Source organism: Mycobacterium angelicum (assembly GCF_002086155.1).
Taxonomy (GTDB): Bacteria; Actinomycetota; Actinomycetes; order Mycobacteriales; family Mycobacteriaceae; genus Mycobacterium; species Mycobacterium angelicum.
This window is the reverse complement of record NZ_MVHE01000020.1, coordinates 1-55,846: the sequence shown is the minus strand read 5'-3', so window position 1 is coordinate 55,846 and position 55,846 is coordinate 1. Positions and strand designations below refer to the sequence as shown.

Below are 55,846 nucleotides of genomic sequence, written 5' to 3'. Positions count from 1 at the left end.
ATGCGGCCACTGGGCCTGCCACGATCGCGTCAACTCCGCGGCCAGCCAGGGCGGGCTGGAGGCGCGCATCTTCGCCGTCGTCGCCGCCAAACCGTCACTGCGTAGCTGCGCGGCGGTGTACCGCGCGGCCTGCGCAGCCGGCGCCGATTCGGGCGATCCCGTCCACGGCGGCAGCGCGGCCAGAACGGCGACCACCCGATCGGGATGAGCCAGAGCCCACGCGGCGGCCACGGCGGCTCCGATCGACACTCCGCCGACGCCGATCGGGCCGCTGCGCGCGGCGTCGTCCAAGACGGCCAGATAGCCGCTGACTAGCTGATCCGGCTCTGGCGGCGGGGTGACCACGACCGCGCCGACCGCCCGCAGTGGGCCGGAAAACGCCCGGTAGACGTAGCCGTCGTCGGAGCCGGTACCGGGCAACAAGACGGTCGTGACACCGCGCAGATCGACAACCACCCCCTGATAGTGCATGGTGCCCAGAACTGGGCCAAAATCACAGTTTGGTCTGCCTGGCGGACGGGAACCAACAGGTCTACGGTGACCGTTGGCATGATGGAATGCCAATCGCTAACAGTCATTCCGTACCGACGGTGAAGTGTCAGGAGAGGCCATGAAGGCCCAGGGTTATTTGCGCCGGCTCACCCGTCGTTTGACGGAGGACCCGGAGCAGCGCGACGTCGAAGAACTCTCCGACGAGGTAGCCAATACCGGCGCGCAGCGCGTCATCGATTGCCAGCGCGGCCAGGAGGTCACGATGGTGGGCATGTTGCGCAGTGTGGAAACCAACGGCAAGGGATGCTCAGGCGGTGTGCGCGCCGAACTGTTCGACGGCACCGACACGGTGACGCTGGTGTGGCTGGGGCAGCGCCGGATACCCGGCATCGACTCCGGCCGCACGCTGCGGGTCCGGGGCCGGTTGGGCAAGCTGGAGAACGGCACCAAGGCCATCTACAACCCGCATTACGAAATTCAGCGGTGAACATCCTTAACCGTGAACGCTAGTCGCATCAGCGCTGATCGCCTGCTGGCGCAGGCCGGGGGCGTCAGCGGTCTCATTTACTCCTCGTTGCCGGTTGTGATCTTCGTCATTGCCTCCAGCGTTTCGGGCCTGTTGGTGGCCATCGGATCGGCGCTGGGCGCGGCCGCGTTGGTGTTGCTCTGGCGGCTCATCCGGCGGGAATCCGCCCAGCCGGCGATTTCGGGTTTCTTCGGCGTCGCAGTATGTGCGCTGATCGCTTATCTGGTGGGGCAATCCAAGGGCTATTTCCTGCTGGGCATTTGGATGTCGTTGTTCTGGGCGGTGGTTTTCGCCGCCTCGGTCCTCATCCGCCGGCCCGCGGTTGGCTACCTGTGGAGCTGGGCCAGCGGACGCGATCGCAGCTGGCGCGAGGTACCCCGCGCCGTCTATGCGTTCGACATCGCCACGCTGGGCTGGACGCTGGTGTTCGGTGCCCGGTTCGTCGTCCAGCACATGCTGTACGACGCCGACAAGACCGGCTGGCTGGGCGTGGCACGAATCGGGATGGGCTGGCCGCTTACCGCGATGGCCGCCCTGGCTACCTATATCGCGGTCAAGGGCGTGCAGCGTGCCATGCCGGCCGAAATCGCGGAAGCCGAAGTCGAAGCAGACGCGATCGACGTAGATGCTCGGCGCGAACAGCCGTAGTGGCTATGCAGTCAGCTGGTCGGCAGGAACAGCCGGCTCAGTTCCTCCTCCGCCTCGGTGACCGCGACGAAGAGCAACTCGTCGCCGCCCTCCAGCGGTTCGTCGGCTTCGGGAACGATCACCCGCGGTCCGCGCAGAATCGTCACCAGCACGGCATCGCGCGGCAGCTGCAGTTTGCGCACCGGCTTGCCGCCCCAGGGGGTGTCGTCGGGCAGGGTGATCTCGACCAGATTGGCCTGACCACGGCGGAACTCCATCAAACGCACCAGATCGCCGACGGCCACCGCCTCCTCGATCAGCGAGGCGAGCATGCGCGGGGTGGACACCGCCACATCCACGCCCCAGGCGTCGGTGAACAGCCACTCGTTGCGGGGATCATTGACCCGCGCAACCACCCGGGGCACGGCGAATTCCGTCTTGGCCAGCAGGCTGAGCACGACGTTGGCTTTGTCGTCACCGGTCGCGGCAACGACGACGTCGAAATCCTCGAGGTGTATCGATTCCAGCAGGCTGAGCTCGCACGCATCGCCCAGCCGCCAGTGTGCGGCCGGAATGGCGTCCGGGTCGAGGTGCTCGGCGTTTCGCTCGATCAGCGTGATTTCGTGGCCGTTGTCCACCAGCTCGCGGGTGACTGAACGGCCGACGGCACCCGCGCCGGCTACCGCGACCTTCATTTACCGGGTCCCGTCTCGACGTCCTCGCTCGGGGGCAAGGCCGCGATGGCTACCGCCTCGGCGGCCCGCCCGGAGATGGCGGCCACATAGACCTGGTCGCCGGCCTGCAGAACGGTCTTCGGTTCGGGCAGGATTCCGGTGCCGAAGCGGATCATGAACGCCACCCGGGCGCCGGTGGCCTGCTCCAAATCGGTGGCCCGGTGCCCCACCCAGTCCTCGTGCAAGACGACCTCGGAGACCGCGACGGTTCCGGTTGGGTCCCGCCACTTGGCGGTTTCGGTCTCCCGGGTGAGCGCGTTGAGCAGACGATCGGTGGTCCAGGGCACCGTGGCAATGGTGGGGATGCCCAGCCGTTCGTACACCTCGGCGCGTTTTGCATCGTAAATACGGGCCACCACGCGCTTTACGCCGAAGGTTTCCCGGGCCAGCCGGGCAGAGATGATGTTGGAGTTGTCTCCGGAGGACACCGCTGCGAACGCGTCGGCGCCTTCGATGCCCGCTCGCAGCAGCACATCCCGGTCGAAACCCTGGCCCAGCACTCGCTCGCCGGCGAACTCTGGGCTGAGCCGGTTGAAGGCCGCACTGTCCCGGTCGATAACCGCGACATCATGGCCTATCCGGGACAGGCCGTCGGCCACCGAGGACCCGACTCGGCCGCACCCCATCACAACCACCCGCACTTGAGGTCCTTTCGGCTGTGTCCTGCGTGTTGTGTTCGGTGAAAGTTCTCGCTAGGGAACGCTACCGTCAAACCCACGTGGGCTTACTCTTGGCTCTCGTGTCCAAACTTTCAACCGCTGCGCGCCGGCTGCTCATCGGCCGGCCGTTTCGCAGCGACCGGTTGAGCCACACGCTGCTGCCCAAGCGCATCGCCCTGCCGGTATTCGCCTCCGACGCGCTGTCCTCGGTGGCGTATGCGCCGGAGGAAATCTTCCTGATGCTTTCGGTGGGCGGCTTGGCGGCGTACACGTTGTCGCCGTGGATCGGCCTGGCGGTGGCCGCCGTGATGCTGGTCGTGGTGGCCAGCTACCGGCAGAACGTGCATGCCTACCCGTCCGGTGGTGGTGACTATGAAGTAGTCACCACCAATCTCGGTGGCAACGCGGGCCTGGTTGTGGCCAGCGCCCTGATGGTGGATTACGTTCTCACCGTTGCTGTTTCGACGGCCTCAGCGATGTCGAACATCGGCTCGGCCGTTCCGATCGTGGCTCAGCACAAGGTGTGGTTCTGCGTGGCCGCGATCCTGTTGGTGACGTCGATGAATCTGCGCGGGGTACGAGAGTCGGGATTGGCGTTCGCCATCCCGACGTATGCCTTCATCATCGGTGTGACGGGCATGATCGGCTGGGGATTCTTCCGGATCTTCGTGCTGGGAAATCCATTGCGGGCCGAATCGGCAGGTTTTCAGATGCATTCCGAGCACGGAAAGATCCTCGGTTTCGCGCTGGTGTTCCTGGTGGCGCGGTCGTTCTCGTCGGGCTGCGCGGCACTGACCGGGGTGGAGGCCATCAGCAACGGGGTGCCGGCGTTCCAGAAACCCAAGTCGCGCAATGCCGCAACGACACTGCTGATGCTGGGCGGCATCGCGGTGGCCTTGCTGATGGGCATCATCTTGCTGTCCAAGGAGATCGGGGTGCAGCTGGTCAGCGACCCAGCGACGCAGCTGTCCGGTGCCCCCGCCGGCTACTACCAGAAGACGCTGGTCACCCAGCTGGCGCAGACGGTGTTCGGCAGCTTCCACATCGGGTTCGTGCTGATCACGACGGTCACCGCGCTGATCTTGGTGCTGGCGGCCAACACCGCGTTCAACGGATTCCCGGTGCTCGGCTCCGTGCTGTCACAGCACAGTTACCTGCCTCGCCAGTTCCACACCCGCGGCGACCGATTGGCCTTCTCCAATGGAATCGGATTTCTGTCGGTAGCGGCGCTGCTGGCGATCGTCGCGTTTCGCGCCGAGTTGTCGGCGTTGATCCAGTTGTACATCGTCGGCGTGTTCATTTCATTCACGCTGAGTCAGATCGGCATGGTGCGGCACTGGACCAGGCTGCTGCGCACCGAGACCGACCCGTCGGCGCGGCGCAAGATGATGCGCTCCCGGGTGGTCAACACGATCGGATTCATCGCCACCGGCACGGTGTTGCTGGTGGTGCTGGTCACCAAGTTTCTGGCCGGGGCGTGGATCGCCATCGTCGCAATGAGCATGCTGTTCATGCTGATGAAACTGATCCGCCGGCACTACGACGGGGTCACCCGGGAATTGGCGGAGCAAGCCGCCGCCCACGAGGACGAGATGGTATTGCCCAGCCGCAACCACGCCGTGGTGCTGGTGTCCAAGCTGCATCTGCCGACCCTGCGCGCGCTGGCCTACGCGCGAGCGACTCGTCCCGACGTGCTTGAAGCCCTCACGGTCAGCGTCGACGATGCCGAAACCCGTGAGCTGGTGCACCAGTGGGAGGAAAGCGACATCACCGTGCCGCTGAAGGTCATCGCTTCCCCCTACCGCGAGATCACCCGCCCGGTGCTCGATTACGTCAAGCGCGTCAGCAAGGAATCGCCGCGCACGGTTGTCACGGTGTTCATTCCGGAGTACGTGGTTGGCCGCTGGTGGGAACAGTTGCTGCACAACCAGAGTGCGCTGCGGCTCAAGGGCCGGCTGCTGTTCATGCCCGGGGTGATGGTGACTTCGGTTCCCTGGCAACTGACTTCCTCGGAACGGGTGAACGCGTTGCAGCCGCACGCCGCACCAGGCGACGCACGCCGGGGCATCTTCGATTGACCCGCGCCGGCGACGATGCAGTGGGGGCACCCCCGGCCGCGCAGCGGCGAGGGGGACGAAGCGATGAGGTGGGGGTACCACCCGCTTGCGGGGGAGAGTGGCGCCATTGGGCGCGCCGGCGACGATCCTCCCGCGGAACTGACGTTGGTCGCCGGCGCCCCCGCCAACGGCGGCAGCTGCGTGGCGCACCACGAAGGCCGAGTGGTCTTCGTCCGCTACGCGTTGCCCGGCGAGCGGGCGCGAGTCCGAGTCATCGCGGACCACGGAACTTATTGGCATGCAGCGGCTTTCGAGATCCTGGATGCGTCTCCCAGCCGTACGGAGTCACTGTGCCCCATCGCGGGCGTCGACGGCGCCGGATGCTGCGACCTGGCGTTCGCTGAACCCGAGGCCGCCCGGGAACTCAAGGCGCAAGTGGTGGCCAACCAGCTGCAACGGCTTGGCGGGTACAGCTGGCAGGGCGAGGCGCAACCGCTGTCGGATGCCGGCCCGACGGGGTGGCGCACCCGGGTCCGGCTCAGTGTGGGAGCAGACGGCCGCGCCGGCTTTCACCGCTACCACAGCGACGCACTGGTGACCGATCTGCGCTGCGGGCAATTACCCGACGGCATGCTGGATGGCCTGGATGCGTCAGACTGGCCGCTGGGCGCGCAGCTGCATGTCGCCGTCGACGACGATGGCACACGCCATGTGGTGCGCACCCTGCGCCAGGGCCCACGCAACAGAACCCGGACCGCGACAAAGGTTTTCGAGGGTGACTATCATGCGCTGCAGCGGGTGGGCCGGCGCACCTGGCGGGTGCCGGTGACGGCGTTCTGGCAGGCACATCGCGACGCGGCCGGCGTCTACAGCGGCTTGGTCGCAGACTGGGCACAGCCCGCCACGGGCATGACGGCCTGGGATTTCTATGGTGGCGCAGGGGTTTTCGCCGCAGTGCTGGGGGAGGCGGTGGGGAAGTCCGGACGGGTGCTGTCGGTCGATACCGCACGCGCGGCGACGGGAGCTGCGCGTGCCGCGCTGGCTGATCTGCCGCAGGTCGATGTCGTCACCGACTCGGTTCGCCGCGTGCTGGCGGCGCAACGAGCCGCCGCGGACGTGGCGGTGCTGGACCCGCCGCGAGCGGGTGCCGGACGCGACGTGATCGACCCGCTTGCCGCGGCCGGGGTGCCGCGGGTGGTGCATATCGGTTGCGAGGCAGCGTCTTTCGCGCGCGACATCGGGTTGTATCTCGAACGCGGCTACACCGTCGAGAAGATCAGGGTGTTCGACGCCTTCCCGTTGACGCACCACGTCGAGTGCGTCGCGCTGCTCACGCGCTAGTACTCAGGCGGGCACCTTGCCGAGGATGGCGCGCGCGATGCCGAGGATGGCCTGCTGGGCATCCTCGGTGATAGCGGCGCCCGAATAGGACAACACCAAGTCGATGACAATGTTGGCTTTGGCGGCAATCGCGCGCAGTGTCCGGACCGGCATGCCCGGAGTGGTCTGAACCATTGTCGTAATGCCGTCGCCGGCGTCGCTGGGAGGGCTGAGCGACATCGTCGCCGAAAGGCCGCCGGTAAAAGTCACCGTGACGCTGGTGCCGCCGCATTGACGCCACTGTGCCTGCAATTTGGCCAGTTGCGCGGTTGCCGCCGGCGCGTCGCGAAACGCTGCGACACCCTGGATGACCTGAAGGATGTTGCGGGCGTCTCGGATGTCGGCGAACGCCGCGGCGTAAAAGCCGAGGACGTCCTTGATGTCGTAGGCCTCGGGGGTGCCGGGCGCGATGGCTCCGTAGCACTCGGGACGGTCTATCGTTCCGTCCCGCTCCGACCTGGCGATCTGGTGCCACGCCTTGCCGGCCGTCAACCTGGGATCGCCGGTGATCTCCTTGAGGGCGTCCAGGCCGGCCAACAAGCTGGGTATATCGTTGGACGCCACCGTGGGCTGAGCCGGTGTCGTCGTGACGGCGGTGGACGCTTTGCTGCTGGCAGTCGTGGCGGATGGGGTTGCGCTCTGGTTGGCCGAGTCGTCGCCCAGCGTTGCCCATACGACCAGCCCGATGATCACCAGGGTGACGAGCACCAGCGACGCGGTCGCCAGGATCTTGACGCGCCGGTGCTGAGGCCGGGGTTCGTCGGGCGGATATTCGAAGATTGGGCCGGAATCAAATGGGTTGGGTCCATGTGTCATTACTCGACCTCAGTTCCACACGAAGTAGCGCAGCCATAAGTAGATCGCCGAAAGTCCAACGGAGACAACTGTGACGATGGCGCCTTTGCGGGTGAACTCCCAGAACGAGATGGGAGTGCCCGCGCGCCGGGCGATTCCCAGCATGACGACGTTGGCGCTGGCGCCGACAGCCGTCAGGTTACCGCCGAAGTCGGCGCCCAGCGCCAGCGCCCACCAGAACGTGCCGGGGCTGACGTGGCCCGGCAGGGAGGCCACCAGTTGAGCGACGATCGGTGTCATGGTGGCGACATAGGGGATGTTGTCGATGATCCCTGAGATCGGTGCCGAGACGCCGAGAATCAAGCCAGCGGTGAGCAATTCGTGCCCGCCGGTCAAGGCCGTAGCCGACCGCGCGAGGTCGTTGACCACACCGGTCTTGACCAGCGCCCCGACCATGATGAACAGTCCGGCGAAGAACAGCAACGTGTCCCACTCCACGCTGGACAGGTAATCGGAGCGCTGCAGCCGCGAGATCACGATCAGCACGCCGGCGCCCAGCAGCGCGACGATCGATGGCTGCATGTGCAGCAGCGGGTGCGCGATGAAGGCGGTGAACACCAGCAGCAAAACCACGCCGCACTTGATCAGCAGCCCCCGATCACGGATCGCCTCACGCTCGTCCAGCGACATCACCTCGGCGACGTTTTCGGGTGCGGCCGTGATCGAGCCGAACAGCGGGCGCAACAGGGCAATGAAGACCGCCAACACGATCAACACGATCGGCGCCATGTGGATCAGGAAGTCGTTGAACGTCAACCCCGCTCGGCTGGCGATCATGATGTTGGGCGGGTCGCCGACCAGGGTCGCCGCGCCGCCGATATTGGCGGCGAACACCTCGGCCATGAGAAACGGAACTGGATTGATCGCCAGCCGTTCACACACCAACAGCGTCACCGGCGCCACCAGCAACACCGTCGTGACGTTGTCGAGCAGGGCCGAGCCGAAAGCCATCACCAGCACCAGCAGGATCATGATCCGCAGTGGTGAGCCCTTGGCGCGTTTGGCAGCCCAGATCGCGATGTATTCGAACACGCCGGTCTGCCGCAGCACTCCGACGATCACCATCATGCCGAACAGCAAAAAGATTACGTCCCAATCGATCCCGGTCTCATGGGAGTAGAAGACGTCGTGGGAACTGATGATCGGCAGGGTTACCACGATGGCCGCACCGCCCAGCGCCGCAAGGGTTTTATGGACGCGGTCACTGGCGATCAGGACATAGGCGACGACGAATACGACGATCGCGATCACGCTCATGCGCTGCCCACCGCGAAATAGCGCAGCCAAAGGTAGAGCCCCGCCAAACCGAATGACATGACCGTGACCACTGTGCCCTTGCGGGTGAATTCCCAAAAGGAGATGGGATTGTCTGCGGCCCTGGCGATTCCGAGGACCACGACGTTGGCACTGGCGCCGACGGCGGTGAGGTTCCCGCCGAAGTCGGTGCCCAGGGCCAGGGCCCACCACAGCACGTCGGGGTTGACGTGGTCGCGCACCGATGGCACGAGGTCGGCGACGATAGGTGCCATTGCCGCGGCGTAGGGAACGTTGTTGACGAAGCCGCTGATCACCAGCGAGGCGGCCAGAATCACCATCGTCGTGAGCAAGGCATTGCCGCCGGTCACGGTGACGGTCAACTTGGCGAACTGCTTGACCACCCCAGTTTTCACCAGAGCCCCGACGACGATGAACAGCCCGGCGAAGAACAGCAGGGTGTCCCACTCGACGCTGGACAGATAGTCGGCGCGCTCCAGCCGGGAAATCACGATGAGCATGCCGGCGCCCAGCATCGCCACGAGCGAGGGTTCCAGGTGGATCTGTGCGTGTGCGACGAATGCGGCGAATACCGCCACCAGGACCGCGCCGCATTTGATCAACAGAGCGGGATCGCGAATGGCCTCCCGCTCTTCCAGCGACATCACATCGGCGACGCGCTCTGGATCGACGGTGAACGCGCCGGGGAAAAGTCGCGGCAGCATGAGGATCAATACGGCCGTCACGATGAGCACGATCGGCGCCAGGTGAACCAGGAAGTCGTTGAACGACAGATCGCCCTTGCTGGCGATCAGAATGTTGGGCGGGTCACCCACCAGCGTCGCGGTACCGCCGATGTTGGAGGCGAAGGCCTCAGCCATCAAGAAGGGCGCCGCGCTGATCGCCAGCCGATCGCAGACCAGCAGCGTGACCGGGGCGATCAACAACACCGTGGTGACGTTGTCCAACAGCGCCGACGCCAGCGCGGTGACTGCCACCAGCAGGATCATGATGCGCAGCGGCGAGCCCTTGGCGCGCTTGGCGGCCCAGATCGCGACATACTCGAACACACCGGTTTGCCGCAGCACTCCGACGATGATCATCATGCCGAGCAGCAAAAAGACTACGTCCCAGTCGATTCCGGTCTCATGGGAGTAGAAGACGTCGTGCGAGTTGATGATCGGCAGGGTGACCACGATGGCCGCGCCGGTAAGGGCGACCAGAGTCTTGTTGACGCGGTCGTTGGCGATCAACGCGAACGCCACCACGAATACGGTGCCCGCGACAGCACTCATCGGGCTCATGGGTTACGGGATCAAACCTTCAGCGCTGCCGCGAGCAGGCGGGAGGCGGTGATCACTCCGTGCAATGTGCCGTCCTTGACCACGGCGATCAGTGGGCTTCTGAGCCGGGCCATCAGCGCGGCGACTTCGATGATGGTGTCGTCGGCATTGGCCGGGGAAATGTCGACCAGGTGATCGGGCAACACATCGCGGACCGTTTTGCCGCTCAACTTCTCCGCGGCACGATCGGCCATGGATTCGTTGAGGACGCCGGCGAGCGAGGGATCGTCCTGGACGTAGCGCGGCACGATGAACCGCACCACCTGGGAGGCCGGCAGCACCGCGTAGGGATTGCCTGACGTATCGGTGACCAACAAGCCGGGCAGCCGGTGCTCGGCCAGCATCCGGGCGGCATCCAGGGCGTTGGAGTCGATGCTGATGACCGGAAACTCTTCGACGATGTCCTCGGCGCGCATAGGGCGACGATACGACCGAATGGTGAGGCCGGTGTGATCGATGTGTGGGCTCAGGACATACTCCCGGGTCGCAGGGGTCGCGTTGCAATGACTGCCGACCAGGCTTCCCGGCACACCGGCACTTACCGTACCAATCGGGCCGTACCAATCGGGCACCTACTTTTCGTCCCAACACAGGGGGTGTGAATTAGCGGTTGCTGCGTAGACTGACGGGATGCTGGAACAGATCCGCGGACCCGCTGATCTGCAGCACCTCTCCCAGCAGCAGTTACGGGACCTGGCTGCCGAGATTCGCGAATTCCTGATTCACAAGGTGGCTGCCACGGGCGGACACCTGGGGCCGAATCTAGGTGTGGTCGAGCTGACGCTGGCGCTGCACCGGGTCTTCGACTCCCCGCACGATCCGATCATCTTCGACACCGGTCATCAGGCCTATGTCCACAAGATGCTGACCGGACGCTGTCAGGAGTTCGAAACGCTGCGCAAGAAGGGTGGGCTGTCGGGCTATCCGTGCCGGGCTGAGAGCGAACATGACTGGGTCGAGTCGAGCCACGCCAGCGCAGCCTTGTCGTATGCCGACGGCCTGGCCAAGGCGTTCGAGCTGACCGGTCACCGCAACCGGCATGTGGTCGCCGTCGTCGGCGACGGCGCGCTCACCGGCGGCATGTGCTGGGAGGCGCTGAACAACATCGCCGCCTCGCGCCGGCCGGTGATCATCGTCGTCAACGACAACGGCCGCAGCTACGCGCCCACGATCGGTGGCGTGGCCGATCACCTGGCCACACTGCGGCTGCAGCCAAGCTACGAGAAGTTCCTGGAAAAGGGCCGCGACGCCATGCTGTCGGTGCCGGTGGTGGGCGATGTGTTCTACCGCTTTGCGCACAGCGTCAAGGCCGGTCTCAAGGACTCGCTGTCACCACAGCTGCTGTTCACTGACCTCGGGCTGAAATACATCGGTCCGGTCGACGGCCATGACGAACGGGCGGTGGAGGTCGCGCTGCGCAGTGCCCGCGGCTTCGGGGGCCCGGTGATCGTGCACGTGGTCACCCGCAAGGGGATGGGCTACGCGCCGGCCGAAGCCGACCAGGCCGAGCAGATGCATTCCACCGTGCCGATCGATCCGGTCACCGGGGCAGCGACCAAGATCGCGGGCCCGGGCTGGACGACGACGTTTACCGATGCGCTCATCGGTTACGCCGAGAAACGCCGCGACATCGTGGCTATTACCGCCGCCATGCCCGGACCTACCGGGCTGACGGCTTTTGGAGAGCGCTTTCCGGACCGGCTGTTCGACGTCGGCATCGCCGAGCAACACGCGATGACGTCGGCGGCCGGGCTGGCGATGGGCGGCATGCATCCGGTGGTGGCCATCTATTCGACGTTCCTGAACCGGGCGTTCGACCAGATCATGATGGACGTCGCGTTGCACAAGCTGCCGGTCACCATGGTCTTGGACCGGGCCGGAATCACCGGTTCGGACGGCCCCAGCCACAACGGCATGTGGGATTTGTCGATGCTGGGCATCGTGCCGGGCATCCGGGTCGCCGCGCCCCGCGACGCCACCCGGTTGCGTGAGGAGCTGGGCGAGGCGCTCGACACCGACGACGGGCCGACGGCGTTGCGGTTCCCCAAAGGCGATGTGGGAGAAGATATTCCGGCGCTGGAGCGGCGTTCAGGTATCGATGTGCTGGCGGTGCCGGCTGGCGGCTTGAACCACGATGTGCTGCTGATAGCGGTCGGCGCGTTCGCGTCGATGGCGCTGGAGGTGGCCAAGCGGCTGCACAACCAGGGCATCGGCGTTACGGTGATCGACCCACGCTGGGTGTTGCCGGTGTCCGACGGGGTGCGTGAACTGGCGGCCCAGCACAAGCTGCTGGTCACCCTGGAAGACAACGGGCAGGCCGGTGGTGTGGGTTCGGCCGTGTCGGCAGCGCTGCGGCAGGCCGAGATCGATGTGCCCTGCCGCGATGTCGGGCTGCCGCAGGAGTTCTACCAGCATGGCTCGCGCGGTGAGGTGCTGGCCGAGTTGGGGCTCACCGATCAGGACGTGGCGCGCCGGATTACCGGTTGGGTTGCCGCGCTGGGAGCCTGTGCATCCGACAACCGGGCAGTAGCCGAGATCCGCGAGCAGCTGGACTAGTTGTTATCGGCTTTGGCGTCGGCTTTGGGGTCGGTTTGGGCCGGGTGCGTCACCGCGGTTGCCAGCACCTCGACCACCAGTTCGCATTGCCACGTTCGCGCATGGCCGGTCCGCAAGTAGGTATCGACCGCTTCGACCGGGGCCCGTGCGCCCTCCCAGTCCCAGCACAGCCGTCGCACCAGGTCCGGGGCGACCAGGTTCTCCGTCGGCACGCCGACCCGTTGGGATACCTTCGCCAACCCCGAGCGGGCCGCCTCCAGCCGGGCGGCGGCCTCGGGCTTGCGCCGGCTCCAACGGGCCGGGGGTGGCGGCCCATTGGGCGCCTCACCCACTTCGGGTAGATCCTGGTTTTCTCGCGCCGCTTCCAATGCCGCCAACCACATTGCGGCGCTGCGGCGTTGGTTGCGCCCGCCGAACACCGGCAGCGCGGTCAGGTCGTCGACAGTCTTGGGGTCCGCAATGGCGGCGTCGATGATGGCCGAGTCCGGCAGGATGCGCCGGGGCGCGATGTCGCGGCGCTGGGCGATGCGGTCGCGCGCCGTCCACAACTCGCGCACCGCCGCGAGGGCGCGCCGATCGTGCACCTTGTGGATGCCCGACGTGCGTCGCCAGCGGTCTCGCCGGCCCGGAGCCGGGAGGGTCCGATCCTCATAGGTGCGTAAGTGCTCGAATTCCTCTGCGGCCCAATCGGCTTTGCCCTGGCCGGCAAGTACGTCCGAGACCGCCGCGCGCAGCTCGATGAGCAACTCCACGTCCAGAGCGGCGTAGTTGAGCCAGGCCGCGGGCAGCGGGCGCTTGGACCAGTCCGCCGCGCCGTGGCCCTTGGCCAACCCCATGCCCAGCAGGCGATGGACCATGGCGGCCAGATTGACCCGATCGAAACCGGCCAGGCGGCCGGCGAGCTCGGTGTCGTAGAGCGCCGACGGCCGCATGCCGACCTCGGCCAGACACGGCAGATCCTGATCGGCGGAGTGCAGAATCCATTCGTCTTCACGCAGCACTTCGGCGACCGGCCGCAGCACGGTCAGCGGGTCGCCGCCGTGGCTGACCGGGTCGATGAGGACGGTACCGGCGTCGGCCCGCCGTATCTGGATCAGGTAGGCGCGGTTGGAATACCGAAATCCCGACGCCCGCTCGGCATCGACGGCAAAAGGTCCACGCCCGCCGGCCAGTAGTTCTGCGGCCGCCTTGATCTGGCGCGGGCTCACCGAGAGCTGGGGCACGCCGCTGGCCGGATGCAGCAGCAGCGTCGGTTCGGGGTCGTCCTCCTCGGCCCGATCGGCCTCTGGTTCGCTCATGTCAAGCGCGTGACCGCGAGCCGAGGTCGACGACCCCGGCCGGCGGCAGGCCCGCGGCGTGCTCCAGTACCTCGCAGAAGGCCTCGACATGGCTGCTCACGTCGGGGTTGGTGGCCGTCCATGAGGCCCGTAATTCCAGCTGGTGGGCGCGCGGTGGTCCGGAGATGTCGCCGTAGCGAACCGATGTGGTGGCGGTAACGGTGCCGCCCAGTGCGGTCACATGCTCGGTGCGCGTCTCCAGCGCCTCCGCCAGCCAGCTCCACGCCACCTCTGGCAGCAGCGGGTCGATGGCCTCGTGGGAGTCGAGGTCGGCCTGGATGTATGCGACCAGGCGGATGGTGCCGTCCCAGGCATCGGAGCCATCCGGGTCGTACAGCAGAATCAGCCGGCCGAACGCGTCGCCCTCTGATCGCTCCGGGACGATGTCGAGGTCGGGATGTTTGACTTCGGCGCCCAGGGCGTAGCTGTAGGGCGCCAGCCGCTGCGGCGGGCGGATGGGGCCGAGCTCGATTTCCGGCCGAACGGTGACGGCGTTCATCGCCGCTACCGCGTCGCGGAATGGGGCCGGTTCTGCTGAAGTCATGCGCCACTCCTCAGCATCGCTGCGCTCTGCATCGTCGTTGGCGGGGTCATGCGCCACTCCTCAGCATCGCTGCGCTCTGCATCGTCGTTGGCGGGGAACTCACAGTTTCCGACGGTAGACCTATCGTCCGACACGCGAAATCAGGCGCGCCGAATCGCGGTCAGCTGTCGGAGCCGTCAACAAATCGCGCTGGGCGCTTCTCGCGGTGCGCAGCCAGACCTTCGCGCACGTCGGGGCCGCCGAACCCGATGAATTCCAGGCCAAGCGACGTTTCGAAGGCCGGCCCGAACATCCGGTACCAGTGATTGAGGCTGCGTTTGGTCCAGCGGATGGCGTTTTGGGCGCCGCCGGCCAGATTGTCGGCAAGCCTGGTTGCGGTGGCCAGCACCTCGTCGTCGTCGACGCAGGTCGAGACCAGGCCAATGCGCTCGGCTTCTTCGCCGGAGAGAACCTCGCAGGTCAGCAGGTAGTACTTGGCCTTGGCCATGCCGACCAGCAGCGGCCAGCAAATCGCGGCGTGGTCACCGGCGGCGACCCCGAGTTTGGTATGTCCGTCGATGATCTTGGCGGTCCGGCCTGCCACCGAGATGTCGGCAAGCAAGGCAACCACCAAACCGGCGCCGACGGCGGGACCCTTGATGGCCGAGACCACCGGTTTGTCGAAGTTGACCAGGTTGAGCACCAGATCGCGGGCCTCGCGCAGGATGCGGATCCGGCCCTCGTAGTCATTGATGGTCTCGTCGATCAGATCGAAGCTGCCGCCGGACGAGAACGCCTTGCCTTCACCGCGGACCAGGACCACTCTTACCGCGGGGTCGCGATCGATCGCCGGCCAGATGTCGGCAAGGTCGCGGTGCATCTGCGGTCCCACCGAGTTCAGCCCGGGGGCATCGAGGACCAGTTCCAGCACGCCGTTCTCTCGGGTTTGGCAGCGCAGGCTGGGGAAGTCGTCGTAGCTGACCGGCATCGGATCGATGTTACGCAAGGGCCGCACGGCGCCCGTGGCAGCATTGACGTCGATGAGTACGCGTCGCGACCTTACCCAGTCGCCCTATCTGGCCGCGGTCGGCGGCCGCAAACCGAGCCGGGTGCCGGTGTGGTTTATGCGCCAGGCCGGGCGTTCGTTGCCCGAATACCGGGCGCTGCGCGAACAGCGCAGCATGCTGGCCGCCTGCTTCGAGCCGGAGATGGCCTGTGAGATCACCCTGCAGCCGATCCGACGCTACGACGTCGACGCGGCGATCCTGTTCTCCGACATCGTGGTGCCGCTGCGCGCCGCCGGAGTCGATCTGGACATCGTCGCCGACGTCGGACCGGTGATCGCGCAGCCGGTGCGCACCGACGCCGACATCGCTGCCATGAAACCCCTTGACCCCCAAGCGATCCAACCCGTCTACGAGACCATTGGGCTGTTGGTTGGCGCGCTGGGGGAGGTGCCGCTGATCGGTTTCGCCGGTGCGCCGTTCACGTTGGCGTCCTATCTGGTCGAAGGTGGCCCGAGCCGCCACCACGCCCGCACCAAGGCGATGATGCTGTCCGAACCGGCGAGCTGGCATGCGCTGATGACCAAGCTGACCGACCTCACCATCGCGTTCCTGCGTGGCCAGATCCACGCCGGGGTGGACGCGATCCAGGTGTTCGACTCGTGGGCGGGCACGCTGTCGCTGGCCGACTACCGGCAGTACGTGTTGCCGCACAGTGCGCGGGTGTTCGGCGCGCTGGCCGAACATGGGCTGCCGATGACCCACTTCGGCGTGGGGACCGCGGAGTTGCTGGGTGCGATGTCGGAAGCGGGCGCCACAGTCGTCGGCGTCGACTGGCGAACCGCACTGACCGACGCCGCCGCCAGGGTGGTGCCCGGCACCGCGTTGCAGGGCAACCTGGATCCGGTGGTGGTGCTGGCGGGCTGGCCGGCGGTGGAACGGGCCGCGCGCGCCGTAGTCGACGACGGCCGCCGGGCGGTGGATTCCGGGGCGGGCGGTCACGTCTTCAACCTGGGCCACGGTGTGCTACCGGAGACCGATCCCGGCGTGTTGACCGATCTGGTGTCGCTGGTTCACTCGCTGTGACCTCCTATTGCGTTGTGGGCGGCGGCATTTCGGGGTTGACGGCCGCCTACCGACTGCGCATGGCGGTCGGGGACGACGCGACCATCACCGTGTTCGAGCCCGGCGACCGGCTCGGCGGGGTGCTGCGCACCGAGACCGTCGGCGGCCAGCCCATGGATGTCGGCGCCGAGGCTTTCGTGCGGCGCCGCCCCGAGATCCCGGCGCTACTGGCCGAGCTCGGGCTATCGGGGTTGCAACTGGACACCACCGGCGTTCGGCCGCTGATCTACAGCCAGGGGCGGCTACACCCGCTGCCGTCGGAGACGGTGGTGGGAATTCCGTCGTCGGCGGCATCGGTTGCCGGGCTGGTCGACGATGCCACGATGGCGCGCATCGAGGCCGAGCCCGCGCGTGCGTTCAGTTGGCAACCGGGCAGCGATCCGGCGGTGGCCGAGTTGGTGGCCGACCGGTTCGGCGAACAGGTGGTGGCCCGGTCGGTGGACCCGTTGCTGAGTGGGGTGTATGCGGGTTCGGCGGCGACGATCGGGCTGCGCGCGGCGGCCCCCAGCGTGGCGGCGGCCCTCGATCGCGGTGCGGCGTCGTTGACCGACGCGGCGCGCCAGGCATTGCCGTCCGCGACCGGGGCTCCGGTGTTCGGCGCTTTGGCCGGCGGCTACCAGGTGCTGGTCGACGAGCTGGTCGCGCGCAGCCGGCTGCAGTGGGTGCGGGCCGCGATCGCCCGGGTCGAACCCGGTTGGGTCCTGCGCGATGAAACCGGTGCGGGCTGGCCCGCCGACGCGGTGATCCTGGCTGTCCCGGCCGCGCAGCTGGTGCGGCTTCTGGGTGAGCTGGCGCCGCGTACGTGTGCGGCCGCGAACCGGGTGGTGAGCGCCTCGTCGGCGGTCGTGGCTCTTGCGGTACCCGCCGAGACCGCATTCCCGCAGTGCTCCGGGGTGCTGGCGGCAAGCGGCGAGCCGCTGCGCTCCAAGGCGATCACGTTGTCGTCGCGCAAATGGGGGCGGCACGGGGACGTGCAGCTGTTGCGACTGTCGTTCGGGCGGTTTGGCGACGATCTGGCTACGACCGCTTCCGATGACGAACTGCTGGGGTGGGCGTTGAGCGACCTCGTCGATGTATTCGATCTGGCCGTCGACCCGGTCGACGCTCGTGTGCAGCGCTGGATCGGTGCGATGCCGCAGTATGGGCCCGGCCACGCGGAGCTGGTTGCCGAGGTGCGCGCCGGCCTGCCGCCGGGCCTGGCCGTAGCCGGCAGTTATCTGGACGGAATCGGCGTACCCGCCTGTGTCGGGGCGGCGGGGCGTGCGATCGAAGCGCTCGAAGCGGAAGTGGCACGATAGGTTTCATGGCCAAACTCGACTTCGATGCTCTCAACTCGACCATTCGCTACCTGATGTTTTCGGTGTTTTCGGTGCGGCCGGGCGCACTGGGCGATCAGCGTGAGGCCGTCGTCGACGATGCCGCAACGTTCTTCAAGCAGCAGGAAGAGCGCGGCGTCGTGGTGCGCGGCCTCTATGACGTCGCGGGCTTGCGCGCAGACGCCGATTTCATGATCTGGACCCACGCCGAGCGTGTCGAAGCGCTGCAGTCCACCTACGCCGATTTCCGGCGCACCACGACGCTGGGCCAAGTCTGCACACCCGTGTGGAGCAGCGTGGCGCTGCATAGGCCGGCGGAATTCAACAAGAGCCACATCCCGGCGTTTCTGGCCGGCGAAGAGGCCGGGGCCTACATCTGCGTGTATCCCTTTGTGCGGTCTTACGAGTGGTACCTGCTGCCCGATGAGGAACGCCGCCGCATGCTCTCCGAACACGGCATGGCCGCCCGTGAATACAAGGATGTGCGGGCCAACACGGTGCCGGCGTTCGCGTTGGGCGACTACGAATGGATCCTGGCCTTCGAGGCCCCGGAATTGCATCGCATCGTCGACCTGATGCGGGAACTGCGGGCCACTGATGCCCGGCGCCACACCCGCGAAGAGACGCCGTTTTTCACCGGTCCGCGGGTGCCGGTCGAGCAGCTGGTGAACTCGCTGCCATGACAGCCGTCGACGGCGACGATGCAGTGGGGGCACCTCCCGCTTGCGGGGGACGCAGCGATGAGGAGAAGCGTCGCAATGGCTGAATTCGACCCCACCGACCCCGCCCGCTTCGAGGAGATGTACCGCGATGCGCGGGTCTCGCACGGCTTGCCGGTGGCCACGCCGTGGGACATCGGCGGCCCGCAGCCGGTGGTCCAGCAACTCGTCGCCGTCGGCGCCATCAAGGGCGAAGTGCTCGACCCGGGTACCGGCCCCGGTCACCACGCGATCTACTACGCATCAAAGGGTTTTTCGGCCACCGGTATCGACGGTTCCGCGGCCGCCATCGAGCGTGCTCACGCCAATGCCCGCAAGGCCGGGGTTGCAGTCGATTTCGAGGTGGCCGACGCGACCAAGCTGGACGGGTTCGAAGGGCGCTTCGACACCGTCGTCGACTGCGCCTTCTTCCACACCTTCAGTACCGCACCGGACCTGCAGAAGTCCTATGTGCAGGCGTTGCGGCGGGCCACCAAGCCCGGAGCGCGGCTGTACATGTTCGAGTTCGGCGCGCACGACGTCAACGGGTTCACCATGTTGCGCTCGTTGTCGGCCGACGATTTTCACCGGGTGCTGCCCGCCGGCGGCTGGGAGATCACCTACCTGGGGCCCACCACTTACCAGGTCAACGTCAGCACCGAGTCGATCGAGATGATGGCGGCGCGAAATCCCGACCTGGCCGACCAGGCCCAGGAATTGCTGGAACGGTTCCGGGTGATGGAACCGTGGCTGAACAACGGTCGGGTGCACGCCCCGTTCTGGGAAGTGCACGCCACGCGGGTGGACTAGCTTCGCCGAAACTGTAGTTAACGCGGATAAGTGCGAGAGTGCGGGCCGCGCTAACTACAGGCTCGCGGTCCTTAGACAGCGCCGGGGACCAGCTTCAGCGAGATCGAGTTGATGCAATAGCGCTTGTCGGTTGGGGTGGGGTAGCCCTCGCCCTCGAACACGTGGCCCAGGTGGCTGTCGCAGTTGGCGCACAGCACCTCGATGCGCTTCATACCCAGCGAGTAGTCGGTGCGCAGGAACACCGCGCTGGATTTCGCCGGGTCGAAGAACGACGGCCAGCCGCAATGTGAGTCGAATTTCTCTGTGCTGCGGAACAATTCGGCGCCACACGCCCGGCATTGGTAGACGCCCTGGGTCTTGGTGTCGGTGTACTCACCGGTGAAGGGGCGTTCGGTGCCGGCTTGGCGCAGCACGGAAAACTCCTCCGGGGTGAGCTTCTTACGCCACTCGTCGTCGGTGAGCCGCAGCTTGGGGGTCATGCGTCTACGCTAGCGCGATCCAGGCCGTCGTCCAGCCGGTTCTCCGCCTTGGCGTCCAAGTAGCGGAAGTACAGCACGGTGAAAGTGACGATCAGCAGCAGCGACCAGCCGTAGGTGATCTTCAGGTATTCCAGCGCCCGGCCCCAGCGCATCCAGTTGAAGAGCAGCCAGCGGTCCAGCGTCATGAAGCCGTAGATTCCCAGCCACGCCGGCCAGTTGCGGATCACCGAGTTGGGCAGCACGACCGTCATCAGGAACGGGAACAGCATCATCGAGTAGTAGCCCTGCGCCAGCGACATCACCAGCCATGACCACAGCAACAGCACGCCCGACGACGTGGTGAACCAGAACAGCGGGTCTCGGGTGCGGTAGTAGCGGTACAGCAGCCACAGCGCGCCGACGGCAAGAGCGGTGAACAGCAGCCGCAGCACGATGATCAGCCAGGTGGGTAGGCCGAAGTACACGCCGTTGCCCTGGATCGAGCTGTTGAAGTAGTCGCGGGTGCCCAGGATGTAGGGCAGTGTGCGGGTGAAGAAGTCCATCGGGTGGGGCACCACCGGGAGCGCCGCCAGGTTGACGACGACGGGAATGCCGATGGCGGCCACCAATGCCCGCCACTGGCGGTTGAGCAGCGGGAGTAACAGCAGCGGGCCGAGCAGGGGTTTGAGCACCAGCGTCAGCCCGATGGCCAGGCCCGCCCACCACTGACGGCTGGCCCGGCCGTCCAGCAGCCACCGGAGGAACAAAACCTCCAGCAGCAGAATGCAGCCGTTGATGTTGGTGAACACCAGTGTGTTGGTGACGGTTTCGGTGCAGAACATGGCCAGGATCAGCGCGGGCGCGGCCACCGAGGACAGGGTGAAGTTGAACATCCGCAGCAGCAGATACGCGGCGACCAGGATGGCCACGGTGTTGATCGAGATGAACAGGTAGCGCGACGGCGCGAACGGCAGGTACCCGAAGGGTGCCATCAGCAGCGTCCCCCCCGGCGGATACAGATAGTGCGGGTCGACGTAGTCGAAGTGCTCGTTGTAGATGTCCAACCCGTGCCGAAAGTTCGACACCGCCCGGTAGACCGGCTTGAAATCATCGGTGATGTTGCCGTTGGTCGTCAGCACGATGCTGCGGTGCAATACCGACAGAATGGCCGCGGGCCACAGCACTGCCCGCAGAATGGATGCGGTGCTCGGGGGGCCGGTTCGGGTCGAGTCAGCTGCCGTCACCAGCGCACCGTACCCCGCCCGAACTCTCAGGCGGGACAGTAGGTGTCGGTGCCGGGCAGCTTGCCGCTGTCCAGATAGCCGACGATCGGCGGCACCGCGCACGCCGAATAGATGCTGGCGCCGTGGCCGATGCCCTGCCACATCACCCGCTTGCTGGCCGCGTTGGCGTTGATGACGGTGGCCGCCGTCGCGGCGACGCCGTCGTTGCCGACGATCGGGTCGTTCTGCACGCCCAGCAGCAAGACGTCGACCTTGAGCTGTTTGGGTGCTTGCGCCGGCGAGCCGCTGGGCCAGTGCAGGCACTTGACCAGGTTGAGCGCGGCGACCGTCCCGAACTGCGGATAGAGCTTGGCCCAGGCGACCACGAGTTCGCGCACCCGGTCCGGGGTCGGACGGTTGATCGCGTCGCTGCAGACGTTGACGAATTGCCCGTCGGTGTCCTGCATGGCATCGGCGCGGTTGATCAAGTTGGACAGCGGGTTGATGTCGCCGGAGTTGGCGGCCGCCAGCGCATTGGCCAGGGTCGTGGTGTTGTTGACGCGGTCGCCGGCGGGGAAGCCCAATGCGATGGTGATCGCGTTGGCGATGGACGCCACCGACGTGCGCCCGGGCGCCTTGCCGGCCTTGGCGGAGTTCAGCAGGGCACTGACGGCGGCTTTGGGATCGGGGCCCAGCGGGCAGTTCACGGCGACGCATTGCGCGGCGAAGGCGTCGAGTGCGGCCTGCTGCCCCTTGACCTGTTGTTCGGCGGCGGCTTCGGCGTTGACCCCCAACGCAACCGGCGAATCCAGGATCAGCCTGGCCACCTTGTCGGGACGCGACCCGGCGTAGGTCAGTGCCACCTGGGCGCCGTTACCGATGCCGACGAGGGCTAGCGCGGGAACATCCCAGATGTTGCGCAGTCGCTCGATGTCGGAGGCGGCGTGCGCGTTGTCGTAAGCGGAGTCGCCCGGAGCGATCGCGTCGGTGCAGTTCGTGGTGGCGGTGTTGGAGATTTCGGAGAGGTTGGCCACCGGGTCGTCGCCGGATTGGAACTGGGCCTGGTCGCGCATCTCCTCGCGGTCGAAGTGGTCGCGGCAGTCGATGGGACTCGACATGCCCATGCCGCGGCGGTCGACGGCGACGATCGGGTGGCCCTTGAGCACGTCGGCGCCGGCATGCGACAGCCAGACCGGCAGTTGGGTCGACGAGGGTAGGTCGGAACCGGTGGTGAAGACCAGCGGACCCGCATCCTTGGGCGTCTGCGCGGAGCGGGCGCGGACCACGCCGATGCTCACCGATCCGGAACCGCCGTTGACCGGGTCGAGATCGGCGTCATAGCTGGCGCAGTCCAGCTTGACGCCCGGGGCGGCCGGGACACCGGCGTCGGCGTTGACCCGTGACGTGCAGTCGCGCCAGGACAAGTCGTTCTTGGGAGCGGCGATCGGTGGGGGACCGCTGGGCTTGGGCGTCGTGGTCGCTGCGCCCTGCGGCTTTGCGCCGGAGTTGGTGGCAAAGCGCGGGTCGGCACCGAACACCGGGACGCAGGCTGTCAGCACCGTGGTGACCGCGACGACGACCGTGGCAGCCCTGATGCGCCGACTCATGCCGACCACAGTAGCGGGGCCTACCGTCAGGCCTTGACGTAGCGGGTGTAGAGATAGCCCGCATCGTCGGTGAGGACGTGCGCACAGCGCATCCGGGTCAACAGCTGGGTCTGACCCGTCACAATCCGGCGCGACAGGCCGCCGACCACGCAGGGCGAGATGGTCAGACACAGCTCGTCGAGCAGCCCGCGCTCGATGAACGCGCCGAGCAGCATCGGCCCGCCTTCGGTCAAGATGCGGCTCAGCCCGCGGGCCTGAAGCCGGGCCAGGACGGCGGCCTCGTCAACGCTGTGTGGATCGCCGGCGGAGCAGTCGATCACCTCTGCCAGGCCCGCGAGCCGCCGGCGGGTTTCGTCGGTGACTGCCGTACAGGTGAGCACCAGGGGCGGCACCTCGGTCCGGGTGAACACCGCCAGGTCGCGGTCGAGGCGACCGGACTTGGTGACGATGGCCAGGGGCGGCAGCTCACCCTGGTTCCGTGCTACCCGTTGCTGGCGCTGAGCGACGCTCAGCTGTGCACCCGAGTAGCCCTCGAGGCGCACGGTGCCCGCGCCGACCACGATGACGTCGGCCAGTTCGCGCAACACGATGAAGACGGCGCGGTCTCCGGGGCCCGCCAAGGTGCCGCTGAGGCCTTCGACGGTGGCCGCGCCGTCCAGGCTGGTGATGAAATTCGCCCGCAACCACGTGCCGTTTAGATCGGCCGGATATGCGTAGAACGCGGGCAGTTCGTGGTTGGCGAGCTCGCGATCCGAGCCGAGCAGCGTCAGGGAGGTCTCGGCGGCCAGGCCCGCGGCGATGCCGGCCTCGAAGTCGGGCATGAACTCGATTGCAACACGCCGCTACAGTGCGTGCATGCATGGGGTGGGCCACCTGGTTGATCGGCATCCCTCGGTTTCGCCGGAGCGGTTGATCGCCCAACTGCGCCCGCCGCCGACGTTCGCCGAGGTGAGCTTCGCGACGTATCGGCCCGACCCGGCCGAGCCCACGCAGGCCGCGGCCGTCGACGCCTGCCAGTACTTTTGCCGGCAGGCCGTCGAGCGCCGGGCGGGGCGCAAGAAGCTGTTCGGCAAGCGGGAGGCGCTGCCCGGTGTCGGGCTGTACCTCGACGGCGGGTTCGGTGTGGGCAAGACACACCTGCTCGCCTCGGCCTACTACCAGTTGCCTGACGTGCCCGAGCATCCCACCGCGTTTGCGACATTCGGCGAGCTGACCCAACTGGCCGGGGTGTTCGGTTTCACCGAATGCATCGATCTGCTGGCCGGCTACACCGCGGTGTGCATCGACGAATTCGAGCTCGACGATCCCGGCAACACCACGCTGATTTCGCGGATGCTGTCCTCACTGGTCGAGCGGGGCGTGTCGGTGGCCGCCACCTCCAACACGCTGCCCGAGCAGCTCGGCGAGGGACGGTTTGCGGCGCAGGACTTCATACGCGAAATCAACACGCTGGCAAGGATTTTCACCACGGTGCGCATCGAAGGGCCGGACTACCGGCACCGCGACCTGCCGCCGGCGCCGCCGCCGCGGTCCGACGAGGAGGTCGCCGGGCGCGCCGCTGCGGTAGCAGGTGCGACGATCGACGACTTCGACGCTTTGTGCGCACATCTGGCGACCATGCATCCGTCGCGCTATCTGACCCTGATCGAGGGCGTGACCGCGGTGTTCATCACCGGGGTGCACGGCATCGACGATCAGAACGTCGCGTTGCGGTTGGTGGCCCTGACCGATCGGCTCTATGACGCCGGTATCCCGGTGGTGGCCTCGGGGGCCAAGCTGGACACCATTTTCAGTGCGGAGATGCTGGCCGGCGGCTACCGGAAGAAATATCTGCGGGCCACTTCCCGGCTGCTGGCCCTCACGGCCGGTCCAGTTTCCGAACCATGACGTAGTCGTTTTCCAGGTTGTCGCCGAGTTGAAACGTCCTGGTGCCGCTGATGGTGAAGCCGCTCTTTGTGTAAAAGCGTTGTGCGCGTGCGTTTTCCTGGTTGACGCCCAGCCAGATGTGGTCCAGGCCCCAGTCGGCGCCGAGGGCCAGCGCGGCATCCATCAGCATTGTGGCGACGCCCTGGCCGTGAAAGTCGGCCAGTACGTAGAGCTTTGACAGCTCGGCGGCGTTGTCGTCGGAACCGTCGCGAACGAGCATGGCATAGCCGACGATTCGCCCGTCACGGCGTGCGGTGACAATGGCGCGCCGGGGGTCGTTCAAAAACTCGGCGAAGCGCGCCGCGGACAGATTGGCGTCGATGAACGCGGCGATGTTCTCGGGTGTGGTTGACGTGGGGCAGGCCAGCGGAAAGGCTTGTGCGGCAACGGCGGCGAGTTCTTCGGCGTCGACGGATTCCGTCGTGGCGAGCTGGACGGTCAGGTCAGAGATTCCACTGCGCCAGGTGCTCGCCGGTCTTGCGGTCCAGCAGCACGACAACGGAGACCGGATCGCGGTAGGCGTCCCAGTACACCCCGCCGCGAACGATCGCGCCCTGCGGGGCATTGCCCAAAGCCGCGTCCAGCCAATCGGGCGCGTCGCACGGCCGCGGCTTGTAGGCATCGGCGAAGGGCGTCACTCCGTTGAAACTGAAGTTGGTGGCCATGATGTAGGAGTTGGGCACCCGGACCGCGCGGACCGTCACGTCGGCGCGGGCCACCGAGCTGTCGGGGAAGCTTTTCACCGGCACGCCGCTGCGGGTGTAACCGAAGCCGGGTGGCGGGTCGACCGGGACCACATTGCTGACCGTGACGTCGGCGACGTAGGTTCCGGTGTCCACCCGCAGCGTGTCGCCGATGTGGCCGATGGGCGCGTCGCCGGCCCACGCGCGCGGCGCGGCGACGTTGACGGCCAAGACCCCCGCGGCGGCGACGAGGAAGGTGTACAGCACGATCAGCCAGCGGCGCATCTTCGCATGATTACACATGCGGTGACGCCAAGGGGAGGGGTCGTGAAGGGTTAAGCGGGGATTAGCTGACACCTTCCTCCCAGGAAGTGCTGCCAGGCTGATCGCCATGCACGTCGACCCGGGCCCGCTGACATTGGTTTCCGCCGTTTCCGCCTGGCATCTGGACGCCAGTTCCGCGGCCGTTATCGTGGCGCTGGCCGCCGGCTACCTCTGGGCTTACCGGCACGGCGCCACAGTTGCGCGCGGCCAGGCTTGGTCCTGGGGAAGTGGCATCGTGTTGTGGATCATCGCCACGCTGAGCGCGGTCGGGGAATACGCGTACTTCTTGTTCTGGGTCCGCGCGTTGCAGGTGCTGCTGCTGCTTTTCGTGGTGCCGTTTCTGCTGGCGCAGGGCCGGCCGGTCACCGCGCTGCGCGACGCTGTAGGGCCGAGCGGCCGTGATCGCATCGATCGGCTGCTGTCGACCAGGTGGGCACGCATACTGCTACATCCGCTGACCACCTCACTGGCAATGCTGGCCACGCCGTGGCTGCTCTACATGACACCCTGGTACACCGCGGCCCTGCAGCAGGAGTGGATCGGCGCTGTAACCCGGATTCTGTTGGTAGTCATCGGTTTCGGCTACTTCTATGCCCGGCTGCAGGCCGACCCGGTGCCGCGCAGGTATTCGCAGTTGATTTCTTTGCTTATCTCGGTCGCCGAGACGCTCGGTGACGGGGTGCTGGGTTTGGTCGTGTGGCAGGGGCCGTTGATTGCGACGGCGTATTACTCAGGGCTGCATCGGCTTTGGGGTCCCGATCAGCGGCTGGATCAGACTATTGGCGCCGGCGTGCTGTGGATTCTCGGCGACGTCGTCGGGCTGCCGTTTGTGCTGCTGCTGATGCGTGCGCTCTCCCACGACGAAAAGAAGCAGGCGGTTCAGGTGGACGCCGAATTGGACCGCGCGCAGGCGGTGGCGACTACGACGCAGTCGACGCTGTGGTGGGAGAACGATCCGCAACTCAGTGAGCGCTTCCGCTCCCGCCGGTGATCGATTCCAGTGCGGCGATCAGATCCGTCTCGACTTGCTCTTTGTTCGCGCCGCACTGATGTAGCGGCCCGGCTCCGTCTTCGAGTTCCAGCAGCGCCAGCAGCAGATGTTCGGTGCCGATGTAGTTGTGGCCCAACCGAAGTGCCTCACGGAAGGTCAGTTCGAGCACCTTGCGTGCCGGGCCGCTGAATGGGATCAGCTCGGGGGTTTCGGCCCCGGCCGGGGGTAGCTGCACGGCGGCGCGCAAGGCTTCGGTGTCGATTTTCTGTCGTTGCAACAGCACGGTGGCCAGCGCGGCCGAATCGCTGAGTGTGCCCAGCACCAGATGGTCAGGGGTGATCTCGGTGTTGCCCGCTTCGTGCGCGGCGTTCTGGGCGGCAACGACGGCGTTGCGCGCCCGCGCGGTGAACCGCCCGAAGCCCTGATTGGGGTCCAAGGTGGTGGCCTCGGCCTTGGGGACGAAGCGCTTTTGCGCGGCCTGTTTGGTGACGCCCATGGCCTTGCCGATCTCGGTCCAGGAGGCTCCCGAGCGGCGTGCCTGATCGACGAAGTGCCCGATCAGGTGGTCGGCGACCTCGCCCAGGCTCTCGGCCGCCAAGACGGCGTCGGCGAGTTGATCCAGCGCGTCCGGATGCACTTGCTTGATCGCGTTGATCAATTCGTCGAGGCGTACGGGGTAGGCGATCTTCGTCGGTTCGACCATGGCGTCAACAGTAGGTTGACGCCCACGGCGGTGTCAACCTCGGGTTGACGTGAGCTTTGTGGCCGGGTATTCCGGCAGAATTCACGCGCCGTTCGCCGCAGCAGCGACGCGCTCGGCAGCGCTTTGGAACAATCACGGGGTCATGAAGCTTCTGCTAACAGTGGCCGGCGTCGCCGCGGTGATCGGCTTGGCCGCACCGGCGCGCGCCGACGTCAACCAAGATCAAGCGTTTCTGGTGGCGCTGGGCAGTGCCGGCATTACCTACCAGAGCGCCGACAACGCCGTAAAAGCCGGCAAAAGCGTGTGCGACATGGCGAAGTCGGGCAAGCCGGCCATCGACGTCGTCAAGGTCCTGCAAGACGGGAACCCGGGGCTCAGCCAGACCAATGCGGCGAAGTTCACCGCGATCTCGGCCGGTGTGTACTGCCCGGATCAACTGCCCGACAGCAGCAAAGGCGGCTAGGCCTGCGGGTCAACTCAAGGTGCGCATCAGGTCGCAGAATTCCGCGGCGGTGTAGTTGCGGTGCCACTGATCGAGGTAGACGTCCTTCGGGAGGATGAGGACGTCGACGTCGCCTTCTGCGACGACCGTGGCGTTTCGAACATCGCCCCGGATCACCCCGGTGATGCCCAGTGGCTCCCAGGGATGGACGCAAAACGAGTCGTAGCCTCCCGACGGGTGGCCACAGAGCCCGGGCGCCAATGGTATGTACACGAACGTCGCCCTTGCGCCGACTTCGGTCAGGCACTCGCCGGGGGACAGGTGTCCCAGGCGCGCGTTGCGGAAGCCGAGATCGGGATCGATGTGTTCGGTCTTGTAGCCGCGGGTTGCGACGTTGCGCAGCAAGGTGATTCGCTGCTCACGGTCCCATTCGATCGCGTTTGCGGCGAGAAAACGTCGGCGTTCCGGCTCGGGAGCGCTGCGCAGCGATGGAACGCACAGCACGCGGTCGGCGAGGCCGGGACTGCGGGCAATCACGACGTCGGCGACCAATGTCGCGAATTCGGGATTGTCCTCGGTGTGCTCGAGTAGCACACGGGCGTCGTTGGCACCCGCCACGCCGGCGAAGCTTTCGACCACGTCGGACTGGATGTCGTCGACGACGACGGCAGCGTTGCGCACCGCGCGGCGCATCGCCTCGCCCGATCCGAAGCTGCCGTGAAAGAAGGCGAAGCGCAGATGGCCTTCGGGGGTGATCTCGGATACCTCGATGTTGGCCTCGCCGGCATTCAGTGCGTTGTCTGCCTCGAGCAGGAAAGTCCGCCCGTCGCTGTCGTGCAGGGCGTAGACGGCGTTGGCGGTTTTCTGGTCGATGAAGATCTGGTAGCTACCGGAGGTACGCAAGTGGGTGCCTCGTTGCCGCAGCGCGTCGGCGCAGCGCAGACAGCGAATCGTGTCGATGACGTCGAGAACGAATTCCTGGGCCTCGGGGTCGGTGGCCTGCAACCAGGAAAATGCGGTGCGGTCGAAGTCGGCGTAGTGGCGATCGAGCACGGCCTTGCGGTGCTCTGCCAGCGCCGCGGCGCCGGCGACCTGCTGCAAGGCGGCTTCGTGATGAGCTCGTTCGTCCTGGGTACGGGCCTTGTCGCGGAGCTTCTGGTGATACAGGGCCTCCAGTGGATGGCTCAAGACGTAGCGCATCAAGTCGCGTAGCGCGGTGGTGTCGTTCAGCTTGGCGGGGGGCACGGCGCTCTTGCTGTGAGCGTAGGCCAGCGCGGCGAGCTCCCGCATGATCCGCTGTGGTGGCCCTTCGAGGATGCCGGCGCTGGTCATCCGTAGCACGTGCCAGGCCAGGTTCCCGGTGTTCTCCGTCCAGAGGATGTCGACGATCTCGTCGAAGGCCGGCCCGAAAGGTTCCTGGGCGGCGAACTCCGCGTGGACTAGTCGTCCGAACGGATTCACGTCGGACATGCCGATGTCATGGACGTAGGCGAGCAGGCAGCCGTAGCTCGTCATGCGTTGCCGGCGCAGCGGCGTGCGCTCAGAGACCTTGACTCCCAACACATTCCCGATCACGCCGACGATGCGGTGAGCGACGTCGCGCGCGTGAATGACACCGTGATCGGTGAACAGCGCCAGGTGGCTCAGCGGATCCTTGAGGAAGCCGGGATCGGTTGCCGCCTCTTCGAGAGTGAGGCTGGCGTTGACCTTCGAGTAGTAGTTCTGCTCCAGCAGCTCACGGATGCGCGGGGCAAGCAGCAGATCCAGTGGGGGTTCGGTATCCGGCCGCGTCATACCGCTTTCACCAAGCTGTCGGGTCGAGCCGCTCACTTCGCCAAGTGGCCGGCGACGAGCATTCGTGCTCGACGATCTCACGTTCGGACAGTCCGGTCCAGGTGTTTGACGGACATAGGCCGCGATGACGCCGTTGTCGGGCCGGGACAATTCTGTGCAGCGCCGTTGTCGGTTTCCGGCAAACACCGCGGCGCCGGCTCACCCCACCATGGAATTACCAATCCAAATTTCAGTTGCGGAGGTGTGTGTCTGATGGGCGGCGTCGAGCGAATTGACGGCGGACCCAGGTCGGCGATCGTGATCGGTGCCGGCATCGCCGGATTGTCAACGGCGTGGTTTCTACAGGAGCGCGGAGTCGACGTCACGGTGGTAGACCGCACCGGCGTTGCGGCCGGTGCGTCCTGGGGCAACGCCGGCTGGATCGCTCCCGGGCTGACTCTTCCGCTGAACTCCCCATCGGTGCTTCGCGGCGGGCTGCGTTCGGTGTTCGACCCGACCGCCCCGTTGCATATGCCGCTGACGACCGACGCGGACCTCGGTGCCTTCTTGATGCGTTTCGTCGCCAACTGTCGGCGATCGTCGTGGCAGCGGGCGCTGCGGGCCAACGTAGCGCTCAACGAGGAATGCATCGAAGCATTCGACGTCCTGATCGCCAACGGGGTCGATGCTCCGGTGACCGACTCGCCGATCACCGCCGTATTTCGCGAGACCGCGTCAGCGCAGCGGCTGATGGCAATGTTGCGCCAGCTCGAAAAGGCCGGCCAGACAATAGATGTCATCGCGCTGGCGGGTGAGGCGTTGCGCGAGCAGGTGCCGCTGGCGTCGCCGGCGGTCACCGCGGGGCTGAACATCAACGGTCAGCGTTTCCTCGACCCACGGCGATTTGTGGAAGCCCTGGGCCGCTCGGTGGTGGCCCGGGGGGCCGTGGTGCGCGGGCTGGAAGTCGACGATGTCGTCAGCTCACGCAACGGCGCGGTGGTCTATGCGCGCCGCAGCGACCCGCTGACCGCGGACGCGGCCGTGATCGCGACCGGGGCGCGGTTGTCGCGGCTGGCGGGCCGGTGGTTGCATGTCCCGGTGGCCGCCGGTCACGGCTACTCGTTTACGGTGCCGGTGGATCGCCCGATGCCAGGGCCCATTTATTTTCCGGACGCGCGGGTGGCGTGCACGCCCTACAAAGGCGCGCTGCGGGTTTCGGGCACAGTGCAATTCCGTCACCCGCATGAACCCCGTGCAACCCAGCGGGTGGATGCCATCGTCGCCGCCGTCAGCCCCATGCTGGACGGGGTGCGCTGGGACGTGCGGAGCAACCTGTGGGTTGGAGCGCGCGCGGTCACCCCCGATGGCCGGCCGTTGATCGGTGAAGTGGCGCGTGATGTTTACGTGGCCGGCGGTCACGGCATGTGGGGATTGGCGCACGGGCCGGTGACCGGTCGGCTTTTGGCCGAACAAATCACCACCGGCAAGCAACCACAAGGTCTGGCCGAGTTCGATCCGTTGCGCCGGACCGGCCGCAGCATGTCCCGGTAGCCCGACCGGGACGTGCTGCGGCCTCGGGCGACACTCTGTTCGATACGTAAGGGAACTCATTGAAAATGACCAGAAGCCAACGCATCTGGATGACGCGGCAGGCCTGTCCCTGTCTGCACAGCGAACTCGCCGAGCTGCGTTCGCGGCGCAGCATCGAGGTGCCCGACGACTTGATGGATTACCACGCGAGTGTCGGGGCCGGCTATTCGGCGCGACGAGCGCGCATCCGCGAGCTTCAAGAGGTGTTGAACGACGCGGATGCCAGCGAACCCGCGGACCAATGTGGCTGCGCGCTATGAAGGGAACGGAAATGACTGACGCGAGATGTGCGCGGATTTCGCCGCAAGCCTACGAGCGGCTGAAAAGGGAACTGGCCACGCTGCGTCAGATGTATTCGGGGCCAGTGGCTGACGGCGGCGCCGACGAAAGCAAGGCCGCTGTCCAACGGGCGTGGCGGTTGCGGATTAAACGGATCCAGGATCTGTTGGTCAACGCCGCCGTGGGCGAGGACCGCCGCGATGAGGCGACCGAGCCGGGCACGGTTTTGACCGTCCCCTACGACGACACTGCCGACACCGAGGTCTTCCTGCTACGGGTGCGCGGCGCTGAACGCGGCGACGTGCAGGCTTACTCGAACCGATCCCCTCTCGGGGCTGCCATTGAGGGCGCACGCAGTGGCGCACGCCGCATGTGCACCCTGCCCAGTGGGGCTGACGTCACCGTCACTTTGCTCAAAGCCGGTCCGTACGGCGTTCGCACGGCTGGTGGGGTGTAGAGCTTCGGTTACCCACGCGCACAAGCGATTTAAGGGAGAGGGGGGATCGCGCGATGTTTGACTTGATTGAGCCGGCGGCGATGATATTGCTTCTCATGGCGGGGTATTTCCTGGTCATGGGCGTTGTTGCCGGACGCAGGTAGCGAATTACGTTGAACGACAAATTGACCGCAGGAGCGACACGGTTTGGCACCCATCAAGTCTTAACGCTACCGGTCAATTAACGACTCAGGACGCTCGTGCGCTGTCGCTAGCTTGCGGTCTGTTGTGACACGCCGAGGGTGGCCGCCCTAATCCCTTACGGGCGCTTCGCGTTTGGCTGCTGGTCGGCGGCGGTGGTTTCGTATGGCCAGGTATGCGCCGTTGCCGGCCATTGCCGCGCCGGCGACGATCTGCAGCACCGATGCTACGTCGGTGGAGCCGTACCACCCGCCGACGATCAGGATGAAGCCGCATCCAAGAGAAATTGACGGCGCCATGCGCTTGAATTGTTCTGTCGCGTCGAGATCGGACCGAACAACAAGGCGCACCAAACCCACAATCAGTATCCCGACAACAACGACTGCCGCAGAAATCTCTAGCGCTATCAAGATCGCCAACGTGTTACCTCACTCCCCGGAAACAGGTATATGGCCGTCACCAGGCTCGGCGACAGCGAGCCGGTAACCGGCTATCAGCAGGCCGATACCCGCAGCGCCCATCGCAAGGGGTCCGCCGGAAGGGGAGAGAGCGGCTCCAATAAGAGCAGCTTCGAAACCCCCCATACGCTGCAGTAACTCGGCTCCGTCGACATTGCCTCCGTGGGTTTTGTTGAACCACGCGACGAACTTGTCGTAGTCGATGTTCTGCCGGATGAGGGCAAGTCGTAGCTGGTCGGCGGTGACATTGGGTGCCGGCGGGTCCGGGATCGGCCGATCATGGAGCTGGTAGTCGGTGAAGTCTTGGAGAGGTTTTGGCAATCCCGTGGGTGGTCCGGGTGGAGGTTTAGCCGGGTTACCAGCGGCCGGAGGTGGTTTCCCGTCGGGTGTGTCCCACGGTGCAAATGGCGGGGGCTGGTCACCATGTTCGTTGAAGTCGACCAACTGCACCCCGTTGCCGGCCGCGGCAATACCTGCGCTTTCCCAGACCGGCTCTGCCCGCGGTCAACTGGCCAGCAACTTTCGAGTCTGCGCCCTCCAATTGCTCTGCGCGCAGCCGGATGTCAGCGGCGAACGCTTCCGCTTGGGCTTGGCGCATGGCGTGTTCTGCTGGGTTAGTGCTGCGGGTGTCGGTGACCGACAAGTCCTCTCCGACAATGAATCCCGCAGTTTGCGCGTCTTCGACTCCATACAGGACGCGCCGCTGGGCCGCGCTGATGTCACCGGCGCCGTTGCGGGCTACTCCGGCTGCCTGCCGTAGCTGGTCGGCTTTGGCGCGGACGACGGATAGATCGGTTGCGGTGCGTTGCCGCAGCGCGTCGCCGCCGGCGCCGTGCCAGGTGATCGTATGGGACTGGTTGCGCATCGTTATGAATGCGTCCTCCCACCGGTCGGCGGTCTCATTTCAATAGCGGGCGGCGTCGATGAGATGTTCGGTACTCCACGCCTGGATCTGCGAGAGTGTGGCGGGCATCTATACCTCCGTCACCGGTGTCACGGCGGCCAGCGCGCCCACCGATGTGGCCTCCTGGCTGGTGTATCCCGCTGCCGCCGTGGTCATCCCGGCGGCCGTTGCCTTTGTCCGCGCTGTAAAGGCCGCTGCGGCAACGCCGAGCGCCGCGTTGATACCGTCTACGGCCGCAGTGGTGGCCTGGAATGGTTGCCCAGGCGACGGCGCCGCGTCCGCCAGTTGGGAGGTAAGCGTTTCCCACTGGCCGGCCGTAGCTTCCAGCTCCGCGCGGACGACCTGCACTGCATCTTGGCCCATAACCGCACGAGGTTACGCGGCCCCACACATGGATTGCTATTTCAGACCGGATGCGGCATCCCATGACCAGCCGCCGGCGTCGCGGTACCTCAGTGACCGCGGATGCATTACTCGATTTCCACCGGGTTGAGCACTTAGGAACCGGGGCGGGAGCAATGATCAGAGGTCTGTGGATGAGCCTCGGCGAGGCGGCGTGAATGGGCCCATCTTCCCGGGGATGATCTGAAGTCCGATTGTCTGACCGAGGACCGGCGTTGGCGCGCTGGTTCGGGAAGGTACGCCCATGCTCACGGTAGTTCACGATGTTGATGAGTCCAATGACGACACCGTCGCTTCGGGCGTCTCGGTTCTCGATGAGATCGTGCGGGACGGTGCCCGCAAGATGCTCGCGACGGCGCTGAAGGCCGAAGTTGCGGCCTATCGCGCAGTTCAGCGATCACGTTGATGAGCGCGGGCATCGGCTGGTGGTGCGCAATGGCCACCATGACGAGCGCACCGCGTTGACGGCCGCCGGTGCGGTGCCGGTTAGGGCCCCGCGGGTCAACGACTAACGCGTTGACGCTGACACCAGTAAGCGGTGCCGGTTTTCGTCGGCGATCTTGCCGGCCTGGGCGCGTAAATCACCGCAGATGAGCCGAGGTGTTGCCGCTGCTGCACCTACACGGACTGTCCAGCGGGGATTTTGGGTCTGCCCTCAAGCAGTTCCTGGGCACTGGTGCGGGACTGTCGGCGTCGGCGATCACCCGGCTGACCGCCCAGTGGCAGGATGAAGCCAAAGCATTTGGCGCAAGCGATTTGTCGGGCACCGATTACGTCTACCTGTGGGTGGACGGTATTCAACTCAAGGTCCGAGTGGAGGACGAGAAACTTTGTTTGCTGGCGATGATCGGGGTGCGCGCTGATGGCCGCAAGGATCTCGTCGCACTGGCCGACGGCTTTAGTGAATCCAGCGTGTTGTGGGCTGATCTGCTGCGCGATTGCCGCCCCCGCGGCATGACCGCGCCGGTGCTCGCGGTCGGCGACGGCGCCCTGGGCTTCTGAAAGGCGCCCTTGAGGCCAAGCTGAACCGGCAGGCTGCCCGGCCTGGGCGCCTCAGATGGTTTGGTGGCGCCCAAAGAATTCGTGGTCCTCGTTGTAGCCGCCGTGGCCGCTGCCCAGCTCGCCGTAGTGTGCGACAAACTCAATGCCCTTTATCCACTTGACATGTCGGAAGCCATGTTGCAGTTCATTGCGTAGCCGCAGCGGCGCGCCGTGGCCATAGCTCACCGGTTCGCCGTTCATGTCGTAGGCAAGCATGCTCAGGTGGTGACTCATCTGCTCGATCGGGTGTGCGACGTAGTAGATTCCGCCATCGGCGCCGGGACCCAGGGAGTAGAACACCACCCATTTCGCCTCGGGTAGCGGCTTGACGATGTCCATGACCGTCTGCATCGACACGCCACCCCATTTGGCGACACCCGACCAGCCCTGAATGCAGAAGTGCTGGGTGATTTGTTCGTGGTAGGGCAGATCATGCAAGTCGGCCAGCGAGAACTCGGTCGGGTGTTCGACGAGGCCGTAGACCCGTAGTCGCCAATCCACGAAGTTGTTTTTCTCCAACTCCTTGTATTCGACGGTCTCCGGGTAGGTGCCGTTGTGCCAAAAGTACGGTGAGACATCCTTTTCGGTGAAGGCACCCGGCTTTGGGTTCGCGTACTCGAACAGCCGCTGCAGCGGCCCGATGAGGGCGTAACCGACGCGCTGCACCACGCGGGGGTGGCGGAAGGTGAAAGGCGTTGCGGCGACCCAGCCGATGGCCACCACCACCATGGCCGCGGTGAAGATGGCGAACCCGACCCAGCTGTTGTCGTCGCGCGCGGCGAACATGTGGTTGAGGTTGCGCAAAGCTTCGGTGGCGAAGACCAACGTGACGTGGACGACGATGAAGAACAGGAAGTACACCAGCACCAGGAAATGCAGCGAGCGTGCGGTCTGGATGCTCAGGCGCTTGCTGATCGCGGTCAGGCGCATCGACAGGGCCGGCGACATGCCGAGGCCGGTGACAACGGCCAGCGGCGCGGCGACGAAGACGGTGACGAAGTAGGCCAGTAACTGCAGCGCGTTGTAGGCCACCCAGGTGTTGTCTGTCGGCCAGCTCAGCGAAAGATATTGGAGTGCAACCGATATGGCATTTGGGAAAACATCCCAGCTGGTCGGCACGATGTGTCGCCATTGGCCGGTAGCGAACAACAGCACGTAAAAGACCGCACCATTGGACAACCACAAGACATCCACGCCGAGGTGCCACCACCGCGCCAGCCCAATGGAATGGCGAATACCAGGCAATCCCAATTGACCGGGCAGACCAACCGAATCGTCCTTGGCCGTCCACAGCGGGTCATCGGGCACCGGCTTGGCCACACGCAACCACTCGTCTTTGCCGGGAGTGGCGTTGCGGCTGAAGTAAAGCCGCGGATGATCGCACAGGATCTGAATCCCCGACCGGATGATGAACATCATCAAGAAAAGGTTGAAAAAGTGCGTCCAGCCGACCCACGCGGGTATGCCCGGACTGACCCCGGAAGGCACATGGCTACCGGGATGGCGCTGAATGAACTCCTGCACGGCAGGTACGTTGTGCAGGCCTTTGCCGATCGCCACCGCAGCGACGAGCAGGGCGAACCCGATGGGAATCAGCCACAGCAGGTTCAGCCATTTGTCTCGACCGACGCGCAGCCGCGGCGCGATCGCGCGCTTGTCTTCCAGCCCGCCGGCCCAGGTTTCTGGGTTGACGATGTCCTCGGCAAGGTGCAATTCGTTGCGATAGGCCACCGCCTGCTGCCCGTTGTGGGCGGGGTTGTTTGACTTGAGCTTTTCGGTGTCGTGCGCGGCGGTGACAGTTCCCTGGGAATCGACGCTGTGGCTGTTATCGGGGGAGTGCTGGACGTGGAATATATTGCCGGCCATCGGATCTCGCTCGGTTATTTTGTACAAAGGGTATTTGTATAAACTCTACGCCTGGCTTAGGTGATCGGGAACCCGGGTGTAGGCGTGATGGTCAACACATGCATGCTTTGGTGGAGTGCTTGGGTGGTGGTTGGTCTGCGTCTTCGAGGCCAGCGGCTGGTGCGATGAGTGCGGCGGCCTGACCGAGGAGGGCTTGCGTCTGCTGAGGGCATCGACCGGGTCCGTGTCGGTGCTGGCTCGGTATGCGCCGGCGTTGTGAAATGGCGTGCGCGACTGTGGCGGCCAGCTTGTGCAGGGCCCGCCAAAGTGGGATCGCGCGAGGCCGTATTTGGGCCGAAGCGCGCCGCTCGCACCAGGCCACCTCACCAACCACCTGACCAAAGTCTTCGCCGACGGAAGGCCGATTCAAGGTGGTCACGGTCTGCGCCCTCCGCGACCATCGCCTCGATTAGCTCGCGACGGGGTCGTACCCATCCCCCCGCAGGGCGGGGGCGCTCGCCTGAGCATCTTTGATCAGCAACATCAAGTGCAGTGGGTCGGTGGGGGATGGTTCGAAGTTGTACCGGAGGTAGAAGTTGCGCGCGTCGTCGTGGAGTGCGTGTACGAGGATGGCGCGGACGCCGATCTGCTCGGCGGCTCGCACCGCCCGCGCGATGGCGTCGCGCAGCAGACTCTCTCCCAGCCCGCGGCCTTGGTGTTTGCGGTCGATCGCGAGGCGGGACAGCAAGATCACTGGTATCGGGTCCGGCATGTTGCGACGGAATTTGCCGGCGCAACCCGAGTGGGACACCGCCCCAGACGCCAAGGCGTAGTAGCCGACGATTCGGCCATCGTGCAAGGTGACGAAACAACGCGATGCGCCGCCGACGTGGTTGGCCAGCGCACGATGACGCAGATAGTTGTCGAGCGTGGGTTCACCACTGTCGAACGCGGCGGTGTCATCTGTCTCGGTGATCGGTCGCGGGACGCTGTAACCGCTCACGCGTCGGGATCAAACAGGGATGGCTTGGCGAACAGCTTGGTCAAGGCAGGCTTGATCTGGACGGGCCGGTCGAGAAGGACGTTGAACTCGGTCCACGCGGCGTCGTCGAGTAAGAAGTGTCGGCGGTCGGCTAGTACCTCGCGGGCGTGCGCGACGGTAGCGCTGACACAGAAAGTAGTGAGGTCGGTCCCTTCGACCTCGGCGGCATGGCGAATAAGTGCGTCCTGCCAGGGGGTCAGGCGCACCGCGAAACGTTCAGACTTCGTAGCCATGCATCCATTGTGTGCCTGATAGGCGTACACGTCAATCATATGGGCTTTCAAGCGCGGACTGCGCCGGTCGCAAATAGGGAGTGCACGAAATCTGGCGAGGGCCTTGCGAAATAGCCGCTGACCTGCGTCGCAGCTGGTGCGCGATACTGGGATTGAACCAGTGACCTCTTCCGTGTCAGGGAAGCGCTCTCCCGCTGAGCTAATCGCGCTGTGGGGATCGAAGCTGGAGGTGGAGACGGGAATCGAACCCGTGTGCACGGCTTTGCAGGCCGTTGCCTCACCACTCGGCCACTCCACCGCTGGGGATTGATGCCACTTGCACCTTCGAGCGGACGACGGGATTCGAACCCGCGACCCTCACCTTGGCAAGGTGATGCGCTACCAACTGCGCTACGTCCGCGCGCAACGGGCGAGATCGTCGCCCGGTGCGAAGCACGACGATAGTCCACGTGAGCGGGCGCACACAAATCTTCTGCAGCGTTGCGTGTCTAGGTGAGCGCTCGCCCAGGTAGCGCGTTCGGTGGTGTCGCCACTCGTGCTAGTCTTCGACCTCGTTCGCCTCTCGGCGCCGGTCCCGTGGCTCAGTGGAAGAGCGTCCGCTTCACACGCGGAAGGTCGCTGGTTCGATCCCAGCCGGGACCACAAGTTGTTTTCGCAGTTCAGAGGCGGTTTTCGCCTAGCACGCGAGGCCGTTTGGGCTATCCATGGGCTATCTCGCCTCGCCTGGCGGGTTTGCTGGCGATCCGCCCCGCCCATCGACCGGCGGGGGGAGTGCTTTTGAGTTACATCAGTGGCATTTAGGTGCCAACAGAGGTAGTCTGATATGACACCCTGTGGCGCTCAGGTTAAAAAGCTCGCGAGCCTTTCGCAAATCCCGATGTATAAGCGAAAGGTTCGCATCATGTCTAATCCAGTATCTAATTTATCAACTAATTCTCGATATCTTTCGACCGCTGAAGCGGCTGCCTACCTAGGTGTATCCCAAAACACGCTGCGGTCCTATGTTCACAAAAAGATAGTTCCGGTCCATCGTCTGGGGCCAAGATTATTTAAATACGATGCTAACGAACTAGACGTTGTTGTGAAGACGATGGGACTATAGAAAAAATTTTGTTGCCGCTCGGTTATTTGGAATCGGACGGCCCGCGATCCGCACCGCGCCCGTTGCAAGGGCTGGCTGTCCTGCTATCTGGCAATACGTAGTCAACGCCCGCGTGCTATGGGAGCATCAACGGTCGAATAGCTTGCAACACACTGTTTTTAGCGCCGTTGACCCATGATGGCGGAGTAGGATTCGCCGCAATTGGCTTTGAACATTTTCCTATTGCTGAAAACATAGGCAGGGTTTGAAAATGAACGCACTTACTGCACACACCGCCGCCTTGGCGGCATATCCGATTTTCGGCGGCACTCAACCCCACTATGGAATCAACGTCCACGGTGATGTTCTCGTTAACCGCCTCAACGATGGCACTGATCTCAACGATATGTGGGACGAGTGGCGCGAACTACTCAACATTTGGAACAGCGAAAAGACGAAGCTTACTGATCTTCTGATCTTCAGAACCACGGTCAGCGGTGAAGCTGTCCCGCAGGACATGACGATCGGATCGTTTGAAGAGGCAACTGATTTGGGTGTTCCTAAGTCGATCGGGTCGCCCAACGCTTTGCCCCTCGGGTACAAGTTCGGTGATTTTGACCTGGCCTCTAGATTTTCTTGGCGGTTCCTGCGCGATGCTGATATCCGTCAGGTTGAAGCTGTGATGAACGGTATTTTGGCTGCTGACAACCAGCTCGTGACCGGCACGATTTTGCGCAGGCTGTTCGATCCCGCCGAGAAGCGCAACGAACACCAGATGCGCGTGTTCGGCCTGTGGAACGGCACCGATGGTCTGACCCCGCCCAGCTACATGGGCCGCACGTTCAGCCAGAACACCACGCACTACATCCCGAGCCAGGCATCACAGATCGACGCTGCCGATATCGAAGATGCAATTCGACTCATCGTTCGCAAAGGTTATGGCACGTCGACAAACTCAAAGCTCTTGATCCTTGCCAACAGTGACGAAAGTGAGCTGATTCAAGCGTGGCGGGCAGGTGAGCCGAGTCGCCCGAGCGGTCCCGATGCTTCGTATGATTTTATTCCGGCCAACGATGCGCCGCCTTGGATCACGCAAACCGGTGAGCTGGTCGGCCAACCGGTGCCAGGTGAGATTTGGGGCCTGAAAGTCGAGGGCAGTTACGGGCCAGCGCTGTTGATTCAAAGCGATTTCATTCCATCGGGGTATGTGGCTGTTGTGGCGTCGTCGGGGCCGAACAGTGTGAATAATGTTATGGGTTTCCGTCAGCATCCCAACACCGCATACCAAGGGCTGCGTCATATTCCTGGTGAAGGTCAGTACCCGATTGTCGGAAGTTATTCGCAACGGTCATTCGGTGTTGGTGTGCGTCAGCGCGGCGCTGCTGCGGTAATTCAGGTCACCAATTCCAGCAGCTACACCGCGCCGACCGCGACCCAGATTCCGGTGTAACCGTGAGCGGTCAGCTTTCCCCGTGGTTTGCCGAACAGATTTTGTGCGCCAAGAGCCGCGCACGGGTTCTGCAACGGAATCGGGCCAGTGAGTTTTCTCACGGAAAGGGTTTGACCCCAATGGGTTTGGAAGATGCCCCGCCCTCCGAAGGTGGTAGGTATCACGGTCGCACGCCACCACCGAACCGCCCTGGTGGTAATCGGCGTAAGCACGGTTAGGAGACTGTCGATGGCGTCCCGCAAGCAGAAGGCGCATCGCGCGAAGTTTGCCAAGGCCGCGAGAGCTAAGGGAAATACCAAAATCGGTCGGCGTGCGAAATCGACTGCGCACCAACGTAAGAAGCGCTAGCGAGTCTCGTGATGTCTCGACGCCGGCCAAAAGCACCAAGGGTTAGCCAGACCGCAACGCGGTCAGTCCGAAGCTACGTCAGGGATGCCCGTGGCCGGTTCGCTGCGACCGGCACCACGTCTGAGGTATCCACCGAAGCTGCCGATCTCAAGCGCCGTGTGCGTCGTCGTCGGGCCGTGATGGCCGGTACGGCGGCTGTGACAGCCCTCGCGGCCAGTCAGGTGCATCCGGCCAGCCGTACCCGTACGGCGGTTGCCCGTCGCAAGCTGGTGAAGCGTCACGTGGCCCGTGCGGCCTCCGATCATCGGAAGTCGGTCACTAGGCGCGCTCGCGTTCTGCCTCATCGTGTGACACCTGGGGCGGCGTTTCCGAAGTCAGCTCGCAAGGCCGCGACGGCTGAGGCGCGGAAGCTGAGCAAGGGGTACCGCCGTCAGCTCAAGCGGACCCGTAAGGCGCGACGGCGGTCCCGGTGAGTGCCTATGACCGGCCAGAGCTGCCGTATAGCTGCCAACCGGCACCGCTGCGACCGCGACTAAACCGGCCCCCGAGGAATCCCAACGGCACCGCACCAAGGCCGATCACACCGGCGAGACCGGGCTAGGTCGGCGCCCTGCACTACCGTCTCGATGATGACCGCTTTCGTCAGCTATACCGCTGAGCCAAACGTCACCATCGTTCAGCACAACCCTGTACCCGATGCGTTGCAGATAGCCGCAGCGTGCGGCACAGCTTTGGGCGCACTCGGCGTGATCGCGGCGGTTGCCACGTTTTGGTTCCAGTGGTTCAAATCCCGGCGAGAGCGGGAAGACCGAAAGACACGAGATCGCACCGAACTTCAGCGCCACGAAGCGCAGATTGCGGTGTTGAGACAAGCTGAAGACGATCGGCTCGCCGCCCAGGCGCGCAGAATCGTTCCAGCGATCTTTCGAGGTGACGTTGTCAGTAATACGCTGTGGAACCTCAGGGTCGATAATTGGAGCACAGACGTAGTTTCCGATATGAAGATCGACATTATTATCTGCGACCGCGCTGGCAATACTGTTCCGCACGGCTATCGTCTCGCTAACAGAGCAGGGCTCGCTGAAACCATGATTAATATTTTCACACCGGTATTCTCACAGGTTATGGATGCTCTTGCCGTGAGATTCAACCAATACATCGAGGCTATGAAGGCAACAGTAATGTCGTTGCCTGATCCGAATGACACCACACAAATTGACGCGATTAATGCGCAATTTGCCGCCGGGCTTGAAAATATGGGCCCACAACTGAATGAGCAAACAGCCGCAAACCTCCAAGCGCAAGTTAACCACGCGGTTCAAACGCGATTAACCGACGAGTGGCAGACGATCTTAGCGCCGGGACAATTCACGGCAATGGCTATTGAGACAACGCAAGCTGATTACAGGCCTCATCTGCAAATACAGTTCGAGGATGCGTCGGGTTACCGCTGGGGCAGAACAGACACCGAAGGGCCAAAGCGGATTCACGAGGGCGCCCAGCGGGGCTAGCGCCGGACCGGGCTAGTCGGTTGCCCGACGAATTGCATCTCGGATGGCGACGTTGATCTGGCTGCCGATGTCGCCAACAACCTGTTGGACTGCAAGCAGAGGGTCTATAAGACCCTCTGGCAGCTCGTCAGCCGCCAGCACTTCTCGCCAAACCGGAGCCATCACAGCGGACTTGATCTGAAGGGCCACATCATCGGCGCGGGCATCGATCTGGGCCTGCTGACCAACCTCGGACAGGAACCGCTTCGCCGCCGCGTCAACCGCATCGTGGAACTCAGGCGTGTCGAGGGCTTTGCGTACCGCTGCTCGTATGGCGTCGGTGAGAGCTTCGATGGCTGGGCGTGAGGGGTCGCTCATGGCCTCGATGCTATGCGCCAGCTCACCGCAGAGCGACACAACCAGAGGTCGCTGCTGCCCATGGCTTCGCTCCGAGAAGTCAAATAACAAGAAAGCAGACAGAATCAATTTGAATTAGGGGCTCTTCTTATTTCACCGGCCCACCACTAGGAGCTGCTTGAGAAATTCGCCCGAGACACTTGCGCCATGTGTAGTGCTGGGGTAATACTCAGATAACGCCATTGAGGCGAGTATTTACAAAATGCAAATCTTGTACGGTAATTCGCAAAGGAATACACCTATGTCCGCTGACCCCATTCCCAAACGGGTGAATGAAACGAAACCCCTGATGCAAATTGCTCCCGATGCGCAGGCCGAAAGATCAGCTTATTCGTCAAGTCCTAATATCAAGGGGTTAGAGCAAGCGGTCAAACGTATCAAAGAACTGTTTGGTGTAGATGTCACGGTTCGCTATCTGCGTTCTGCGATCACACAAGGCAGGCTTAATCGCCACTACATCGCGCACCACGTCTACCTTTCCGATCAAAACCTGTATGACTTCATTGTTTTAGGAACGAAGCGCACTAGCGCCTAACCAAAATCTTAGAACCGAAAGGATTTCACGATGACTACTATGACGCTGTTGAACGATGCTGAACGACGAATCTACGATTTGTCGATAGCGCAAAAATACGATCCAGAGAGAGCGGTTCTAGCTCACAGAAAGATCCAGAAGATCACTGATCCAGAAAGCGGGGAACGTCAACGACGTGCATTGACCGGCGTCGTTCTTCCGGTTGATCCCGATGATCAGGATAGCGTTCAATTCGTTACGTATTCCAAAGCAATAGCAGATCAGCTAGAAGCCGCACGACGCCAGGCTGAGAGCTGGGTTGAGCAGTATTACGAGAAGATCGCGCCAGGGCTGTTGGGCGTTCATCTACTGTTTGGTGCTGAACCACGGCTACGCCAAATCGTCGCGAAAGCTCTTGCGGCATATCATAATTTCTTTGCTGATCCCGCGCACTTGCCCGCGCGGTATGTCGGAGGGGTTGGAGCCCCCATCGTCTACGCGACGAGCAGACCGAGTGAGCGTTTTTTGATTCGCGGCGACCGAACTTTCGACTCGGTGGTCAATGATTTGAAAGATGACATCTGGTGCGATCTGGACATCAACGGCAACGGTCACTGCATTCAAGCAATGCACTACGCACACGAGAACATGCGCTACGCGAACGAAACCATCGATCTCAACGTGTCATTGCTGGCACCGATTGCGTTAGGTGACATGGCGATCTTTGCGCGGTTCTGCAATACATGTTGGAAAACCTTCACTGCTCGACAGAGTATTGAGCGTGATGCTTGCGAAATAGTTACGCCATTCGTCGATGGTTTCGGCCAAGTCGGCTAAAGAATCACGGATTGCACATGAAACGAAATGGCTTCATGTATCCGGCGCGGTTGGGCCGAATTGCGGCGCGCCTGGCGAATGCCATTCCGACCCGACGGTCATGATTTGCGCCGGGTTGGTCGCCTGGGCGGACAGGGCCAAGGCGATCTCGGCATCGCGACCGCTGACCATGTGCTGATACCGCAAGCTGGCGCTCTGTGTCGTGTGTCCGAGGTGGTTCATTGTCTCCACCAGGTTGCCGACGCGCGCCACCTGGGTACCGGCGAAGTGGCGCAAATCGTGTAGGCGCATACCCGAGATATCAGCAGCGGCGCAAGCATCACGGAAGGCGGGTCGCACAACGCGATCCATGACATGACAGCCACCACGAACCGGCACAAACAACCGGCCACCCTCCTGACCGCCTTGCGCGTGAGCTTTTGAAAATGGCGACCGACGACAACGTTTCAGATGCGGTGAAGCTCAACGCAATTCGTGATGCATTGGATCGCGGCGGAGTTGGTGTCAAAGCTGAGATTGAACTGTCTGCAAAGCCTTACGAAAATATCGCTGACCAGATCGAGACGATGCGTGGTGGTTCGCGCGCAGCACACCGTACAGGTGTCCCAGACGTTCAACCTCACGCATTACCCGCCGCCAACGACAATGCAATTGACGCTGAGCTAGTCGTTGATCCAAACGACGACGATGCCCCGATTGATTTATGTGACGTAGGTCCACTCGATTTGTACGGCACTGACCAATCGATCACACCAGGCGACGACGAACGTCGCTCTGTGTTCGGCACAGCACCGCCGAACGATGGTCTGATGACGATGGAGGACAGCATGGATGAGATAGCCCGGTTGCGACGTGAGGCGGTACAACGCACCCGCCAAGAGCAGCGGGCGTTGCCACCGGGCCGAAGCGACCGGTAAATAGCCCGCGCATAGCCCAAATCGGGGTTGCCAAGCACAAGAAAGCCTCTGAGCTGCATAAATGCCGACAATGTCGGCTGGTATTGCAACAGCCGGGCGGTTTTTGTCGACGTGTTGGGGCGGTAAGCCTGTCGGTCAGTTGGCTTACGATCGACCTCCCCCGGAAGGGGACAACAACGCCCTGTCGCGCTGGAAAGGATTGCGGGAAATGCAGCTCTGGAATCGAAGGACGATATGACACGTGGTTGGGGCTTGCCCGAGGAATATTTTCGAGCGTTTCTTGACAGTGAACACAAAAGATTGCGAAAGAAAGAAAAAGTACGAGATGTTTCTGCGCCGGTACTTTCGGACGAAGATGCGCGCGTAATAATAGATCAGTACATCAAAACAGGACAAGGCATTGAAGCCCTCCAGACGCTTGGTCGGCGCGTTGTGAAGGATGCAAAAAAGCAACGCGAATCTTACGTAAAACGGAGGGAAAAGGAGCTTTCGTCGTTCGCAGCAGTTTGTGAATGTCCCGCGTGCGGGTGTTTCGATGTCCACTGGCTCACATCATCAGGAAGAGAGTGCAAGCAGTGCGAACACCGCTGGGACCAGCAACTCAGGTCATGATTTGCGCCGGGTTGGTCGCGAGGGCGGACAAGGCCAAGGCGATCTCGGCATCGCGACCGCTGACCATGTGCTGATACCGCAAGCTGGCGCTCTGTGTCGTGTGTCCGAGGTGGTTCATGGTCTCCACCAGGTTGCCGACGCGCGCCACCTGGGTACCGGCGAAGTGGCGCAAATCGTGTAGGCGCATACCCGAGATATCAGCAGCGGCGCAAGCATCACGGAAGGCGGGTCGCACAACGCGATCCATGACATGACAGCCTCCGCGAACCGGCACAAACAACCGGCCACCCTCAGATTCAGGCTCGGCGAACCGCTCCAAATGCTCATGGATTGCAGCAGCGATATGCGGCGGAATTCCGACCTTGCGCGTGCGATGTGTTTTCGGCGTGGATAGGTGACAACCTTTGCGATGGCTTACGCCGCGAGCAACCACGATGATGCCTGGCACTGCGGAGTCGTCGGCATTTACGTAACGGATATCCTTGCGGCGCAGCTCTGTTACCTCACCGAACCTCAGGCCACACCACGCCGAAATCAGTACCAGCGCTTGAAATTTTGCTTCGATCTTGTCTGCGATGATCGCTAGTTGCTCTGGTGTCGGTATGACGGCTTCATGGTTGTTTTCCACCACAGTTGCGCGTTCGATGTTGCACGGATTCTGCTGTAGCAGTTCATCTATCACTGCCGTCTTGCAAATCGTGTTGAGCAATCCGTAAGCGTTAGCACGTGTCTTTTGATGAGCTGGGTCTAGGTCGCTATACCATGTGCGAATCGCAGCGGGACGCAGGTTGCTTACCAGGATCGAACCGAGCTTCGGCGCGATGTATTTATCAAAGCTGGCCTGGTACTGGATCCGAGTATTTTCTTTGATCTGGCGGTGCTCGATCCAGTCTTTTGCATACTCGGAGAGCGTAGGTTGTGACTTCAATTTTTGATTCGCAACCACGCTGCGTTGCGCTGGGCTCATCCATTGCAGTTCAGCCGATACGTTGCTTGCCGTCACGGATCGCAACCCCGCCTTAGCGTTCTGGATATCGCGGCGCTCTGCGGTCAGCCATTCCTCGGCTTCGATCTTGAGTTCAAAGGTTTCCGGCGCGAAGTGCCGCACGTTGTCGGGGCCGATGTATGACGCCTGGTAGCGACCGCTAGAGCGTTTTCTAATCCATCCCCACCCGCGATGGTTTTTCCTACCGGGCATCGAAACCCCAACTGATTGCGCTGGCAAGGCTAGGCGACCAATATTGCCGATCTTCCGTGGGTTTCCATCGAAGCGAACCAGGATGTTCCGGAAACAAGAGATAGGTCGCGCCGGGTTGATACTTGCGGGGTTGGATGAACGGCCACGGAAGTTTCTGCCCATTCCGGTACAACTTTGTCAGTTCGTCTTCGGCATCCCCACCCAATCCGATCACAAGCACCGGCTGCACTATCGCGAGTTCGTCACGCAGGAAGTGATGACAGCTGTCGATCCACTCCTGTTCTGATGGCGCATCATTGAGCGGGTGGCAATGAACAACGTTGGTGATGAAAATTTGTCGCTTCTTCTTGTCCGCGAGTTCTAGAGCCTTATCGATGTACGTTCCGCTGCCGCCTGTGAACGGAATTTTCGTCTCCATGCACTTACGGCACAAACTCTGGCCAACGATCGCGATGGGGGAGTCAACGGAACCGTAGCCGGGTGCCGACTCGGTTTTGCCGGGTTCGTTCATCCCGTCGCAGTCGCGGCAGTACGCGATTTGGTCGGCGAGGAGATTCATGCGTTGTCGTTTCACACCGGACATGAACTTGATTTCCTCTCGCTTACAACTTGAAGTCATCTAGTTTGCTGATATCCCAGCGGTGAAACCGTGTTGAACTGGAGGTTTGCAGTGCCGGGCTATCCATGGGCTATACGAAACAGCATACCGCTGGTGTGCGCTGGTGTCTCTTGTTACGAGGGAAGAGGCTTAAAATGCTGCAACACAAGGTAATCCGCTGATCATCGGGGTACCTTCTCAGCAAACAAATCTAGTTCGATCCCAGCCGGGACCACTCGGTTTATGTAGGCTCCGACACGTCTTCGTCAGCCGGAGCCGACTTGGACGAAATGACCACGACGGCCGCGACGGCAGCCACCGCGAGGATCGCGATCGAAACGGCGATGGTGGTGTGAAAGCCGGTCAGAAATGCCTTCTGCGCCTCGAGACGGATCTGTTCGGCCAACGCGGGTGCGCTGGTTTGGCCGGCGAGGTGTTGGGCGTTACGGATCGACTCGCGCGCAGATGACAGCTGGTCCGGGTTCAGACCACGAATCGGCCGGAACGCGGCGGTATAGCCAGCGGTGAGGACCGAACCGAGCACCGCGATGCCTAGCCCGCCGCCGAGGTCGTAGGCGACCTCTTCAACGCCGGCGGCTTGGCCGATGTAGTCCTGCGAGACGGCGGAGACGATGGCGTCGTTCGCGCAGACCACCACGACATCGAGCACAAACCCGACCACGGCCAGCGAGCCGGCGAACACCAAAGGTTGTTCGTGCGCGCCCAGGGTCAGCAACGGGATCAGCGCCAGCGCCGCGAGCCCTAGACCACAACCGATCGCGACACGAGTGCCGCAGCGATCCACGATCAGGTGCGCCGAGAGCGACCCCACAACAGTGGTTGCCGCCATCGGCGTCAGTCGCAATGCCGCTTCGACAGGCGTCAGACCCAGGAAATTCTGCAGATACTGGGCGAACACCAGGTTCAACCCGACGATGCAAAACACCGCCAGCACCACCGATGCGACCGCAACGCTGAACGACGCGCGCATGAAAAGGCGCACGTTCAACAGCGGTTCGATCCCGCGGTTTTGCCTATTCGACTGGCGGCGGATGAAACACCACAGCCCGCCACCCGCGACGACAAGGCACCCGAGTGCAGCGGCGTCAACACCGTGCCGAGTCACCTGCTTGATAGCCAGCGCAAAAGCGAGCACGCCCACGATCGACAAGACGACGCTGAGCCCGTCCAGCACCAGACGGGCCTGCGAGCGTGATTCGGGGACCAGCCGCCACACCAACAGCAGCACCAGCAGCGCCAGGGGGGCATTGACGAGAAACACTGCGCCCCAATAGAAGTACTCGACCAGCAGTCCGCCGATCACCGGGCCGATCGCGGCGCCAACGGCCGACACCGCCGACCAGATCCCAATCACACGCAGTCTTTCCCTGCGCTCGGGAAACGCGACCCGCAGCAGCGAGACCGTAGCGGGAAGGATCATCGCCGCGCCCACCGCCATCACCGAGCGGGCCAAAATCAGCAGCAACGGAGTGCTCGCGAACGCCGCCGGGATCGACACCACCGCAAAGATCGTCAGGCCCGCCATGAGGAGCCGCTTGCGGCCGAATCGATCACCCGCGACCGCGGCGATCAGCATCAGTGAGGCCATCACCAGCGGGTAAATGTCGACGATCCAAAGGAATTCAGTCGCTGACGGATTCAGGCCCTCCGCGATTTTCGGTGCGGCGACGTGCAGCACGGTGACGTCGACCACGACCAGAAACAGCGCGGCGCAGACGGTGAACAACACCGCACCCGCGCGTCCCGTCACCGGTTTGGCCGCAAGCTGCTCGGTTGTCACAGCAGTCCGAGCAGTCGCAGGTCGGTGACGTACTTGGTGATGATCTGCGGCGTGAGGTGTGGAATGTCTTTGTCGGGGCCGACTTTCGCGTCCTGGACTGCCGCGCGGAATCGGTCGGTAGGTATCACAGCCCCGTTGAAAGGCGTCTCGGGCCGCCGGTAGTTGTGCAGTAGCGGCAATAGTGAACCGTGGCGCTGCTTTTCGGGCAGCGCATGCAGGCTGGTCTCGAACCGCCGCAGCCACTCGGCGTAGTCGTCGATCCGCTCGATCGAGCAGCCATAAGAGATGAGCCAGTCGACGAACTCGTCGAATCCGATGCCGTCGGCGTAGGGGTTCATCGCGTGGTAGGTCTCAAACCCGCTCAGCCCCTGCGCATCTCGAACCTCGCCCAGGGTGGCGCCCAACGTGGAAATCGCCTCGGCCATGAACTCCACCGGTAGGCCGTCGTGGTGTGCCCTCTGCCGAGCGCCGTCGGCGTCCAGTTCGTAGAACGAACCGGGCGCGACGCCGGCGGCAACCAGGCTCAGCATCATCCGGGTGAACATGTCGGGCAGGTTGAGCTGACCGGCGTAGCTGGTGTCGGCCAGGATCATCCCGCAACGAAACACCGCGACCGGCAGGCCGCACAAATCGTGGGCCTCGCGCAGCAATACCTCGCCGGCCCACTTGCTGTTGCCGTAGCCGTTGGCGTAGCTGTCGTCGATCCGCCGGGTCGGGCTGATTTCCCGGACGTCGGCGTCCTCAATGAACGCGTCGGACCGGATCTGGTCGCCCACGCTGATCGTCGACACGTAGATGTAGGGCTTTTGCTTGCCGCTCAAGGCAATTCGGATCAGCTCGGCGGTGCCCATCGTGTTCGGGCCGAACAATTCGCTGTACGGCAACACGTGGTTGACCAGAGCGGCCGAGTCGAGGATCAGATCGACGCTGTCGGCCAGTCGCTGCCAGGTCTGGGTGTCCAGGCCGAGATTGGCCTCGCCCTTGTCGCCGGCGACGATCTCGAGATGCCGGGCGGCCAGCTCCTGATAGTGCGCCAGCAGCTTCGGGTCACCGCTATCGAAGGTACGGTCCAACCGTGCCCGCGCCTCTTCGTCGGACTTGGCCCGCACCAGGGCAATCACTTTCCCTTCGACCAGGTTCATCCGTTCCAGCCATTCCAGCGCCAGGTAGCGGCCCAGAAAGCCGGTGGCTCCGGTCAACAGCACGGTGCGCACCTGGGCGCGGGGTCCGGGCACGGTGGGGGCCGCGGCCAGTGTGGCGGCGTCGAGGAACTTGTCGAGCGTGAGGTCGCGGGCGTGCACCTCGGTGGCACCTGACCCGTGTACCGCGGCGAAGGTGGGTCGCACGGCGCCGGGCTTGCGCTCGGCCTCGATGTAGTCGGCAATGGCCTGCAGGTCGTTGGCCGGGCTGACGATCACGCTTACGGGTACCTCGACGTCGAAGATCTCCTGCAGCAGGTTGCCGAATGTCAACGCCGACAACGAGTCTCCGCCAAGCTGGGTGAAGTGCGTATCCGGCTGCACATCGTCGGCGCCTGAGCTGCCCAGCAGCGCCTCGGCGGCGCGGCTGACGGTTTCCAGCACGGGCGCGTCGGCGCCGCGCAGGCGCAACGCGCGTAGCTCGACGGCCTGGCCATCTTCGAGATCGGTGTAGAGCTGTTCCAGACGCTGGCCGTAGTGCTTTTTCAGCTGCGGCCGGGCCGGCTTGCGGGTGCCGGTGAGCAGGCCGTTCTCCAGCGTCCAGGGTGTGGTCTCGATGAGGAAATCGCGCGGGATCTCGTAGGACTGCAGGCCGGCCTTTTTGGCGACTTGCTGTAGGGACTCCATGATCCGCGCCTTGAGCTCGTCTGGGTCGAAGCGGGTCAGTGCGTCCTCGGCCGGGACGATCACGGCCAGCAGGTAAGCGCGTGCGCTGTTGCCGTAGACGTAGGCCTGCCGGATCAGCGGGCTGTCGGCGAACAACGGCTCCAGCTTGGAGACGGCGACGAACTCGCCCTGCGCGAGCTTCAGTACGTTGTTGCGACGGTCGAGGTAGACCAGACTGTCGGGGCCGACCTGGGCCATCACGTCGCCGGTGCGGTAGAAGCCGTCAGCGTCGAACACCTCGGCACTGACCTCTGGGCGCTGGTAGTAACCGGTGAACATGCCTTCGGTCTTGACCAGCAGCTCGCCGCGCGGAAACGGCTGGTCGGTAAGGAAATAACCCAGGTCCGGCACGTCAACCAGCTTGTAAGCGAGCACCGGCGGACGCTGCACCTGGCCGTCCATCCAGATCATTCCGGTTTCCGTCGAGCCGTACGCGTCGGCGACATGCATTTCCAGCAAGTACTCCAACCGCGCCTTCAATTCCGCAGTGCTGGGGGCTGAACTGGTGAGCGCCGCCACGAACCGGCCGCCGAGCAGGTTCTGCCGCAGCTCGGCCTTGACCTGTTCCGCTACGGCTTCGGGGTTGCATCGATCGCCCCCGCCGGCTAGGCGCCGGTCGACCCGAGTCTGGAATTCGGCGCAGATCATTTCCCACGCGCGCGGCACGAAGTCCAGCTCGGTAGGCCGCACCAGCGCGAGGTCCTCGAACAGCGTCGACAAATCATTCTTTGCCACGAAATATGCGGTACCGCCGTTGGCCAGCGTCCCGTACAGCACCTCGCGGCCCATCACGTGGCTCATCGGCATGAAGTTGAGGGTGATCGACGGATGGCTGCTCTGGGCGATGTAGGCATCCGACTTGCGCCAGAATTTCGTGACTCGACTGCGCGGGTAGATGACGCCCTTGGATGAGCCGGTGCTGCCGGACGTGTAGATCAGCAGCGCCGGCAGATCGCCGGACGGCTCGACTGGCGGCTCAGAAGAAGGCACGCGCCGCAACGTATTCCCGCGCTCAATCGCCTCGGCAAGCGTTTCGACGATCACCCCGCTGTCGGCCAGTTGTGCGCGTGCGTCGGCCAGAGCGGCGCGCTGGTCGTCGGCCTCGCCGCGGTAGTCGAACACGACCAGCCGGTGCGGCGCATGCGCGGTTAGCGCCAATTCCACTGCATCAGCGAGGCTTTCGATGCTCGAGGCGATCATAGTCGGCGTGGTCTCGGCGACACTGGCCCGAAGTTGGCTGATCGGGGCGCTGGTCTGCAGCGGAACGGGCAAGGCCGCCATTCGAATCAGGGCTAGGTCGACGATCGTGTAGTCCACGCTCGCGCGCCCGAGCAGGCAAACACGGTCGCCGACACCGACTTCCGTCGATGACGCGGTTGCGAAGGCGCGGGCGCGGTCCCATAGCTGGCGGTAACTGAGCGTCTCGAAGTGGGGCAGCAGCTGCTGTGTCCGGCGGCCGGTGTCCGGATCGAGGCTGAATTGGACCGCGCGCTGGGCCAGCGCGGGGCGATCGGCATAACCCTCCATGACCGTGCGAATGATCTGCAGGAGCGGCACTTCGGGCCGTTCGACCGCCCGGGTGATCGCGTCGCTGGGCTTGGCGGCAGCGAACTGCGCGTCGGTGGCGTACAAGTGCGCGATACGGGCAGCAAGCCGCTCGGCGCGCGAATCGGTCGACAAGAAAAGCCCCTTCGGACGGATTAATTTAGGGAAAACAGACCGTTGGGAATGGTGATCGCCAAACGGGGATGCTGGACCTATTCTCGGGCATAAAAGCCATTTCGCTGATGTGAGATGCTTCACGGTAGTCTGTGCGTGACATCACATTGACCGGTAATATTCAAGTCCCGTAATTGGAAATGAATTTGCCAGTGAATTTCAGGCGACATTCGATGGAACACTGGCTTGGTTGGGTGAGTCGAAGCTCAGCGGGGGAGGCCGGCCGGTCAACAAGGGCTGGTTCGAACACCGAGTTGCTGGCTCAAAGCGGCTGTCAGAGAACGTGATTCGAGACAGGTGGGAAGCCGCTTTATCGACGTGATCGCCGTTGGGCGTGCCCTACTGCGGGTCGAATCGCAGCCCATGGCGCGCACGCCCAATCCACCGAATCACGTCATCGTGGCAACCGAACCGGGTGCGTCAATCAATCAATACGTGAAAATTATCAACGGCCCCGGAGTGTCAAAATCGCAAACCGGGCACAGTCATTCTTCAGGAAGATTCCAGGAACATCAGAATGTGCACAGCCATATCCCAGCGTCGGCGGTTTTGATCAAGCTCGGCAACCTCGCCGTCTACGAAAGGTCAGCAACGATGCGTTCCCACGCCGTCTTATGGACAGCGGAAAGTCAGCAGTCAGAAGACTCGCTAGTCACTTACGCGCTGGATCGAGACGAGGCCGTAGCGTTACGCAATCTCTCGCAGGAGTGTGTTCAGCAATATGGCGGTGCGGAAAACCAGCGTTTGCATGCCGACGCACCGGTGATTGCCGCAGAACTGCCACGCGCTCTTCGTGTGGCGGCCAACAATGCACGCTATTGCGATCGCCTGCATGCCTTTGTGGTGCGCAATGTCGTAATCAATCCAGAGCTGGAATCGACGCCCGCGCATTGGGCGACAGCTCAGAGCGGCGGCAGTAGCTCAGAATCGGTGGCGCTACTGCTGATTGCTGCCCTTCTCGGCGACACGATCGGCTGGCAGACCCAGCAGGACGGCCGGCTCGTTACCGATGTCCTGCCGATCAAGGGCCTTGAGAACTCGTTGGTGAGTTCGTCGAGTCTGACCGAACTGGGCTGGCATACCGAGGACGCCTTCTCGCCGTATCGTGCCGATTACGTGGGATTGCTCTGCTTGCGACGGCCCAGCCAGGTTGCTACGACCATCTCCGGAGTGGACCCCAGCCGGATTCCGGGCGACATCCGGGACACCCTACGCGAAGAGCGATTCATCATCCGCCCGGATTCGTCACACACCGCGCAATTCAACGTTTCTCACCATCGCGACAGCAGCTTCGGTCATCTTCGAGACATCTATGAACAGCCGCCAAGAGTCGCCATTCTCAGCGGTTCCCCGTATTGTCCGGTGCTCAGAATCGATCGTGACTTCACCGAGGCCCAGCCCGGAGATGTGGTCGCGGAAATGGCTCTCGAGTGGATTATCGATCACCTCGACAGCCGCTTATACGATCTGCCGCTGAATCCAGGAGAAGCGGTATTCCTGAACAACAACAACGTCGTGCATGGGCGGCGCCCATTCCAGCCACGCTTCGACGGAACCGATCGTTGGCTCAAACGCGTCAACATCGTCACCGACCTGCGACGTACGCGCCAGGGACGGCTCGGCGATGCAAGCCGAGTGATAACCCACAGCGCGAATTGACCGGCAACGGGGTTGGCACAGTGGGTCTTTCACGCCAACCAGTCGAACGATGGGGCGGCGCCGAACAGTATGCCGCCGCTGCCGGCCTTCCCGCGTGCGCCGTTACCGTTGGGTCCTAAGCCTGGGCTACCGCCGGCACCGCCGCTGCCGATCAGGACGGCGTTGCCGCCATTGCCGCCGTCGGCGCCGGTGGCGTTCAGGTTCTGACCACCGGCCCCGCCCGCGCCGCCGTCGCCGATCAGCGCGGCCTTACCGCCAAGACCACCGACGCCGGGGCCAACGCCGCCGACCCCGCCGGCACCACCGGTGCCGCCGGAGCCGATGAACAGGCCCGCGTTACCGGCGGCCCCGCCGGCTCCGCCGATAGCGGCGCCGAAGCCGGCGGTGCCGCCGGCCCCGCCGTGACCGAACAGGCCGATGGCGTTGCCGCCGGCCCCGCCGATCCCGCCGACGCCCGTCCCGGTTTCGGCGCCGACTCCGGCGTGGCCACCGGCGCCGCCGTTGCCGGCCAGCATGCCGCCGGTGCCGCCGGCGCCGCCGGCGCCCCCGGACAAGAAGGCACCCGAACCGACGCCGCCGGCACCGCCCTCGCCGAATAAGCCTGCGGCGCCGCCGATTCCGCCGCTGCCACCGTTGGCGGCAGCGCCGGCGTTGGGCCCGCCCGGGCCACCGGCGCCGCCATTTCCAACGACCAGGCCGCCATGGCCGCCGTGCCCGCCGGTTCCACCGGTGCCCCCGGCGCCGACGTTGGCCCCGCCGGCAGCGCCGTTGCCGCCGTTGCCCAGGAGCAGACCGCCGTGGCCGCCGTCGCCGCCAACCGCGCCGAGGCCGGCGCTCTGCCCCAGTCCGCCGATACCGCCGGCACCGCCGTCGCCGAATACGCCTGCGGCGCCGCCTATTCCGCCGGCCCCGCCCAGGCCGGTGCTGCTGTTGCCGCCCAGGCCGCCGACCCCGCCGCGACCGGCCAGCAGGCCACCGGAACCGCCGCTGCCGCCGGTCCCCGCGGAACCGCTAGTGACGCTGTAGCCGGCGCCGCCGGCGCCGCCGTTGCCGAACAATCCGGCTGCCCCGCCATTTCCGCCGCCGGCGTGCGACGGCCCACCCGATCCACCGCTGCCGCCGTTGCCGTACAAGATCCCGCCCGGCGCGCCGTCGGCACCGCTGCCCGGAGTTGCTGAGGTGCCGTTGCCGATCAGCGGGCGGTTCAGCAACGCCTCGGTGGGCGCGTTGATCACCTTGAGCAGATCCTGCTGCACTGGACATATTCCGCCGGTGCCGGCGGCGCCGTGGGCGCCGTCGCCGCTGGGGCCGATGCCGGGGCTGCCCCCGACACCGCCATTGCCGATCAGGACTGCGTTGCCGCCACTGCCGCCGTTGGCCCCGGTTCCGGTGGCGTTCAGGTTCTGTCCGCCGGCGCCGCCATTGCCGCCGTCGCCGATCAGTGCGGCCTTGCCGCCAAGGCCGCCGATACCGGCGGCAATGC

Annotated in this window: 52 protein-coding genes, 4 tRNA genes and 4 pseudogenes (1 of these 60 cut by a window edge); 25 read left to right on the top strand and 35 right to left on the bottom strand. The window is 64.2% G+C overall.

Annotation, left to right across the window (positions count from 1 at the left end; translation table 11 throughout):
- Positions 1-456 carry the 5' portion of a hypothetical protein gene (locus BST12_RS14450; protein ID WP_083113837.1) on the bottom strand. 252 nt of this gene lie to the left of the window's left edge, so 456 of the gene's 708 nt are visible here — the first part of the coding sequence; its start codon is at positions 454-456; its stop codon lies off the left edge, out of view.
- Positions 457-610: 154 nt separating this feature from the next.
- Here BST12_RS14450 and BST12_RS14445 point away from each other — a divergent pair, with 154 nt between their 5' ends.
- Positions 611-979: an OB-fold nucleic acid binding domain-containing protein gene (locus BST12_RS14445; RefSeq protein WP_083113805.1), complete on the top strand. Its 369-nt coding sequence runs from the start codon at positions 611-613 to the stop codon at positions 977-979.
- Positions 980-991: 12 nt separating this feature from the next.
- Positions 992-1,666 (top strand): DUF3159 domain-containing protein, encoded by a 675-nt coding sequence (locus BST12_RS14440; RefSeq protein WP_083113804.1) that lies wholly within the window; start codon positions 992-994, stop codon positions 1,664-1,666.
- A gap of 11 nt (positions 1,667-1,677) precedes the next feature.
- Here BST12_RS14440 and BST12_RS14435 read toward each other — a convergent pair whose 3' ends face one another.
- Both BST12_RS14435 and BST12_RS14430 read right to left on the bottom strand, forming a co-directional pair.
- A complete protein-coding gene (locus BST12_RS14435; protein WP_083113803.1) occupies positions 1,678-2,340 on the bottom strand; it encodes a potassium channel family protein in 663 nt (220 codons plus the stop codon).
- The gene (locus BST12_RS14430; protein ID WP_083113802.1) at positions 2,337-3,020 is read right to left on the bottom strand and encodes a potassium channel family protein; all 684 of its coding nucleotides are present in this window, start codon (positions 3,018-3,020) and stop codon (positions 2,337-2,339) included. Before BST12_RS14430 ends, BST12_RS14435 begins: the two co-directional genes overlap by 4 nt.
- A 98-nt stretch (positions 3,021-3,118) precedes the next feature.
- On the opposite strand from BST12_RS14430, the gene BST12_RS14425 reads away from it, so the two are divergent.
- From BST12_RS14425 to BST12_RS14420, 3 genes and pseudogenes are all read left to right on the top strand, one after another.
- On the top strand, positions 3,119-5,116 hold the full coding sequence (locus BST12_RS14425) for an APC family permease (protein WP_083113801.1): 1,998 nt from the start codon (positions 3,119-3,121) through the stop codon (positions 5,114-5,116).
- Positions 5,113-5,224, top strand: a pseudogene (locus BST12_RS34870) (hypothetical protein); the annotation flags it as partial. The gene BST12_RS14425 and the pseudogene BST12_RS34870, both read left to right, overlap by 4 nt.
- On the top strand, positions 5,222-6,436 hold the full coding sequence (locus BST12_RS14420; protein WP_139801685.1) for a class I SAM-dependent RNA methyltransferase: 1,215 nt from the start codon (positions 5,222-5,224) through the stop codon (positions 6,434-6,436). The pseudogene BST12_RS34870 and the gene BST12_RS14420, both read left to right, overlap by 3 nt.
- Positions 6,437-6,439: 3 nt before the next feature.
- Here BST12_RS14420 and BST12_RS14415 read toward each other — a convergent pair whose 3' ends face one another.
- Genes BST12_RS14415 through BST12_RS14400 form a run of 4 tightly spaced genes read right to left on the bottom strand, consistent with a single transcriptional unit; the run spans position 6,440 to position 10,343 of the window.
- Entirely contained in the window at positions 6,440-7,291 is an 852-nt protein-coding gene (locus BST12_RS14415) for a sensor domain-containing protein (protein WP_083113800.1), read from the bottom strand.
- 9 nt (positions 7,292-7,300) lie between these two features.
- On the bottom strand, positions 7,301-8,587 hold the full coding sequence (locus BST12_RS14410; protein WP_083113799.1) for an ArsB/NhaD family transporter: 1,287 nt from the start codon (positions 8,585-8,587) through the stop codon (positions 7,301-7,303).
- On the bottom strand, positions 8,584-9,879 hold the full coding sequence (locus BST12_RS14405) for an ArsB/NhaD family transporter (RefSeq protein WP_083113798.1): 1,296 nt from the start codon (positions 9,877-9,879) through the stop codon (positions 8,584-8,586). Before BST12_RS14405 ends, BST12_RS14410 begins: the two co-directional genes overlap by 4 nt.
- A 20-nt stretch (positions 9,880-9,899) precedes the next feature.
- Positions 9,900-10,343 (bottom strand): CBS domain-containing protein, encoded by a 444-nt coding sequence (locus tag BST12_RS14400; RefSeq protein ID WP_083113797.1) that lies wholly within the window; start codon positions 10,341-10,343, stop codon positions 9,900-9,902.
- A gap of 214 nt (positions 10,344-10,557) precedes the next feature.
- Here BST12_RS14400 and dxs point away from each other — a divergent pair, with 214 nt between their 5' ends.
- A complete protein-coding gene (gene dxs, locus BST12_RS14395) occupies positions 10,558-12,483 on the top strand; it encodes a 1-deoxy-D-xylulose-5-phosphate synthase (RefSeq protein ID WP_083113796.1) in 1,926 nt (641 codons plus the stop codon).
- Here the strand turns inward: dxs and BST12_RS14390 are convergent.
- The 4 genes and pseudogenes from BST12_RS14390 to BST12_RS14380 form a co-directional block, all read right to left on the bottom strand.
- Positions 12,480-13,781, bottom strand: coding sequence for a ribonuclease D (locus BST12_RS14390; protein WP_083113795.1), 1,302 nt, complete (start codon positions 13,779-13,781; stop codon positions 12,480-12,482). The two genes, dxs and BST12_RS14390, sit on opposite strands and share 4 nt — an antisense overlap.
- Before the next feature lies 1 nt (position 13,782).
- Complete coding sequence (locus tag BST12_RS14385) at positions 13,783-14,364, bottom strand: DUF3000 domain-containing protein (protein WP_083113835.1); 582 nt, start codon at positions 14,362-14,364, stop codon at positions 13,783-13,785.
- A gap of 14 nt (positions 14,365-14,378) precedes the next feature.
- A pseudogene (locus tag BST12_RS34865) lies at positions 14,379-14,446 on the bottom strand (hypothetical protein); the annotation flags it as partial.
- Positions 14,447-14,524: 78 nt separating this feature from the next.
- Positions 14,525-15,331, bottom strand: a complete 807-nt coding sequence (locus BST12_RS14380; protein WP_083113834.1) for an enoyl-CoA hydratase/isomerase family protein — start codon at positions 15,329-15,331, stop codon at positions 14,525-14,527.
- Between the two features lie 52 nt (positions 15,332-15,383).
- Between BST12_RS14380 and hemE the strand changes: the two genes are divergently transcribed.
- From hemE to BST12_RS14360, 4 genes are all read left to right on the top strand, one after another.
- Entirely contained in the window at positions 15,384-16,433 is a 1,050-nt protein-coding gene (gene hemE / locus BST12_RS14375) for a uroporphyrinogen decarboxylase (protein WP_083113794.1), read from the top strand.
- A complete protein-coding gene (locus BST12_RS14370; RefSeq protein WP_139801683.1) occupies positions 16,430-17,770 on the top strand; it encodes a protoporphyrinogen oxidase in 1,341 nt (446 codons plus the stop codon). Before hemE ends, BST12_RS14370 begins: the two co-directional genes overlap by 4 nt.
- A gap of 5 nt (positions 17,771-17,775) precedes the next feature.
- The gene (hemQ, locus tag BST12_RS14365; protein WP_083113793.1) at positions 17,776-18,471 is read left to right on the top strand and encodes a hydrogen peroxide-dependent heme synthase; all 696 of its coding nucleotides are present in this window, start codon (positions 17,776-17,778) and stop codon (positions 18,469-18,471) included.
- A gap of 75 nt (positions 18,472-18,546) precedes the next feature.
- The gene (locus BST12_RS14360) at positions 18,547-19,296 is read left to right on the top strand and encodes a class I SAM-dependent methyltransferase (RefSeq protein WP_083113792.1); all 750 of its coding nucleotides are present in this window, start codon (positions 18,547-18,549) and stop codon (positions 19,294-19,296) included.
- 71 nt (positions 19,297-19,367) lie between these two features.
- On the opposite strand, the gene msrB is transcribed toward BST12_RS14360, so the two are convergent.
- Genes msrB through BST12_RS14340 form a run of 4 tightly spaced genes read right to left on the bottom strand, consistent with a single transcriptional unit; the run spans position 19,368 to position 23,405 of the window.
- Positions 19,368-19,775 (bottom strand): peptide-methionine (R)-S-oxide reductase MsrB, encoded by a 408-nt coding sequence (gene msrB / locus BST12_RS14355; RefSeq protein ID WP_083113791.1) that lies wholly within the window; start codon positions 19,773-19,775, stop codon positions 19,368-19,370.
- Positions 19,772-21,028: an arabinofuranan 3-O-arabinosyltransferase gene (gene aftC / locus BST12_RS14350; protein WP_083113832.1), complete on the bottom strand. Its 1,257-nt coding sequence runs from the start codon at positions 21,026-21,028 to the stop codon at positions 19,772-19,774. The genes msrB and aftC overlap by 4 nt, the downstream gene beginning before the upstream one ends.
- Complete coding sequence (locus BST12_RS14345) at positions 21,025-22,584, bottom strand: alpha/beta fold hydrolase (protein ID WP_083113790.1); 1,560 nt, start codon at positions 22,582-22,584, stop codon at positions 21,025-21,027. The genes aftC and BST12_RS14345 overlap by 4 nt, the downstream gene beginning before the upstream one ends.
- 26 nt (positions 22,585-22,610) lie before the next feature.
- Positions 22,611-23,405, bottom strand: coding sequence for a pyrimidine reductase family protein (locus BST12_RS14340; RefSeq protein WP_083113789.1), 795 nt, complete (start codon positions 23,403-23,405; stop codon positions 22,611-22,613).
- Here BST12_RS14340 and zapE point away from each other — a divergent pair.
- The gene (gene zapE, locus BST12_RS14335) at positions 23,404-24,471 is read left to right on the top strand and encodes a cell division protein ZapE (RefSeq protein ID WP_083113788.1); all 1,068 of its coding nucleotides are present in this window, start codon (positions 23,404-23,406) and stop codon (positions 24,469-24,471) included. The two genes, BST12_RS14340 and zapE, sit on opposite strands and share 2 nt — an antisense overlap.
- Here the strand turns inward: zapE and BST12_RS14330 are convergent.
- Positions 24,443-24,961, bottom strand: a complete 519-nt coding sequence (locus BST12_RS14330) for a GNAT family N-acetyltransferase (protein WP_245850305.1) — start codon at positions 24,959-24,961, stop codon at positions 24,443-24,445. The genes zapE and BST12_RS14330 overlap by 29 nt on opposite strands.
- Positions 24,954-25,478, bottom strand: coding sequence for a hypothetical protein (locus tag BST12_RS33425; RefSeq protein ID WP_245850303.1), 525 nt, complete (start codon positions 25,476-25,478; stop codon positions 24,954-24,956). The genes BST12_RS14330 and BST12_RS33425 overlap by 8 nt, the downstream gene beginning before the upstream one ends.
- A 106-nt stretch (positions 25,479-25,584) precedes the next feature.
- On the opposite strand from BST12_RS33425, the gene BST12_RS14325 reads away from it, so the two are divergent.
- Positions 25,585-26,508 (top strand): cytochrome c oxidase assembly protein, encoded by a 924-nt coding sequence (locus BST12_RS14325; RefSeq protein WP_083113786.1) that lies wholly within the window; start codon positions 25,585-25,587, stop codon positions 26,506-26,508.
- Here BST12_RS14325 and BST12_RS14320 read toward each other — a convergent pair.
- Entirely contained in the window at positions 26,480-27,211 is a 732-nt protein-coding gene (locus BST12_RS14320) for a Clp protease N-terminal domain-containing protein (RefSeq protein ID WP_083113785.1), read from the bottom strand. The two genes, BST12_RS14325 and BST12_RS14320, sit on opposite strands and share 29 nt — an antisense overlap.
- 142 nt (positions 27,212-27,353) lie before the next feature.
- Here BST12_RS14320 and BST12_RS14315 point away from each other — a divergent pair, with 142 nt between their 5' ends.
- The gene (locus BST12_RS14315; RefSeq protein ID WP_083113831.1) at positions 27,354-27,674 is read left to right on the top strand and encodes a DUF732 domain-containing protein; all 321 of its coding nucleotides are present in this window, start codon (positions 27,354-27,356) and stop codon (positions 27,672-27,674) included.
- 9 nt (positions 27,675-27,683) lie between these two features.
- Here the strand turns inward: BST12_RS14315 and BST12_RS14310 are convergent, their stop codons facing one another.
- The gene (locus BST12_RS14310) at positions 27,684-29,447 is read right to left on the bottom strand and encodes a hypothetical protein (RefSeq protein WP_083113784.1); all 1,764 of its coding nucleotides are present in this window, start codon (positions 29,445-29,447) and stop codon (positions 27,684-27,686) included.
- Between the two features lie 252 nt (positions 29,448-29,699).
- Between BST12_RS14310 and BST12_RS14305 the strand changes: the two genes are divergently transcribed.
- The 3 genes from BST12_RS14305 (at position 29,700) to BST12_RS14295 (ending at position 31,752) form a co-directional block, all read left to right on the top strand.
- Entirely contained in the window at positions 29,700-30,977 is a 1,278-nt protein-coding gene (locus BST12_RS14305; RefSeq protein ID WP_083113783.1) for an NAD(P)/FAD-dependent oxidoreductase, read from the top strand.
- A 65-nt stretch (positions 30,978-31,042) separates the two neighbouring features.
- Positions 31,043-31,276 carry a hypothetical protein gene (locus BST12_RS14300; protein WP_083113782.1) on the top strand — a complete coding sequence of 78 codons (234 nt, stop codon included), beginning with the start codon at positions 31,043-31,045 and terminating at the stop codon, positions 31,274-31,276.
- An 11-nt stretch (positions 31,277-31,287) separates the two neighbouring features.
- A complete protein-coding gene (locus BST12_RS14295; RefSeq protein WP_083113830.1) occupies positions 31,288-31,752 on the top strand; it encodes a GreA/GreB family elongation factor in 465 nt (154 codons plus the stop codon).
- A gap of 290 nt (positions 31,753-32,042) precedes the next feature.
- Here BST12_RS14295 and BST12_RS14290 read toward each other — a convergent pair whose 3' ends face one another.
- The 3 genes and pseudogenes from BST12_RS14290 to BST12_RS14280 all read right to left on the bottom strand — a co-directional run bounded on the left by BST12_RS14290 (position 32,043) and on the right by BST12_RS14280 (position 33,657).
- Entirely contained in the window at positions 32,043-32,351 is a 309-nt protein-coding gene (locus tag BST12_RS14290; RefSeq protein ID WP_139801682.1) for a hypothetical protein, read from the bottom strand.
- A 9-nt stretch (positions 32,352-32,360) separates the two neighbouring features.
- Positions 32,361-33,363, bottom strand: a pseudogene (locus BST12_RS34860) (hypothetical protein).
- Positions 33,364-33,657 (bottom strand): hypothetical protein, encoded by a 294-nt coding sequence (locus tag BST12_RS14280; RefSeq protein ID WP_083113780.1) that lies wholly within the window; start codon positions 33,655-33,657, stop codon positions 33,364-33,366.
- Between the two features lie 283 nt (positions 33,658-33,940).
- Between BST12_RS14280 and BST12_RS14275 the strand changes: the two are divergent.
- Positions 33,941-34,695, top strand: a pseudogene (locus BST12_RS14275) (transposase); the annotation flags it as partial.
- A 54-nt stretch (positions 34,696-34,749) separates the two neighbouring features.
- On the opposite strand, the gene BST12_RS14270 reads toward BST12_RS14275, so the two are convergent.
- From BST12_RS14270 to BST12_RS14245, 6 genes are all read right to left on the bottom strand, one after another.
- Positions 34,750-36,603: a molybdopterin-dependent oxidoreductase gene (locus BST12_RS14270; protein WP_083113779.1), complete on the bottom strand. Its 1,854-nt coding sequence runs from the start codon at positions 36,601-36,603 to the stop codon at positions 34,750-34,752.
- Positions 36,604-37,051: 448 nt separating this feature from the next.
- Positions 37,052-37,585 carry a GNAT family N-acetyltransferase gene (locus BST12_RS14265; RefSeq protein ID WP_083113778.1) on the bottom strand — a complete coding sequence of 178 codons (534 nt, stop codon included), beginning with the start codon at positions 37,583-37,585 and terminating at the stop codon, positions 37,052-37,054.
- Positions 37,582-37,857: a type II toxin-antitoxin system TacA family antitoxin gene (locus BST12_RS14260; RefSeq protein WP_170062126.1), complete on the bottom strand. Its 276-nt coding sequence runs from the start codon at positions 37,855-37,857 to the stop codon at positions 37,582-37,584. Before BST12_RS14260 ends, BST12_RS14265 begins: the two co-directional genes overlap by 4 nt.
- Before the next feature lie 134 nt (positions 37,858-37,991).
- Positions 37,992-38,066: transfer RNA gene (locus tag BST12_RS14255), tRNA-Val, on the bottom strand.
- Positions 38,067-38,081: 15 nt separating this feature from the next.
- Positions 38,082-38,155: transfer RNA gene (locus BST12_RS14250), tRNA-Cys, on the bottom strand.
- Positions 38,156-38,184: 29 nt separating this feature from the next.
- Positions 38,185-38,257, bottom strand: a tRNA-Gly gene (locus BST12_RS14245).
- A gap of 170 nt (positions 38,258-38,427) precedes the next feature.
- Between BST12_RS14245 and BST12_RS14240 the strand changes: the two genes are divergently transcribed.
- From BST12_RS14240 to BST12_RS14225, 4 genes are all read left to right on the top strand, one after another.
- Positions 38,428-38,499, top strand: a tRNA-Val gene (locus BST12_RS14240).
- A gap of 181 nt (positions 38,500-38,680) precedes the next feature.
- Positions 38,681-38,959, top strand: coding sequence for a helix-turn-helix domain-containing protein (locus tag BST12_RS34855; RefSeq protein WP_083113776.1), 279 nt, complete (start codon positions 38,681-38,683; stop codon positions 38,957-38,959).
- 250 nt (positions 38,960-39,209) lie between these two features.
- Positions 39,210-40,388 carry a hypothetical protein gene (locus BST12_RS14230; RefSeq protein WP_083113775.1) on the top strand — a complete coding sequence of 393 codons (1,179 nt, stop codon included), beginning with the start codon at positions 39,210-39,212 and terminating at the stop codon, positions 40,386-40,388.
- 977 nt (positions 40,389-41,365) lie between these two features.
- Positions 41,366-42,247 (top strand): hypothetical protein, encoded by an 882-nt coding sequence (locus BST12_RS14225; protein WP_139801681.1) that lies wholly within the window; start codon positions 41,366-41,368, stop codon positions 42,245-42,247.
- Between the two features lie 12 nt (positions 42,248-42,259).
- Here BST12_RS14225 and BST12_RS14220 read toward each other — a convergent pair whose 3' ends face one another.
- Entirely contained in the window at positions 42,260-42,604 is a 345-nt protein-coding gene (locus tag BST12_RS14220; RefSeq protein WP_139801680.1) for a hypothetical protein, read from the bottom strand.
- 280 nt (positions 42,605-42,884) lie between these two features.
- Between BST12_RS14220 and BST12_RS30890 the strand changes: the two genes are divergently transcribed.
- Positions 42,885-43,178, top strand: a complete 294-nt coding sequence (locus tag BST12_RS30890; protein WP_139801679.1) for a hypothetical protein — start codon at positions 42,885-42,887, stop codon at positions 43,176-43,178.
- A 39-nt stretch (positions 43,179-43,217) separates the two neighbouring features.
- Positions 43,218-43,994, top strand: coding sequence for a hypothetical protein (locus BST12_RS30885; RefSeq protein ID WP_139801678.1), 777 nt, complete (start codon positions 43,218-43,220; stop codon positions 43,992-43,994).
- A gap of 33 nt (positions 43,995-44,027) precedes the next feature.
- Here BST12_RS30885 and BST12_RS14210 read toward each other — a convergent pair whose 3' ends face one another.
- Positions 44,028-44,285: a hypothetical protein gene (locus BST12_RS14210; protein ID WP_083113771.1), complete on the bottom strand. Its 258-nt coding sequence runs from the start codon at positions 44,283-44,285 to the stop codon at positions 44,028-44,030.
- A gap of 134 nt (positions 44,286-44,419) precedes the next feature.
- Between BST12_RS14210 and BST12_RS14205 the strand changes: the two genes are divergently transcribed.
- Positions 44,420-44,911, top strand: coding sequence for a hypothetical protein (locus BST12_RS14205; protein WP_083113770.1), 492 nt, complete (start codon positions 44,420-44,422; stop codon positions 44,909-44,911).
- Between the two features lie 601 nt (positions 44,912-45,512).
- On the opposite strand, the gene BST12_RS14200 is transcribed toward BST12_RS14205, so the two are convergent.
- The 4 genes from BST12_RS14200 to car form a co-directional block, all read right to left on the bottom strand.
- Entirely contained in the window at positions 45,513-46,721 is a 1,209-nt protein-coding gene (locus BST12_RS14200) for a tyrosine-type recombinase/integrase (protein ID WP_083113769.1), read from the bottom strand.
- Positions 46,711-47,304: a uracil-DNA glycosylase family protein gene (locus tag BST12_RS14195; protein ID WP_083113768.1), complete on the bottom strand. Its 594-nt coding sequence runs from the start codon at positions 47,302-47,304 to the stop codon at positions 46,711-46,713. Before BST12_RS14195 ends, BST12_RS14200 begins: the two co-directional genes overlap by 11 nt.
- 256 nt (positions 47,305-47,560) lie before the next feature.
- Entirely contained in the window at positions 47,561-49,120 is a 1,560-nt protein-coding gene (locus tag BST12_RS14190; protein WP_083113767.1) for an MFS transporter, read from the bottom strand.
- Complete coding sequence (gene car, locus BST12_RS14185) at positions 49,117-52,665, bottom strand: carboxylic acid reductase (protein WP_083113766.1); 3,549 nt, start codon at positions 52,663-52,665, stop codon at positions 49,117-49,119. The genes BST12_RS14190 and car overlap by 4 nt, the downstream gene beginning before the upstream one ends.
- 336 nt (positions 52,666-53,001) lie before the next feature.
- On the opposite strand from car, the gene gntD reads away from it, so the two are divergent.
- Complete coding sequence (gene gntD / locus BST12_RS14180) at positions 53,002-54,363, top strand: guanitoxin biosynthesis L-enduracididine beta-hydroxylase GntD (protein ID WP_083113765.1); 1,362 nt, start codon at positions 53,002-53,004, stop codon at positions 54,361-54,363.
- A 29-nt stretch (positions 54,364-54,392) separates the two neighbouring features.
- On the opposite strand, the gene BST12_RS30880 is transcribed toward gntD, so the two are convergent.
- The gene (locus BST12_RS30880) at positions 54,393-55,712 is read right to left on the bottom strand and encodes a hypothetical protein (RefSeq protein WP_425437393.1); all 1,320 of its coding nucleotides are present in this window, start codon (positions 55,710-55,712) and stop codon (positions 54,393-54,395) included.
- Positions 55,713-55,846: the final 134 nt, after the last annotated feature.

Excerpts from the sequence above, each read along its gene's own strand:
- BST12_RS14445 (WP_083113805.1), top strand. The coding sequence starts at position 611 with ATGAAGGCCCAGGGTTATTTGCGCCGGCTCACCCGTCGTTTGACGGAG.
- BST12_RS14435 (WP_083113803.1), bottom strand. The coding sequence starts at position 2,340 with ATGAAGGTCGCGGTAGCCGGCGCGGGTGCCGTCGGCCGTTCAGTCACC.
- BST12_RS14415 (WP_083113800.1), bottom strand. The coding sequence starts at position 7,291 with ATGACACATGGACCCAACCCATTTGATTCCGGCCCAATCTTCGAATAT.
- BST12_RS14410 (WP_083113799.1), bottom strand. The coding sequence starts at position 8,587 with ATGAGCGTGATCGCGATCGTCGTATTCGTCGTCGCCTATGTCCTGATC.
- BST12_RS14405 (WP_083113798.1), bottom strand. The coding sequence starts at position 9,879 with ATGAGTGCTGTCGCGGGCACCGTATTCGTGGTGGCGTTCGCGTTGATC.
- BST12_RS14400 (WP_083113797.1), bottom strand. The coding sequence starts at position 10,343 with ATGCGCGCCGAGGACATCGTCGAAGAGTTTCCGGTCATCAGCATCGAC.
- dxs (WP_083113796.1), top strand. The coding sequence starts at position 10,558 with ATGCTGGAACAGATCCGCGGACCCGCTGATCTGCAGCACCTCTCCCAG.
- BST12_RS14390 (WP_083113795.1), bottom strand. The coding sequence starts at position 13,781 with ATGAGCGAACCAGAGGCCGATCGGGCCGAGGAGGACGACCCCGAACCG.
- BST12_RS14385 (WP_083113835.1), bottom strand. The coding sequence starts at position 14,364 with ATGACTTCAGCAGAACCGGCCCCATTCCGCGACGCGGTAGCGGCGATG.
- BST12_RS14380 (WP_083113834.1), bottom strand. The coding sequence starts at position 15,331 with ATGCCGGTCAGCTACGACGACTTCCCCAGCCTGCGCTGCCAAACCCGA.
- hemE (WP_083113794.1), top strand. The coding sequence starts at position 15,384 with ATGAGTACGCGTCGCGACCTTACCCAGTCGCCCTATCTGGCCGCGGTC.
- hemQ (WP_083113793.1), top strand. The coding sequence starts at position 17,776 with ATGGCCAAACTCGACTTCGATGCTCTCAACTCGACCATTCGCTACCTG.
- BST12_RS14360 (WP_083113792.1), top strand. The coding sequence starts at position 18,547 with ATGGCTGAATTCGACCCCACCGACCCCGCCCGCTTCGAGGAGATGTAC.
- msrB (WP_083113791.1), bottom strand. The coding sequence starts at position 19,775 with ATGACCCCCAAGCTGCGGCTCACCGACGACGAGTGGCGTAAGAAGCTC.
- BST12_RS14345 (WP_083113790.1), bottom strand. The coding sequence starts at position 22,584 with ATGAGTCGGCGCATCAGGGCTGCCACGGTCGTCGTCGCGGTCACCACG.
- zapE (WP_083113788.1), top strand. The coding sequence starts at position 23,404 with ATGAACTCGATTGCAACACGCCGCTACAGTGCGTGCATGCATGGGGTG.
- BST12_RS14340 (WP_083113789.1), bottom strand. The coding sequence starts at position 23,405 with ATGCCCGACTTCGAGGCCGGCATCGCCGCGGGCCTGGCCGCCGAGACC.
- BST12_RS33425 (WP_245850303.1), bottom strand. The coding sequence starts at position 25,478 with ATGCGCCGCTGGCTGATCGTGCTGTACACCTTCCTCGTCGCCGCCGCG.
- BST12_RS14325 (WP_083113786.1), top strand. The coding sequence starts at position 25,585 with ATGCACGTCGACCCGGGCCCGCTGACATTGGTTTCCGCCGTTTCCGCC.
- BST12_RS14320 (WP_083113785.1), bottom strand. The coding sequence starts at position 27,211 with ATGGTCGAACCGACGAAGATCGCCTACCCCGTACGCCTCGACGAATTG.
- BST12_RS14315 (WP_083113831.1), top strand. The coding sequence starts at position 27,354 with ATGAAGCTTCTGCTAACAGTGGCCGGCGTCGCCGCGGTGATCGGCTTG.
- BST12_RS14310 (WP_083113784.1), bottom strand. The coding sequence starts at position 29,447 with ATGACGCGGCCGGATACCGAACCCCCACTGGATCTGCTGCTTGCCCCG.
- BST12_RS14305 (WP_083113783.1), top strand. The coding sequence starts at position 29,700 with ATGGGCGGCGTCGAGCGAATTGACGGCGGACCCAGGTCGGCGATCGTG.
- BST12_RS14300 (WP_083113782.1), top strand. The coding sequence starts at position 31,043 with ATGACCAGAAGCCAACGCATCTGGATGACGCGGCAGGCCTGTCCCTGT.
- BST12_RS14295 (WP_083113830.1), top strand. The coding sequence starts at position 31,288 with ATGACTGACGCGAGATGTGCGCGGATTTCGCCGCAAGCCTACGAGCGG.
- BST12_RS14280 (WP_083113780.1), bottom strand. The coding sequence starts at position 33,657 with ATGGGCCAAGATGCAGTGCAGGTCGTCCGCGCGGAGCTGGAAGCTACG.
- BST12_RS14270 (WP_083113779.1), bottom strand. The coding sequence starts at position 36,603 with ATGGCCGGCAATATATTCCACGTCCAGCACTCCCCCGATAACAGCCAC.
- BST12_RS14260 (WP_170062126.1), bottom strand. The coding sequence starts at position 37,857 with ATGGCTACGAAGTCTGAACGTTTCGCGGTGCGCCTGACCCCCTGGCAG.
- BST12_RS34855 (WP_083113776.1), top strand. The coding sequence starts at position 38,681 with ATGACACCCTGTGGCGCTCAGGTTAAAAAGCTCGCGAGCCTTTCGCAA.
- BST12_RS14230 (WP_083113775.1), top strand. The coding sequence starts at position 39,210 with ATGAACGCACTTACTGCACACACCGCCGCCTTGGCGGCATATCCGATT.
- BST12_RS14225 (WP_139801681.1), top strand. The coding sequence starts at position 41,366 with ATGACCGCTTTCGTCAGCTATACCGCTGAGCCAAACGTCACCATCGTT.
- BST12_RS14220 (WP_139801680.1), bottom strand. The coding sequence starts at position 42,604 with ATGAGCGACCCCTCACGCCCAGCCATCGAAGCTCTCACCGACGCCATA.
- BST12_RS30890 (WP_139801679.1), top strand. The coding sequence starts at position 42,885 with ATGTCCGCTGACCCCATTCCCAAACGGGTGAATGAAACGAAACCCCTG.
- BST12_RS30885 (WP_139801678.1), top strand. The coding sequence starts at position 43,218 with ATGACGCTGTTGAACGATGCTGAACGACGAATCTACGATTTGTCGATA.
- BST12_RS14210 (WP_083113771.1), bottom strand. The coding sequence starts at position 44,285 with ATGCGCCTACACGATTTGCGCCACTTCGCCGGTACCCAGGTGGCGCGC.
- BST12_RS14205 (WP_083113770.1), top strand. The coding sequence starts at position 44,420 with ATGGCGACCGACGACAACGTTTCAGATGCGGTGAAGCTCAACGCAATT.
- BST12_RS14200 (WP_083113769.1), bottom strand. The coding sequence starts at position 46,721 with ATGCCCGGTAGGAAAAACCATCGCGGGTGGGGATGGATTAGAAAACGC.
- BST12_RS14195 (WP_083113768.1), bottom strand. The coding sequence starts at position 47,304 with ATGTCCGGTGTGAAACGACAACGCATGAATCTCCTCGCCGACCAAATC.